At 58.7% G+C, this 57,671-nt stretch carries 46 protein-coding genes, 1 tRNA gene and 1 pseudogene (1 of these 48 only partly in view); 23 read left to right on the top strand and 25 right to left on the bottom strand.

Features of this window, described 5'->3' with window-relative positions; genetic code table 11:
- The first annotated feature begins 2 nt into the window (after window positions 1-2).
- Window positions 3-1,868 carry a protein kinase gene (locus NH398_RS03350; RefSeq protein ID WP_253016474.1) on the top strand — a complete coding sequence of 622 codons (1,866 nt, stop codon included), beginning with the start codon at window positions 3-5 and terminating at the stop codon, window positions 1,866-1,868.
- A gap of 21 nt (window positions 1,869-1,889) precedes the next feature.
- Here the strand turns inward: NH398_RS03350 and NH398_RS03345 are convergent, their stop codons facing one another.
- The 3 genes from NH398_RS03345 to NH398_RS03335 form a co-directional block, all read right to left on the bottom strand.
- Window positions 1,890-2,711: an IclR family transcriptional regulator gene (locus NH398_RS03345; RefSeq protein ID WP_253016472.1), complete on the bottom strand. Its 822-nt coding sequence runs from the start codon at window positions 2,709-2,711 to the stop codon at window positions 1,890-1,892.
- Window positions 2,712-2,853: 142 nt separating this feature from the next.
- Window positions 2,854-4,062: a 3-oxoadipyl-CoA thiolase gene (locus NH398_RS03340; RefSeq protein ID WP_253016470.1), complete on the bottom strand. Its 1,209-nt coding sequence runs from the start codon at window positions 4,060-4,062 to the stop codon at window positions 2,854-2,856.
- Between the two features lie 57 nt (window positions 4,063-4,119).
- Window positions 4,120-5,652, bottom strand: coding sequence for a 3-hydroxyacyl-CoA dehydrogenase (locus NH398_RS03335; protein ID WP_253016468.1), 1,533 nt, complete (start codon window positions 5,650-5,652; stop codon window positions 4,120-4,122).
- A 194-nt stretch (window positions 5,653-5,846) separates the two neighbouring features.
- Here NH398_RS03335 and NH398_RS03330 point away from each other — a divergent pair, with 194 nt between their 5' ends.
- From NH398_RS03330 to NH398_RS03300, 7 genes are all read left to right on the top strand, one after another.
- Window positions 5,847-6,998, top strand: coding sequence for an acyl-CoA dehydrogenase family protein (locus NH398_RS03330; protein ID WP_253016466.1), 1,152 nt, complete (start codon window positions 5,847-5,849; stop codon window positions 6,996-6,998).
- Complete coding sequence (locus NH398_RS03325; protein WP_253016464.1) at window positions 6,998-8,599, top strand: class I adenylate-forming enzyme family protein; 1,602 nt, start codon at window positions 6,998-7,000, stop codon at window positions 8,597-8,599. Before NH398_RS03330 ends, NH398_RS03325 begins: the two co-directional genes overlap by 1 nt.
- Entirely contained in the window at window positions 8,596-9,066 is a 471-nt protein-coding gene (locus NH398_RS03320; protein WP_253016462.1) for a PaaI family thioesterase, read from the top strand. Before NH398_RS03325 ends, NH398_RS03320 begins: the two co-directional genes overlap by 4 nt.
- Complete coding sequence (locus NH398_RS03315; protein WP_253016460.1) at window positions 9,063-10,448, top strand: hypothetical protein; 1,386 nt, start codon at window positions 9,063-9,065, stop codon at window positions 10,446-10,448. Before NH398_RS03320 ends, NH398_RS03315 begins: the two co-directional genes overlap by 4 nt.
- A gap of 125 nt (window positions 10,449-10,573) precedes the next feature.
- Window positions 10,574-11,323, top strand: a complete 750-nt coding sequence (locus NH398_RS03310; RefSeq protein WP_101147005.1) for an electron transfer flavoprotein subunit beta/FixA family protein — start codon at window positions 10,574-10,576, stop codon at window positions 11,321-11,323.
- A 14-nt stretch (window positions 11,324-11,337) separates the two neighbouring features.
- Window positions 11,338-12,264: an FAD-binding protein gene (locus NH398_RS03305; RefSeq protein WP_253016459.1), complete on the top strand. Its 927-nt coding sequence runs from the start codon at window positions 11,338-11,340 to the stop codon at window positions 12,262-12,264.
- A 204-nt stretch (window positions 12,265-12,468) separates the two neighbouring features.
- Window positions 12,469-13,428, top strand: coding sequence for a nitronate monooxygenase family protein (locus NH398_RS03300; RefSeq protein ID WP_253016457.1), 960 nt, complete (start codon window positions 12,469-12,471; stop codon window positions 13,426-13,428).
- On the opposite strand, the gene NH398_RS03295 is transcribed toward NH398_RS03300, so the two are convergent.
- From NH398_RS03295 to sulP, 8 genes are all read right to left on the bottom strand, one after another.
- A complete protein-coding gene (locus tag NH398_RS03295; protein ID WP_253016455.1) occupies window positions 13,410-14,189 on the bottom strand; it encodes an enoyl-CoA hydratase-related protein in 780 nt (259 codons plus the stop codon). The two genes, NH398_RS03300 and NH398_RS03295, sit on opposite strands and share 19 nt — an antisense overlap.
- A gap of 10 nt (window positions 14,190-14,199) precedes the next feature.
- Window positions 14,200-15,318: an acyl-CoA dehydrogenase gene (locus NH398_RS03290; protein ID WP_253016453.1), complete on the bottom strand. Its 1,119-nt coding sequence runs from the start codon at window positions 15,316-15,318 to the stop codon at window positions 14,200-14,202.
- A 10-nt stretch (window positions 15,319-15,328) separates the two neighbouring features.
- Window positions 15,329-16,522: an acyl-CoA dehydrogenase family protein gene (locus tag NH398_RS03285; protein WP_253016451.1), complete on the bottom strand. Its 1,194-nt coding sequence runs from the start codon at window positions 16,520-16,522 to the stop codon at window positions 15,329-15,331.
- Window positions 16,519-17,967 (bottom strand): enoyl-CoA hydratase/isomerase family protein, encoded by a 1,449-nt coding sequence (locus tag NH398_RS03280; protein ID WP_253016449.1) that lies wholly within the window; start codon window positions 17,965-17,967, stop codon window positions 16,519-16,521. The genes NH398_RS03285 and NH398_RS03280 overlap by 4 nt, the downstream gene beginning before the upstream one ends.
- Before the next feature lie 185 nt (window positions 17,968-18,152).
- Window positions 18,153-19,298, bottom strand: coding sequence for a TAXI family TRAP transporter solute-binding subunit (locus tag NH398_RS03275; RefSeq protein ID WP_253016447.1), 1,146 nt, complete (start codon window positions 19,296-19,298; stop codon window positions 18,153-18,155).
- A gap of 20 nt (window positions 19,299-19,318) precedes the next feature.
- Window positions 19,319-21,325 (bottom strand): TRAP transporter fused permease subunit, encoded by a 2,007-nt coding sequence (locus NH398_RS03270; protein ID WP_253016445.1) that lies wholly within the window; start codon window positions 21,323-21,325, stop codon window positions 19,319-19,321.
- A 49-nt stretch (window positions 21,326-21,374) separates the two neighbouring features.
- Window positions 21,375-22,535, bottom strand: coding sequence for a TAXI family TRAP transporter solute-binding subunit (locus NH398_RS03265; RefSeq protein WP_253016443.1), 1,161 nt, complete (start codon window positions 22,533-22,535; stop codon window positions 21,375-21,377).
- 235 nt (window positions 22,536-22,770) lie between these two features.
- Complete coding sequence (gene sulP, locus NH398_RS03260) at window positions 22,771-24,474, bottom strand: sulfate permease (protein WP_253016441.1); 1,704 nt, start codon at window positions 24,472-24,474, stop codon at window positions 22,771-22,773.
- Between the two features lie 237 nt (window positions 24,475-24,711).
- Here sulP and NH398_RS03255 point away from each other — a divergent pair, with 237 nt between their 5' ends.
- Window positions 24,712-26,352, top strand: coding sequence for a methyl-accepting chemotaxis protein (locus NH398_RS03255; protein ID WP_253016439.1), 1,641 nt, complete (start codon window positions 24,712-24,714; stop codon window positions 26,350-26,352).
- Here NH398_RS03255 and rarD read toward each other — a convergent pair.
- Window positions 26,326-27,231 carry an EamA family transporter RarD gene (gene rarD, locus NH398_RS03250; RefSeq protein WP_159342071.1) on the bottom strand — a complete coding sequence of 302 codons (906 nt, stop codon included), beginning with the start codon at window positions 27,229-27,231 and terminating at the stop codon, window positions 26,326-26,328. The genes NH398_RS03255 and rarD overlap by 27 nt on opposite strands.
- A gap of 72 nt (window positions 27,232-27,303) precedes the next feature.
- Here rarD and NH398_RS03245 point away from each other — a divergent pair, with 72 nt between their 5' ends.
- Both NH398_RS03245 and NH398_RS03240 read left to right on the top strand, forming a co-directional pair.
- Window positions 27,304-28,119 (top strand): amidohydrolase, encoded by an 816-nt coding sequence (locus NH398_RS03245; protein ID WP_159342072.1) that lies wholly within the window; start codon window positions 27,304-27,306, stop codon window positions 28,117-28,119.
- On the top strand, window positions 28,119-28,823 hold the full coding sequence (locus NH398_RS03240; RefSeq protein ID WP_159342073.1) for a pseudouridine synthase: 705 nt from the start codon (window positions 28,119-28,121) through the stop codon (window positions 28,821-28,823). Before NH398_RS03245 ends, NH398_RS03240 begins: the two co-directional genes overlap by 1 nt.
- Window positions 28,824-28,980: 157 nt before the next feature.
- Here the strand turns inward: NH398_RS03240 and NH398_RS03235 are convergent, their stop codons facing one another.
- From NH398_RS03235 to gloB, 6 genes are all read right to left on the bottom strand, one after another.
- On the bottom strand, window positions 28,981-30,573 hold the full coding sequence (locus NH398_RS03235; protein WP_253016437.1) for a dipeptide ABC transporter ATP-binding protein: 1,593 nt from the start codon (window positions 30,571-30,573) through the stop codon (window positions 28,981-28,983).
- Entirely contained in the window at window positions 30,566-31,639 is a 1,074-nt protein-coding gene (locus NH398_RS03230) for an ABC transporter permease (protein ID WP_253016435.1), read from the bottom strand. Before NH398_RS03230 ends, NH398_RS03235 begins: the two co-directional genes overlap by 8 nt.
- A 1-nt stretch (window position 31,640) precedes the next feature.
- Window positions 31,641-32,714, bottom strand: coding sequence for a microcin C ABC transporter permease YejB (locus NH398_RS03225; protein ID WP_159342076.1), 1,074 nt, complete (start codon window positions 32,712-32,714; stop codon window positions 31,641-31,643).
- Window positions 32,715-32,814: 100 nt separating this feature from the next.
- A complete protein-coding gene (locus NH398_RS03220; RefSeq protein WP_253016433.1) occupies window positions 32,815-34,689 on the bottom strand; it encodes an extracellular solute-binding protein in 1,875 nt (624 codons plus the stop codon).
- Window positions 34,690-34,757: 68 nt separating this feature from the next.
- A complete protein-coding gene (locus NH398_RS03215; RefSeq protein ID WP_253016431.1) occupies window positions 34,758-35,981 on the bottom strand; it encodes a transglycosylase SLT domain-containing protein in 1,224 nt (407 codons plus the stop codon).
- Window positions 35,982-36,011: 30 nt separating this feature from the next.
- Window positions 36,012-36,779 (bottom strand): hydroxyacylglutathione hydrolase, encoded by a 768-nt coding sequence (gene gloB / locus NH398_RS03210; RefSeq protein ID WP_253016429.1) that lies wholly within the window; start codon window positions 36,777-36,779, stop codon window positions 36,012-36,014.
- A gap of 114 nt (window positions 36,780-36,893) precedes the next feature.
- Here gloB and NH398_RS03205 point away from each other — a divergent pair, with 114 nt between their 5' ends.
- The 4 genes from NH398_RS03205 to nudC are packed head-to-tail and all read left to right on the top strand — an operon-like array spanning window position 36,894 to window position 39,669.
- Window positions 36,894-37,691, top strand: coding sequence for a methyltransferase domain-containing protein (locus NH398_RS03205; RefSeq protein ID WP_253016427.1), 798 nt, complete (start codon window positions 36,894-36,896; stop codon window positions 37,689-37,691).
- The gene (gene rnhA, locus NH398_RS03200; RefSeq protein ID WP_253016425.1) at window positions 37,684-38,169 is read left to right on the top strand and encodes a ribonuclease HI; all 486 of its coding nucleotides are present in this window, start codon (window positions 37,684-37,686) and stop codon (window positions 38,167-38,169) included. The genes NH398_RS03205 and rnhA overlap by 8 nt, the downstream gene beginning before the upstream one ends.
- Entirely contained in the window at window positions 38,151-38,900 is a 750-nt protein-coding gene (dnaQ, locus tag NH398_RS03195; protein WP_159342081.1) for a DNA polymerase III subunit epsilon, read from the top strand. The genes rnhA and dnaQ overlap by 19 nt, the downstream gene beginning before the upstream one ends.
- Window positions 38,893-39,669, top strand: a complete 777-nt coding sequence (gene nudC, locus NH398_RS03190; RefSeq protein WP_253016423.1) for an NAD(+) diphosphatase — start codon at window positions 38,893-38,895, stop codon at window positions 39,667-39,669. Before dnaQ ends, nudC begins: the two co-directional genes overlap by 8 nt.
- Window positions 39,670-39,676: 7 nt before the next feature.
- Here the strand turns inward: nudC and NH398_RS03185 are convergent, their stop codons facing one another.
- Window positions 39,677-39,988: an SCP2 sterol-binding domain-containing protein gene (locus tag NH398_RS03185; protein WP_159342083.1), complete on the bottom strand. Its 312-nt coding sequence runs from the start codon at window positions 39,986-39,988 to the stop codon at window positions 39,677-39,679.
- Window positions 39,989-40,159: 171 nt separating this feature from the next.
- On the opposite strand from NH398_RS03185, the gene sohB reads away from it, so the two are divergent.
- Window positions 40,160-41,206 (top strand): protease SohB, encoded by a 1,047-nt coding sequence (gene sohB, locus NH398_RS03180; protein WP_253016421.1) that lies wholly within the window; start codon window positions 40,160-40,162, stop codon window positions 41,204-41,206.
- A gap of 29 nt (window positions 41,207-41,235) precedes the next feature.
- On the opposite strand, the gene NH398_RS03175 is transcribed toward sohB, so the two are convergent.
- Window positions 41,236-41,556 carry a metalloregulator ArsR/SmtB family transcription factor gene (locus tag NH398_RS03175; protein WP_159342085.1) on the bottom strand — a complete coding sequence of 107 codons (321 nt, stop codon included), beginning with the start codon at window positions 41,554-41,556 and terminating at the stop codon, window positions 41,236-41,238.
- A 296-nt stretch (window positions 41,557-41,852) separates the two neighbouring features.
- Here NH398_RS03175 and NH398_RS03170 point away from each other — a divergent pair.
- From NH398_RS03170 to NH398_RS03160, 3 genes and pseudogenes are all read left to right on the top strand, one after another.
- A pseudogene (locus tag NH398_RS03170) lies at window positions 41,853-43,775 on the top strand (propionyl-CoA synthetase); the annotation flags it as partial.
- A gap of 171 nt (window positions 43,776-43,946) precedes the next feature.
- Window positions 43,947-44,615 (top strand): 7-cyano-7-deazaguanine/7-aminomethyl-7-deazaguanine transporter, encoded by a 669-nt coding sequence (locus tag NH398_RS03165; protein ID WP_159342087.1) that lies wholly within the window; start codon window positions 43,947-43,949, stop codon window positions 44,613-44,615.
- Window positions 44,616-44,631: 16 nt separating this feature from the next.
- Window positions 44,632-45,435 (top strand): alpha/beta fold hydrolase, encoded by an 804-nt coding sequence (locus NH398_RS03160; RefSeq protein ID WP_253016419.1) that lies wholly within the window; start codon window positions 44,632-44,634, stop codon window positions 45,433-45,435.
- Here NH398_RS03160 and NH398_RS03155 read toward each other — a convergent pair.
- Window positions 45,430-46,815 carry a 3'-5' exonuclease family protein gene (locus NH398_RS03155; RefSeq protein WP_253016417.1) on the bottom strand — a complete coding sequence of 462 codons (1,386 nt, stop codon included), beginning with the start codon at window positions 46,813-46,815 and terminating at the stop codon, window positions 45,430-45,432. The genes NH398_RS03160 and NH398_RS03155 overlap by 6 nt on opposite strands.
- 45 nt (window positions 46,816-46,860) lie before the next feature.
- Entirely contained in the window at window positions 46,861-48,018 is a 1,158-nt protein-coding gene (locus NH398_RS03150) for an ABC transporter substrate-binding protein (protein ID WP_253016416.1), read from the bottom strand.
- A 147-nt stretch (window positions 48,019-48,165) separates the two neighbouring features.
- On the opposite strand from NH398_RS03150, the gene NH398_RS03145 reads away from it, so the two are divergent.
- Together NH398_RS03145 and NH398_RS03140 are read left to right on the top strand one after the other, a co-directional pair.
- Window positions 48,166-49,872, top strand: a complete 1,707-nt coding sequence (locus NH398_RS03145) for a potassium/proton antiporter (RefSeq protein ID WP_159342091.1) — start codon at window positions 48,166-48,168, stop codon at window positions 49,870-49,872.
- A 58-nt stretch (window positions 49,873-49,930) separates the two neighbouring features.
- Window positions 49,931-50,021 (top strand) — tRNA-Ser (locus tag NH398_RS03140).
- 265 nt (window positions 50,022-50,286) lie between these two features.
- On the opposite strand, the gene NH398_RS03135 is transcribed toward NH398_RS03140, so the two are convergent.
- Window positions 50,287-51,174, bottom strand: coding sequence for a LysR substrate-binding domain-containing protein (locus NH398_RS03135; RefSeq protein ID WP_159342153.1), 888 nt, complete (start codon window positions 51,172-51,174; stop codon window positions 50,287-50,289).
- Window positions 51,175-51,303: 129 nt separating this feature from the next.
- On the opposite strand from NH398_RS03135, the gene NH398_RS03130 reads away from it, so the two are divergent.
- Both NH398_RS03130 and NH398_RS03125 read left to right on the top strand, forming a co-directional pair.
- Entirely contained in the window at window positions 51,304-52,899 is a 1,596-nt protein-coding gene (locus tag NH398_RS03130; protein ID WP_253016414.1) for an NADH-quinone oxidoreductase subunit L, read from the top strand.
- On the top strand, window positions 52,896-55,277 hold the full coding sequence (locus tag NH398_RS03125; RefSeq protein ID WP_253016412.1) for a putative inorganic carbon transporter subunit DabA: 2,382 nt from the start codon (window positions 52,896-52,898) through the stop codon (window positions 55,275-55,277). Before NH398_RS03130 ends, NH398_RS03125 begins: the two co-directional genes overlap by 4 nt.
- Here NH398_RS03125 and NH398_RS03120 read toward each other — a convergent pair.
- Both NH398_RS03120 and NH398_RS03115 read right to left on the bottom strand, forming a co-directional pair.
- Entirely contained in the window at window positions 55,259-56,407 is a 1,149-nt protein-coding gene (locus NH398_RS03120; protein WP_253016410.1) for a lipocalin-like domain-containing protein, read from the bottom strand. The genes NH398_RS03125 and NH398_RS03120 overlap by 19 nt on opposite strands.
- Window positions 56,404-57,671: the 3' portion of an ABC transporter permease gene (locus NH398_RS03115; protein ID WP_253016408.1), read on the bottom strand. Its footprint extends 1,210 nt past the window's final position; only the last 1,268 of its 2,478 coding nucleotides appear in the window; its start codon lies off the right edge, out of view — the gene reads right to left on this strand; it ends in the stop codon at window positions 56,404-56,406. The genes NH398_RS03120 and NH398_RS03115 overlap by 4 nt, the downstream gene beginning before the upstream one ends.

Here is a 57,671-nt window from a genome sequence, read left to right as displayed (position 1 = left end):
TAATGAGCCAGGCACCGCTGCAGCAGTTTTACATACCCGAAGAGCAGTCGATCTACCTGCTAAGCCATCACGATGCGCGAAAGCTAAAAGACTGGGTAGCGCTGTGTCAGGCACAGCTTGCCCAGTTGGGCTATTCGAATATCGAGCTGATTGGTAAGGGAGCTTACGGGTTTGTGTTTGCGGGTAGCGCTTGGCAACAAGGCGTCAAAACGCACTACGTGTTCAAGTTTTCACGCATTACGCTGCCCACCCATTTACAAGAACGCCTCGAAGAGGAGGCGTTCATGCTCGATCAGGTATCGCACCCCCGAATTCCCAAGCTCATTACCTACCAGCGCGCCCGCAGCCAGTCGATTTTGGTCATGGAGCGTGCGCCTGGCTGGAACCTGGAGCAAGTGTCGCTCAAGCAAGGAAAGCTCCCACCACGATTGATCGTGCGCATTGCCGCGCAGCTGGCGGATATTCTCAAAGCGCTGCGTCGTGAAACGGGCCCACATGCACGGCCGGTGGTACATGGCGATATCAAGCCTTCCAATCTCGTTTTCGATGCGGTCAGTGAATCCATCGCGCTAATCGACTGGGGCTCATCGGTGTTCGCACAGTTGGATGAATCGCTTCAGTTCGTGGGTGCCAACGTCATGGAGTTGATGTCGGACAATCTGCAGCAAACCAATGCACGGCTGGGTGATGTCTATTTTATCGGTGAAGAGCAGTTGAACGGAGCGCTCTCGTCGCCACGGTTCGACGAGCAGGGGACGGCAGGTACGCTCTATGCGCTAGCGTCTGCGCAGTCCTGTCGTTTTGGTCATCGAGCGATTCCAGCAAGCGCATTGGGGTTGCCGATCGAGTTCGCGCGTACGCTGGATGGGATGCTCGATCCCGACCCGCACGTACGTCGGCGGGCGGGGGATCACTTCATCCGTGAAATGCCGCGCATGGCCAAGCTGGTCATGATTGACTTGCCCACTCCCGCTCAAACACCGCTCGTGCCGGTGTGGGGCAAAGGCCGGCATCGAGCAGATACCCAAGAGATCGACACGGTGGTTTATAGCTCTCGAAAAGCGTTCTTGCGGGAAGCGAGTGTCGAAGAAACGCTCAACGATGTGAACGACGTCCAACTTGACCGCTACTACAAGCAGTTCATGCAGGGCATGGGGGAGACTGAGAAGGCTTTTCTCGCCTCGGTGAGTCGGCTAGGCAAATATCCGGTGGTGGGCGGCTTGGCAGTACGCTGGGAGCGAGAAGGCGTTTACATCGATTCATCGCTGAACCTGCATGACCCTGAGTTGAAACCCGCATTTATCGAAGCGGTGAACAACATGGTGCACTTGGCACGCGCCATTCATCGCCAAGGCGTGTTCAAAAGCTGCTTGTTCAATGCCCGCCAAACGCTGCACTTAGAGCGTGCTAGCCCTGAGGAGGCGTTTTGCTGTCAGCCAGAGATGGCGATTAATTACGAAGTGAGCGCGGTGCCGGAAATGGAGGATCGCACCCGGCAGCACAGCTATTTTGAGGATGGCCCTGACCCCGAAGAGCTACTGGTACTACCAGAGAGCATCATGCACATGCTTCAGCGGCTCAACGAGATACACCATACCGGTATGATCATTTTTGAAGCGCTGCCCAGGCATCTGAAGATCCATAGCTACTACCGGCTGCTAGACCCACGGCGCGAGCAGGAGTTTCGTGATTTACTCAGCCGCATGCTCACTGCCGTCAGTCAAATCGAGGGGCTTGGCGTGTCAGGATTCATGAAAATGCCTTACAAAGACACGCGCTTTTTTACCCACCTAGAGCGACAGCCAGAACACTTTTACCCCAAAGATCCAAAGGAGTACCTCAGAAAGTGCTCTCTGCCGACCGCGTAGCGCAAGGGAAGGGCGTCTCCCTCACCGGGGTGGGCGATATCGTGGAGATAGCTCCTGCTTAATTTTCGCTGCTACTTCCTTGAGTCTGGGGCCAAGGTTGTTGACCAATCGATCATGATCTAAACGCAGGCTAGAGCCACCGCAGTTAATCGCCATCACTTCGGCACCATCTTCCAAAATGAGCGGCATGGCCACGGCGCTAATATCCCGCTGCCAATCCTGCTCGGAGAGGCAAAAGCCGTACTCAGCATAGTCGCGCAGGCTCTGCTCAATACCGGCATGAAGGCGCGGCCAATCGCTGCCGTGAAACGCGGCTAGCTCTTGCATCACCTGTTGGCGGCGCTCGTCAGATAATCCGCACAGCCAGGCACGACCAATCGCCGAGGTGGCGATGGGCAGCCGCGAGCCGACATCCAAGCGAATAATCAGCGGCCCGTGGCCGTGGCAGGTTTCCAGATACACCATGTCGCTGCGGTCGGCACCGCCCAGGCTCACGTTGCAGTCGGTGGCGTCGGCAAAATGCTGTAAATGGGGGCGAGCAATTTCGCGAATGCCCATATTAGCCAGAAAGCGATAACCCAGCGCCAGCACACCCGGCCCGAGGCGGTACTTCTCCAGGTGACGGTTGTGTTGCAGGTAGCCTAACTGGGTCAGCGTATAGGTTAACCGGGACACCGTGGGGCGCGGGATGTGGGTGCGATTCGAGAGCTCTGCATTGCCCAGGTACTCTTCTCCAGTTCCAAAAGCGCGGAGCAGCTCTAACCCCCGCGCAAGCGCGGTGACAAAGTTGCGATCTTTTTCGGGTGATTGCGGCTCATCAGCAGCGGCGTCGGTTGGTTCCATCAAGCGTCTCGGCTAATCAATCATTGAGTGGCAAGTATCGCATACCTGCGCTGGGGCGTTGCAAAGCGCGATAAGAGAGCTTAGTCAACGCTTGGCCTGCGGCGCCTGCCTTAGAGACTGTGCTAGCGCCGCAGGAGGGCGGTTAGCTGTCTAGGCGTTCAATGATGGTCGCAATGCCCTGGCCAACGCCAATACACATGGTGACCAGCGCATAGCGCCCGTCGGTGGCTTCTAGCTGGCGCAGCGCAGTGAGCGCCAAACGTGCGCCCGAGGCACCCAGCGGGTGGCCAATGGCAATGGCACCACCGTTGGCATTAAGGCGCGGATCGTCGGCGGAAAGACCCAACTGCTGAACGCAGCCCAACACCTGCACTGCAAAAGCTTCGTTGATTTCAATCACGTCCATCTGCTCAAGCGAAAGGCCAGCCCGAGCCAGCGCTTTTTGCGAGGCGGGTACCGGCCCCAGGCCCATAACGCGGGGAGCAACCCCCGCCACGGCGCTGGCAACGATACGCGCTCGCGGAGCAAGCCCAGCTCGCTCGCCTGCTGCACGCGTGCCGACAATCAGCGCGGCAGCCCCGTCGTTTAATCCAGACGCGTTGCCGGCGGTCACGACACCGCCTTCAAACAGCGCGCCGAGTTTGGCCAGTTTCTCCTCGGTGCTTTCAGCCCGGGGATGCTCATCTTTATCTACCAACAGCGGCGGCTGTTTGCGCCCTTGAGGCACTTCTACCCCAAACATTTCTCCTTCGTAAAAGCCGTTTGCCAGCGCCTTGGCATAGCGCGCTTGCGAGCGGGCGGCAAAGGCGTCGCTGGCCTCGCGGCCAATGTTCAGGTCGTGGGCAATGTTATCGGCAGTTTCCGGCATGCTGTGGCTGCCGTACTCGTTGGCAATCCACGGGTTGGGGAAGCGAGAGCCAATCACGGTATCAAACATCGGCTGATTGCGAGCGTAGGGGGAGTCGGCTTTGCCCAGCACGTAAGGCGCGCGGGACATAGACTCCACGCCGCCAGCCAAAAATAGCTCACCCTCGCCTAAGCGAGCGGCACGGGCGGCATCCATCATGGCGGCTAAGCCACTGCCGCACAGGCGATTGACGGTTTGGCCTGCCACCTCAATCGGCAGGCCCGCCAGCAGCGCACCGTGACGGGCCACGTTACGGGAATCTTCCCCCGCTTGGTTAGTACAGCCCGCCAACACTTCTTCGTAGCTTTCCGGGGCAAACGGATTACGCGCCACCAGTGCTTTGAGCGTTAAGCCCAGCAGCTCATCCGGGCGAATGGCCGCTAGGCTGCCGCCATGGCGACCGAAAGGGGTGCGTAATCCGTCGTAAATATAGGCGTCTTGCATGGTTATTTTCCTTGTTTGTGTAAGCCTTACTTGAGCCGTAGTTGAAACTGAGGTGTGTCAGCCCGTTGGCCCGTCAGTGAGGGGCATGCCCAGCGCGGCGCGGCGGCGCAGCCACGGGCTAGGGCGATAGCGGGGGTCACCGGTGGCGGCTAATAGGTTGTTCAAAATGGTTAGGATACGCGAAGCGCCGTAATGGTCGCCCATGCGCAGCGGGCCAAATGGGTAGCCCAGGCCAAGTTCCACCGCACGATCAATAGTGGCGGGTGCAGCGACGCCTTGCTGTGCGATATCTGCCCCAACGTTGACGATGCAGGCCACCACGCGCTGCAGTACAAAGCCGGTGCTGTCTTGTAGGGTGCTGACCGGCGTGCCGTCAGCATTCAACAGGCTGGCGGCAGCATTGACTAGTTCGGGGCGGGTAATGGGGGAGACCATCAGGCTGCGGCGCTTATCCAGCCCCGCCAGCATATCCACCGCGACGCACTGCTCGGCATTCAAGCCTTGGCGCAGAGCGCACTGCGTGGTGTCTTCGCCCAGCGGTGTCAGCAGGCACAGCGCTGCTGAGGAGGGCTGATCCGCACTTTCTAGTGGCCAGCCCGCCGTGGCGACCAGTTCGGCAAGCTGGGCGGCGCTGCCAGGGTCGTCTTGGCTGATCCACACGGGGCAAGGCGAGGCTGACGCAATGGCGGGCTCTTCCGGCATCTGCTGCTGGCCATCCACGTAGCGATAAAAGCCCTCACCGGTTTTGCGCCCTAGCAAGCCTGCTGAGAGCCGCTGGCGGGTGAGCGGTGAAGGGCGAAAGCGCGGCTCTTCATAGTACTGGTGGTACACCGACTCCATCACCGCATGGGAAACATCCAGACCCGTCAGGTCCAGCAGGGTAAACGGCCCCATCCGAAAACCACCTTGATCCACCATGATCCGGTCAATGGTGGCGGGGTCGGTCACACTCTCACTCAGAACGCGCAGCGCTTCGGTACCAAAGGCGCGCCCGGCGTGATTGACCAGAAAGCCAGGGGTGTCGGTGGCCTGGGCGGTAAAGTGGCCCATGGCGGTGCCCAAGGCATTGACCCGTTGGGTGACGTCGCTAGCGGTACGTAACCCCGGAATCACTTCCACAATTTTCATCAGCGGGACGGGATTGAAAAAGTGAAAGCCAATCACGCGCTCTGGGTGCTGGCAGGCGGCAGCAATTGCGGTAACAGACAGCGAAGAGGTGTTGGTGGCGAGCACGGCATCCTGGCGAACAATGCCCTCTAAATCGCTAAACAGCCCCTGCTTGGCTTCCAGCTTCTCGATAATCGCTTCAACGACGATATCGCAGGGGGCGAGGGCGGCGAGGTCGCGGGCCTCAATCAATCGCTCGCCGTACTGCTCGGCTTGGGCTTGGGTAATCCGCTGCTTGTCGGCGCTGCGCTGCCATAACCCATTAATAAAGGCAGTCGCTTCCGCCACCGCGCCTTCTTTAACATCAAATAGCATGACGTTCAGGCCTGCCTGCGCGGCGAGCTGAGCAATCCCTCTACCCATGGCCCCCGTGCCGACAATGCCAAGAGTGTTGAACGAATGGGCGACTGCGTCGTTGGACATAGGTCAAAATCCTCGCTGCAAGTGTTTGTTGTTCTGCATTGCAAAATAGCATTTCGTTTATTGACTGCCATCCTAGGCTATGCAAAAGTGCCTGACAAGAGAGTGAACGCTAGTTTCGCCATGCAGAATTATTGCAGGCCTCACTGCCCGCGCGAACGCCAACCATAAAAATATCGTTGCTACCAGGAGCCGTTATGATCCGTGATCCCGAACTGCTGAATCAGTTGGTTGATACCATTGCCCGCTTTGTCCGGGAGCGTTTGATTCCCAATGAGGCACGGCTTGCCGAAGAGGATGCAGTGCCCGCCGAGATCCTGGTGGAAATGAAGGAGATGGGGCTGTTCGGGCTATCCATTCCTGAAGAGTACGGCGGCTTAGGGCTCACCATGGAAGAAGAAGCTCTGGTAGCCATGGAAATCGGCAAAACGTCTCCCGCGTTCCGCTCGGTATTCGGTACGAATAATGGTATCGGTGCCCAAGGCATTCTGATTGACGGCACTGAAGAGCAGAAAGCCAAATACGTGCCGCGCTTGGCCACCGGGGAAATTCTTAGTTCGTTCTGCCTGACCGAGCCGGACTCTGGCTCCGATGCCGCCAGCCTGCGCACCACCGCCGTGCGCGATGGCGACCACTACGTGTTAAACGGTACCAAGCGCTATATCACCAACGGCCCGGAAGCGGACCTGTTCACCGTGATGGCGCGTACCGACCCAGACAACAAAGGCGCTGGCGGTATCTCTGCCTTTATTGTTGAAGGCAATACGCCCGGTCTGATTCGCGGCCCGGCAGATAACAAGATGGGCCAGAAGGGCGCGCATACCTGCGATATCATTTTTGATAACTGCCGTGTACCGGCTGAAAACATCATTGGCGGCAAAGAGGGGCAAGGCTTTAAAACCGCCATGAAAGTGCTCGACCGTGGGCGACTGCATATTTCTGCGGTGTGTGTGGGCGTGGCCGAGCGTTTGGTCGAAGAGTCGCTGCGCTACACCATGGAGCGTAAGCAGTTTGGTGCGCCGCTGGCGGAGCATCAGCTGGTGCAGGCTATGCTGGCAGATAGCAAAACCGAAGCCTACGCAGGTAAAACCATGGTAATGGACGCTGCACGCCGCAAAGATGATGGCGAAAACGTCTCAACCCTAGCCTCCTGCTGCAAGCTGTTCTGTGCCGAGATGGTGGGTCGCGTCGCGGATCGCGCCGTGCAGGTGCACGGCGGTGCGGGCTATATGTCGGAATACGCCGTTGAGCGTTTCTACCGCGATGTGCGTTTGTTCCGCATTTACGAAGGGACGACGCAAATTCAGCAGCTGGTGATTGCCCGGAACATGGTGCGGGAGGCGTCCTAATGGCTCTGTCGGTCCCTTACCAAGCGCCAGATGAGAAGATCTTTGGCCGTCTGGCAAGCGAGCTTTTAGCAGAACTTCCCGAGCGTTTGAGCACCCGCGTGCTGGAAAATGCGAAACGCCTAGCGGATCACCCCGCGCTTGTGGATGGCAACGTTCGCTGGAGCTACGCCGAGCTGGGGCAAGAGATTCATGCCGCCTGCGAGTGGTTAGCTAATTTAGGCATACGGCCCGGCGACCGTATTATGACGGTCAGTGAAAACTGCCGTGCCCTGGTGGTACTGCTGTTGGCCGCCAGTGAAATGGATGTTTGGGTCGCGATTGTCAATTCGCGCCTCTCCGCTCAGGAAGTGGATTTAATTCAGGGCAACTGCCTGCCGCGCCGAGTGTTTTACACCTGCGAAGCCTCCCCAGAGGCGAGCCAGCACGCCGAGCGCCACGCGGCTGACCGCTATCAGCATCCGCAGCTCGGCGGCTTGGCGATTTCACCGCTATTTGAGAGCGAGCCAGAGCCTGTTCACGCCAGCGGTGCCGAGCAGGTGGCGGCGATGATCTACACCTCAGGCACCACCGGTACGCCGAAAGGCGTCATGCTGACCCATCGCGGTATTCTGTATATCGCTTCTATTTCCGGCGGCATGCGCCATCTGAGCGAAGGGCAGCGGGTGTATGGCGTGCTGCCGATGTCTCATGTGTTTGGCCTCTCATCAGTGTGTATGGGTTCGCTGTATAACGGCGCGTGCCTGTACACCGTGCCGCGTTTCGAGGCTGCTCAACTGTTGGCAACGTTGAAAGAGGAGCGTATTACGGTGCTCCAAGGTGTGCCTGCCATGTATGCTCGCGCCTTAGAGTATTTGAAGCGTGAGCAGCGCGTGCTGGAAGCGCCTGCGCTTATCTATATCTCCGCAGGCGGCTCGCCGCTGGATAGCGATACCAAAAAACGCGTGGAAGCTGCGTTTGGCCTAACGCTGCACAATGGCTACGGTCTCACCGAAGCCAGCCCGACGATTAGTCAAACCCGCATTGAAGACCGCCACCAGAGCAGCACCGTGGGCCGCGTGCTGCCGCTGTTGGAGTATCGGTTAGAGCCCTTAGGCAGCAGCGGCACGTCAGAAAAGGCAGGCGATGAGATCGGCGAGCTGTGGGTGCGTGGCCCTAATATCATGAAAGGTTACTTCCGCCAGCCGGACGCCACCCGCGCCACCTTAACGGAAGATGGCTGGCTCAATACCGGTGATATCGCCAAACTGGATCACGACGATCAGCTCTATATCGTGGGCCGCAGTAAAGAGCTGATTATTCGCTCGGGCTTCAACATCTACCCGCCGGATGTAGAAGCAGTGATTAATGAGCATCCTGCGGTGACCTTAACCGCAGTGGTTGGGCGGCAGGTGGCAGGCAATGAAGAGGTCGTGGCATTTGTGCAGTGCGAGCCGGGCGTTGAGGTTGATATGGCAGAACTCAAAGCCTTTATTGCCGAACGGCTTGCGCCTTATAAGCGTCCGACCCAAATTGTGCTGATGGATGCGCTGCCTTCCACTGCCAGCGGTAAGATTTTAAAAGGACGGCTACGCGACTTGGCCCAGCAGGAGAGCGCTTTATGAGCGAAACAGACGGCGCTGACGCCTCCATCACACCGCAGGCGCTGATGGGTTATCACGAATTGCTGGGCATGCAAGTGGTGGAGTGGGAAGAGGGGCGCGCGGTAGTGGAACTCACCATTGAACCCAAGCACCTTAACCGCAGCGGCAATGTGCATGGCGGTGTACTGGCTTCCATGCTGGACAGTGCCTTAAGCCTAGCGGGCCTGCACTGCGATGTGCCGGGGAATATTCGTCGTGGGATGACGCTGTCACTCACTACCACCTTTGTGGGGCCTGCTCGGCAAGGCGTGTTAAGGGCCACGGGCACGCTGCGTGGCGGCGGGCAAAAAACCTTCATGACCAGCGGTGAGATCGTGGATGAGCAGGGCAATCTCGTCGCTATGGGCGAAGGCTCTTTTCGTCGCCGTAGCGGCAGCGAATCGTCACAAGGCGTTCCCGACCCGCAGTTGAGGGAGCCTAGCGAGTGAGCACAGCCCGCCTGCGGGTTTCCTGTTTGCTACTGGTGACGCTTGCCACGCTGATTCATTTGGTGGGTGGCAGCGTGGCGTGGCAAGCCGCAGGCATTGTTGCGCTGCTGCTCTATTTGATGACCCTGAAAGGTCAACTCACCCGCATGGCCAAGGGGCTGCTGTGTGCCGCTGGCGTACTCACACTGCTCGCGCTGTGGAGCTCGCCTACGCCTGGGCAACTGCTGTTTGAGGCGAGTGGGCGTTTCGCGTTTTTTGCTACCTTTGTGGTGGCGCTGAGCATGTTGCGCCTACCTGCCTATCGCTCTTGTTTAGTGCGCCGCTGCGGGCAAAGCATGCTGCTTCAGCCGCCTAGCCGCCGCTACCCGATCTTATCCCTGGGCTCGGCGCTGTTTGGCATCATTCTGAACATTGGCGTGCTGAATCTGTTCGCCGCGATGATCGAAAAGAGCAATACCCTGAGTGCCGCCCAAGGGCGCGCCTGGGTGCGCGAGGCCCGTCAGCGGCGCATGATGCTGGCGCTGCTGCGCGGATTTTCGCTGGCACCGCTGATTTCGCCCATGGGTATTGGGGTAGCCGTGGTGCTCTCAAGCCTTCCTCAGGTCACCTGGCCACAGCTGGCACCCTATATTCTGGGGGCCGCCGCGCTGATTTTTATGGCGGGCTGGGCGGTGGACTATTTCACCGGCCCGCACCCACCTGCCAATAAAACCTATGTCACCCCGTCGCTGCGCCCGTTGGCGCAGTTTAGCGTTTTGCTAATCGGCATTGTGGCGCTGGTGTTTTCCATTGCGTGGCTGCTGGACTTACGACTACCCATTGCCGCGCTGCTGGGCGCGCCTACCGGGGCGCTTTTATGGCTGGCTTGGCAGCGTCGTAGGCTAGGCTATGGTGGATTGCCTGCCGCCATAACTGCGGTGCATCGTCAGCTACCTTGGTTGCTGTCTCCCAGCGCTAATGAAATCGTGGTGCTGGGGGCGGCAGGCTATTTGGGGCATGTATGCGTGGGCTTGGTGGATACTCAGCAGCTAGCACCGCTATTGGCGGTGCTAGACCCGCTGGGCACTTTGAATGCGGTGTTGGCCATGCTGATGGTGGTGGGGCTAGCGCAAATAGGCGTCAACCCGATTGTTACGGTGACGCTATTGGTGGGCTTGCTCCCCACGCTGGGCATTGAGGGGTTAACGCCTGAGCTGATTGGGGCATCGTTAATGGTAGGCTGGGCGCTGGCGCTGATGTCATCACCAATGACCGCTTCCATGCTGATTCTCTCGCGCTTTACCGGCGTACCCGCCACCCGCATCGGTTACCGCTGGAACGGGCGCTTTCTGATCGCGGCGATACCGCTGCTGGCGTTATGGTTTGGTTGGTCGCCTTTCTGAGGTGGGCTGTACAAGGAAACGCTTGACCTTTGGCAGGCGTTTTTTTATTGTTATTTTTATAAAGTGAAATATTATTTTGCTATGCGGAATGAAAAGCCGATGGTTCAATCGCTGGAGCATGCCTTATGAAAATCCTCGTCGCGGTGAAACGCGTCATCGACTACAACGTCAAAATCCGCGTCAAAGCGGATCATTCTGATGTGGACCTTACCAACGTCAAAATGGCCATGAACCCCTTCTGCGAAATTGCCGTGGAAGAGGCGGTGCGCCTGAAAGAGAAGGGCGTAGCCACCGAAGTCGTGGCCGTGACCGTGGGCCCCAAGGCCGCCCAAGAGCAGCTGCGCACCGCACTGGCGCTGGGGGCTGACCGCGCCATTCATATTGAAACCGACGAACGCGCCGAATCGCTGGCGGTGGCCAAACTTCTGGCCAAAGTGGTGGACGAAGAGCAGCCCGGCCTCGTCATCCTCGGCAAGCAGGCCATCGACACCGACAACAACCAGACCGGCCAGATGCTCGCCGCGCTGACCAATCTGCCGCAAGGCACCTTCGCCTCAGAAGTGGCGGTAGACGGCGACAAAGTTAATGTCACGCGTGAAATCGACGGCGGCCTGCAAACCGTCGCGCTGACACTCCCGGCCATCGTCACCACTGACCTGCGCCTCAACGAGCCGCGCTACGCCAAGCTACCGGACATCATGAAGGCCAAGAAAAAGCCGCTGGATGTCAAAACCCCCGCTGACTACGGCGTGGAAGTGGCCTCCAAGGTCACGCTGCTCAAAGTGGAATCCCCCGCCGAGCGCAAAGGCGGTATTAAAGTCGCCTCGGTGGACGAGCTGATCGACAAACTGAAAAACGAAGCCAAAGTGCTTTAAAAGGAGCTGATCTCATGAGCATTCTGGTACTTGCCGACCTTCATGAAGGTCAGTTGGCGGGCGCGACCGCTCACGTCGTGGCGGCGGCCCAGGCCATTGGTGGCGATATTGATGTGCTGGTCGCCGGTGAAGGCGTCCAGGCCGCCGCTGACGCGGCCGCCAAACTCGACGGCGTCAACAAAGTACGCGTCGCCGATAACGCCGTTTACGCCCATCAGCTGGCCGAGCCCATGGGCGCGCTGCTGGTGGAGCTGGCAGGTGATTACACCCACGTACTGGCCAGCGCTTCCACCACCGGTAAAAACGTCCTGCCGCGTCTGGCGGCTCTGAAAGACGTCAGCCAGCTGTCGGATGTGATTGGCGTCGAGAGCGCCGATACCTTCCTGCGCCCGATCTACGCCGGTAACGCCATCGCCACGGTCAAAAGTGACGACGCGCTGAAAGTCATTACCGTGCGCACCACCGCGTTCGATGCGGTGGGCCAGGGCGGCAGCGCAGCCGTGGAAGCGGTAGCGTTCGCCGCTGACAACAGCCAATCCAGCTTTGTCAAAGAAGAGCTGGCCCAGAGCGACCGTCCGGAACTCGGCGGTGCCAAGGTCGTCATCTCCGGTGGCCGTGGCATGGGTAACGGCGAGAACTTCAAGCTGCTGGACGGCATTGCAGACAAGCTGGGCGCGGCCATTGGCGCTTCCCGCGCGGCGGTAGACGCGGGCTTCGTACCCAACGACATGCAGGTGGGCCAGACCGGTAAGATCGTCGCGCCCGAGCTGTACATTGCCGTGGGTATCAGCGGCGCGATTCAGCACTTGGCGGGCATGAAAGACTCCAAGGTGATCGTCGCGATCAACAAAGACGACGAAGCGCCGATCTTCCAGGTGGCCGACTACGGCCTGGTCGGGGATCTGTTCGAGCTCCTGCCGGAGCTGGAAAGCAAGCTGTAAAAGCTTCTTGCATCCACGTCTTGGTCGGAATAACCCGTAGCGGGGGTCTTTCGCCATGGATGGCGAAAGTAGCGCCCATGGATGGGTTCACAGCGCCCCCGTGTAGGGTTGTTCCGACCACGCCACTGCAGTGTGACATCTTATTGAAAGGCCCTGTGGGGCCTTTTGCAGTATTGCTTCAAAATAATAACTAGCGAGTTTTCCATGGTAACCCAACTGACCTCCTCGATGACGCTGCCGGTTATCGGCTCTCCCATGTTTATCGTTTCTGGCCCTGAGCTGGTCATTGCCCAGTGCCAGGCGGGGATTATTGGCGCGTTTCCGGCGCTGAACGCCAGGCCTGCGGAAGTGCTTCGGGAGTGGCTGCAGCAGATTACCGAGACGCTGGTCGACTACAGCGCCCGGCACCCTCAGCAGCCCGCTGCACCGTTTGCGGTGAATCAGATCGTGCACCCCACCAATGACCACCTGGAGCATGATGTGGCGCTATGCGCTGAGTTCAAGGTGCCACTGATCATCACGAGCCTGCATGCGCCCAATCGGGTAGTCGAACAAGTGCACGCTTATGGCGGCCTGGTATTTCACGACGTGACCACGCTGAGGCACGCTAAAAAAGCCATCGATGCTGGGGTGGATGGGCTAATTTTGGTCTGCCATGGGGCAGGCGGCCATGCGGGGCGGCTCAACCCCTTCGCCTTTGTAGCGGAGGTCAGGCAGTTTTACGATGGCCCGCTGGTGCTGGCAGGGTCGATAACCAAAGGCGAGCAGATCGCTGCCGCTCAGGCGCTGGGCGTGGACATGGTGTATATGGGCACGCGCTTTATTGCCACCCAGGAGGCCAATGCTCAGCCAGCGTACAAGCAGATGGTACTGGAAGCTGCTGCGGGGGATATCGTCTATACCAATCTGTTTACCGGCGTGCACGGAAACTACCTGCGCCAAAGCATCGAGCTGGCCGGGCTTGACCCAGAGGCACTGCCAGAGGGCGACAAAAATGCCATGCGCTATGGGTCAGGCGGCAGCAGCAAGGCAAAAGCGTGGCGAGATATTTGGGGTGCCGGGCAGGGAGTGGGGGGCATTACCACACTGAACAGCGTGGCCGATGAAGTAGCCACGCTGCGCGACGATTACCAACAAGCGCTGGATCAGTTACGACGGCGCTGACGAAAAGCAGCCACGCGAGCATGAAAATCCTCGGTGGCCTTACACTCATCTTGCAGTGCGCCTTCAAGCGTTAGCGTGTCGTCAAGCGACAGGTTTGCCGCCTGCCGCATGGCCCGTTTTGTTGCTCCCAGCGCTTGAGAGGATTGAGCCACCAGGGCCTGTGCCAGCGCTCGTGCTTCCGCTAACACCTGATCATCTTCCACCGCCCGGTTAGCCAGGCCCAGCGCCACGCAGCGCTCGGCATCCATTGGGGTAGCCAGCGCTGCCATCTCAAAAGCTTGGGAGTGGCCAAGCTTGCGCACCAAATGCCAGCAAGCGCCGCCATCGGGAATCAAGCCAATATTGATAAAGGCCAGTTTTAGATAAGCCGAGCGGCCCATCACCACCATATCGCTGGCCAGCACATAGGACACACCAATCCCCGCGGCAGCGCCGCTCACCGCGGCGATTACGGGCTTTTCCATCGTCATCATACTGCGCAACGCGGGCAGAAACAGCGTTGCCAGTCGCTCGCTGGCAGGCTGGGTGGAGGCCTTTTCAAATTCTGCTAAATCGGCACCGGCGCAGAAGGCGCTACCTTCACCGCTGAGGATCACGCAGCGCACCTGCGGGTCAGCTGCCACAGTGGCTAATGCGTCATTGAGCGCCAGGGCCGTGGGCTCGTTGAGGGCATTGCGCACCGCAGGGCGCGCAATGGTCACTTCGGCGATACCGCCCTCGGTAGTCTCAACGCGTACAAGTGACGTTTCTTCACTATGCATGAGCTTCTCCTTAGGCGGCGTCAAGCTCTTCGCTCACCGTCTCAAGGTGATAGTCGCTGTCGCCCAGGTAGTGATCAAACATCACTAGATGTTTGGCGTAGTGGGCCACGTAGCACTCTTCGGTCATACCCATGCCGCCATGAAGCTGAATGGCTTGTTCCGCAATAAAGCGCGCAGACTCGCCGCAGTAGGCCTTGGCCGCGGCGATTTTATAGTCCCGCTCATCAGCAGGCAGCGAGAGGCTGGTGGCGGCGAGAATCGCCATAGAGCGCGACTGTTCTAGGTGAAGGTGCATATCCACCATGCGGTGCTGCAGTGACTGGAACGTGGCCAGCGGCAGGCCAAACTGCTTGCGCTCTTTTAAATAGGCGAGGGTTTGGTCGCAGGCAGTTTCCATCGCACCAATGGCCTCGGCACACAGCGCGGCGCGGCCCAGGGCCAGCACCTCTGCCAATGCGTCACCTGCGTCTTCGCTTAGGCAGTTCTCAAGTGGCAGTGCAACGCTGTTCAACGTTAGGTCACCGGCGGACTGGTCATCCATCGTGCGGTAGGTATGTGAGGTGACGCCTTGCGTATTGGCAGGGACGATAAACACGCCTAACTTGCCGTTAGGCAGTCGGGCGGTCACCAGCGTGGCGGCGGCACTGCCTGGGTTCATCACGACATCTTTGCGGCCGTTAAGCTGCCACTGGCCATCGTGTTGGCTCGCTTGGGTCGAAATATCGAACGCGTCATAGCGGGCGGTGTGTTCTTGCCAAGCCAAGGCGAGCTGGTGTTCACCTTCTAACAGCGGAGCCAGCCAGCGCTCTTGCTGTGCGGGGTTGGCGCATAGCGCAAGCAGCTGCCCGGGCATGACTAACCCAAACAGGTACGCTTCTGGCACTAAGCCGCGCCCCAACGCTTGCATAATAATCATTAAATCGGTGCCGTCGCCGCCTAGCCCGCCGACGTCTTCGCTAAACGGCATATGCAGCAGGCCCAGCTCGGCAAAAGTGCGCCATAGCGGGCTGGCCCCTTGGGCAGGCGCTTCAAGCATAGCGCGGCGCTGTTCGGGCGTTACCTGGTCGGCCACTAAGCGTGTCAGTGTCTCTTCGAGCATGCGCTGCTCGTCGGTGAGTGCAAAATCCATGGTGACCCCCTTACATACCTAAAATGGTTTTAGCGACGATGCTTTTTTGAATCTCGTTGGCACCGCCATAAATCGACAGCTTGCGACGATTAAAATACTGGGCGCTGGTGGCAGCGCCTTGGGCATATTCATCAGCCAGCGATTCATCACCATGGAGAAACTCGGGGAAGAACGGCAGGGCAGCAGGGCCAAGCGCACGGCGGGTAAGCTCGCTAATCTCTTGGCGCAGTTCAGAGCCGCGTACTTTTAGCAGCGAGCTTTCTGCCCCCGGCACCCCGCCATCTCGCGCTGCGGCAATCACGCGCAGGTTGGTCACTTCCAGTGCCATCAGCTCAAGCTCGGCTTTGACCACCCGCTGGCGAAAGCTGGGGAGCGATAAAAGCGGCTTGCCGCGATGCTGCATACGGGTTGCGAGGGACTTCAAATGGCGCAGCGCCTGCTTAGCGTGGCCAAGCCCGGCGATGCCGGTGCGCTCGTGGGTTAGCAGGAATTTGGCGCAGGTCCAGCCTTGGCCCTCTTCACCCACGCGGTTTTCTACCGGCACGCGCACATTATCGAGAAACACTTCGTTGACTTCATGAGTGCCGTCGAGGGTGATAATCGGCCGTACGGTAATGCCGGGGGTCTGCATATCAATCAGTAAAAAGCTGATGCCCGCCTGCTTTTTCGCGTGGGGGTCGGTACGCACCAAACAGAACATCATGTTGGCGTGCTGGCCCAGGGTGGTCCAGGTTTTCTGCCCGTTGACGATGTAGTGGTCGCCATCGAGCACGGCGCGGGTGGATAAGCCCGCCAAATCCGAGCCAGCACCCGGCTCGGAGTAGCCCTGGCACCACCAGTCCTGGTTATTAAGAATCCGCGGCAGGTAGTGCTGTTGCTGCTTCACACTGCCAAATTTCATGATCACTGGCGCGACCATGTTGACGCCAAAGGGCACCACCGTAGGGGCGTGGGCGGCGGCACACTCTTCATCGAAGATATGTCGCTGCACCGGGCCCCAGCCTGGACCGCCGTGCTCAACAGGCCAGTTGGCGGCAAGCCACCCTTGTTCGCTGAGAATATTCTGCCAGCGGATGTGGTCATCGGCGCGCAGATGCCGCCCAAGGCGCACGCGCTCACGGATGTCGCTCGGCAGTGCATCGGCTAAAAATCGGCGGACTTCCTCGCGGAATGCCTGCTCTTCGGGGCTAAACGTCAGGTTCATGAGTGTGCATCCTCGGAAGGCGTCTTTTTGTGAATCGATAAATGGGATGGCAGCGTGGCTTGGCGGTGCGGCCCGCCTAAATGGCGTGGGTAGCCCAACGCTTCCACTGCCAGCAGATCAATATCGCTCTCGCGGTAGCAGGCGCCTTGCTGCGCTAGCGTCAGGCTCGCCTGCTCCATGGCTGACTGAGCGTCGTTGTTGGGCGCTTGTGTTGCGGCGTTATAAAGCGTGCTCAATACGCTAGGCGACTTGCTAACCACCACGTTGGCTCGCAGCGCTTTGAGCGTTAAGGCTGCCCGCTGCTGGTCGGTCGCGCTGGCACTGTGATTCATCAATTCATGGAAGGGGCCGCGCTCGGCAAGCACTAGGCTGAGAGGCGATGTTGGGGCATTTGCGGTAAGTAACTGCAGCGTTACGGTGACCGCTTGAGAAGGGCAGGCGCTTGCGTCTTCGCCAGGGGCGAGCAGGCACAGCTCAGTGCTATCGTTTGGGGTATCGGTTAGCGTTATGTTGGCGCGCTGGGTGGCGCTATGAAGCGTCTCAAACAGCGGGTGCTCACCGATAAGGGCGATCTGCGCAAAGGGCTCAGCATTGTCTACGCCAGGGACGACATGGGGATTTCTAGCGGCAAAAAACAGGTGAATCAGCCCTGCGCGCTGGGGGGAGTCCATACAGGCAAGAAATAGCTCACGCTCGCGATGCAAACCCTCTTCCAGAGATGCGGCTTTGGTGCAGGCGTCAACGGCGTCCACAATGCGAAACGGAGAAAACAGTGCCGGTGCGCTGGATTCAAGCTGCTCTCGCATGGCAGCAAGGGCCTTGGGGTTGGCCTCTGGAGCGGGTAGCTGACCGGTGATGCGCGCCTGCTGTTGTCCCGCTAATACCTCTTTTGCCGCTGCCAAACCCGCTTCCAGCGGTGTTTGGGCATCGCTGATGGCATCGATAATGCCGATATCTTGCGCTTCAGCGGCGTCTACAAAGCGACCGCTGGTAATAATTTCTAGGGATCTTTCCACACCTACCAAACGGGGCAGCCGCTGAGTACCGCCTGCGCCGGGCAGTAAGCCAAGCTTCACTTCTGGTAAACCTACGCGAGTGCCTGCCAGCGCAACACGATAGTGGCAACCCAGCGCAACTTCCAAGCCGCCACCTAGCGCTGTGCCGTGTAGCGATGCGATAAGCGGTTTGTGGCAGGCTTCTAGCTGGGTAATGACATCCGGTAGCAGTGGCGCTTGGGGTGGCTTGCCAAATTCACGTATATCGGCACCCGCAATAAAGGTGCGCCCCTCTGCCATCACCACCAGTGCTTGGGCCTGCTGGTCGGCCAACCCCTCTTCAAGGGCGCTGAGCAAACCGCTACGCACCGCTTGGCTCAATGCGTTGACGGGCGGGTTAGCGATACTAATGACGCCGACCTCGCCATGTCGCTGGTAGTGAACACTCATAGTGGCTCCCGTATTTCGCTATATGAAATTTAAAGTTGTTATTCGGAATGAGTTGATCATGGCGAAAGACACCGTTGGAGTCAATAATGCAAAATAACGTTCCGCATTGCGGAATATAGTTGGCTAAACAAAAGGCCGCACAGTGGCGGCCTTAGGTAATGACTTCCGTCGTGATTGAAGCAACATCAGAAAACGGGGTTTAACCCAGCTTCTTGTAAGGCGACGCGCCGAGTTTCCATCCAGCCGTCGATAAATGCCGCTTCGTCTTCGGGGGCATCGGCTTGATAGGCTTCCCAGGTGTCCATTAGCAGCTGTTGCCGCTCCACCAGGGCGTTTTGGTGGGCGTCCATTTCATCGGTCCATACACCGCTTTCTTGGTAGTACGCCACCACAGCATCGTGGAAAGGTACTACCCAGGTCATGTTTTGATTCTCAAGGGCATAGCCGCTAGCCCCTGGGGCGTTATCTTTATAGTCGTCAAACGACTCCACTAGCGTGGTGATCAAGCCGGTGACAGTTTCAGGGGCTAAATCGGCGTTGCTCACTAGAATGGGGTAAGGGTAGCTGGCGCTGGCCAGCGGCTGTTCAGCGTTAATACCCGCGCCTGACGTCACATCGTGGGGCTGGAAGTAGGGCGCCAGTTCCAGCATCTGTGCCCAGCCTGCTTCATCGTCAGTGGGCAGTTCTGGCCACTGTAAGCCACGAGGGCTAGCCGCTAACCGCTGCGCCGCCGGTGTCACGGTGGTGGTAATAGCGGCATCGGCACGGCCGCTGATAATGCCGTCGAAGGCGGCGTTGTAGCCGGGGAAGTCGACTCGTTCAACGTCATCCCAGGTCAAACCTGCGAATGCTAGGTAGGCTTCAGCAGCTTTGTTCAGCGCATCGTCGCCGCGCAGGTAGGCTAGCCGTTTACCTTCCAGATCAGCGATGGAACCCATCTCTACGTCGCCTGCCACCGCCATGCCTATGCCAAAACTCGCCATGGAGGTTGAAATCACCCGAATAGGCTGCGGGCCCCAGTCCGGCCCGGCGAACATCATCACGCCTTCAGAGCCGTAGTAGCTGGCAATGCCGCAGGCGCAGAGATCCACGCGGCCAGTTTTCAGCGGCGTCATGCGCATGGTGTCGTTTTCACCTGGAATAACGCGGGACTGAGTGCCGTGCTCCTCTTGTAGCAGCTGACTGATGGCCATAATCTGCGCATGGCCACTGGTGCCGGTGCCATACGCGGTCCAATTCAGCGTGCTAGGCATGGCGCTAGCGCTTCCAGCCGCCAGCAGGCCTGCCGTTAAACTACCGAGTACGAGGGTGAGGTTTGTTTTTGTGCTCATAAATATCCTCGAAGGTGGTATTAAGCGTTGGCAGTGAGCGAACGCTGGTGATGGCGCTGGCTAAGGCGGGCAAGCACCACGGCGGGTAGCAGCGCCACGGCGGCTAAACCGATCAACTCCCACTGGCTTAGCGGTACCATGCCGCCGCCCGGTAGGGCGAGCAGTAGCCCCGCGATCAGTACTAGCGCGCGAATGACGATTTCCTGCAGCGCGCCGTAGCCCAATCGCCCAACACCCATTAGGTAGCCTTGCATGGCAGAGGCAAACAGAATGATGCCGATGACTGCTTGGATAAACACGGCAATGATCATCCATGGTTCGCCCTGCATGATCAGCGCAGGGTTCAGCACGAACAGGAAGGGGATAAAGTAAATCACGCTGCCTAGGCGCATGGCCTGCAGGCCGGTTTCCATCGGGCGTGCACCGGCCACGGTGGCGGCGGCAAAGGCACCCAGTGCCACGGGCGGCGTGATAAAGCTGAGCATGCCCCAGTAGAGAATGAACATGTGCACCGCCATGGGGTCCAGGCCGCCGCCTTGAATCAACGCAGGGGCGAGCGCCACCGCCAGGAAGATATAGGCCGCAGTGACCGTCATGCCAATGCCCAACACAAAGCTTGTTACCGCGCCCATAATCAGCAGTAGCGGCACGCTGCCGCCAGCGATATTGATAAAGTCGTTGGCAATGGTGCCGGAAAGGCCGGTCATGGAGAGCGCGCCCACCAGCATACCCACGCCCGCCAGAATGGCGATGAGTTCGGCGAACAGTTTGGCCGCTGACGAGAGCGTCTCGGTGACATCCTTCCAACCCCAGCGGTTCTGCTTAGAGAGTTGGTTGAGCACTAACAGCAGGGCGGTTGCATAGAACGGGGCAACCGCTTCGCGCTGCATGATCAGCAGCATCCATACCAGCAGGCCGAAGACGAAGATAAAGTACCAGCCCTCTTTCAGCGTTTGCTTAATCGACGGTAGCTCTATGGCGGGCAGGCCTTTGATGTCATTGCGCGCGGCATAGGCATCAATTTGAATGAACAGGCCAAGGAAATAGAGAATCGAGGGGATGACCGCTGCCAGCGCCACCGCTGAGTAGGGAATATCCAGGAACATGGCCATCACGAAGGCGGTGGCACCCATCACCGGGGGCATCAATACGCCACCAGTTGAGGCGCAGGCTTCCACACCGCCCGCAAACGAGCGGCTCATGCCAATGCGGCGCATGGCCGGAATCGAGAGCACCCCAGTGGTCAGCACGTTACTGATCACGCTGCCGCTCATGGAACCCATCAGGCCGCTGGAAAAAATCGACACCTTAGCCGGGCCGCCGCGTACATGGCCTAAAAGCGCAAAGGCTAAATTAATGAAGAATTTGCCACCGCCGCTTTTTTGCAGCACCACGCCAAACACCAGAAAGCCAATCACCAGGCCCGCAAACGCCTGTAGCGGAACCCCCATGATGCTTTCGGTGCTCATGGTGTGGTACATCGCCGTTTCAGGCAGGCTAGAGGGGAATGCCTGGATGGGGCCAGGAACGATATCGGCTACTAAGGGGTAGAGAGAGAACACCCCGGCAATGATGGCAATCGGCAAACCGCCGGCTCGGCGGGCGGCTTCGATAATCAATAACCAGTAGGCATAGCTGAAATAAATGGCGATATCCGGAGCTGCAAACGCCCAGCCGCGCTCCAGAATGGGAACAGCGTTATACACAAAGTAGCCACCCACGATCAGCGTGACAGCGCTAAGCAGGTAGTCATACCAGGGAATGGATTGCTCCTGTTGGCTGCTGCGCATGGGCCATAGCAGAAACACGAGCGGCAGTAGCAGTGCCACCACTGCGTAGTAAAACTGAGTTTCCAGCCCGGTCACGAACGTGAGCAAGCCCCAGTTAAACAGGTAGTCCAGCGTCATCATCATGAGTAATACGGTGACGGTGGCAGGCACCCAACGAAGCGCCAGAGGCAGCTCGCGGATTTGGCTGATTTTTTCTTTAACCTGCGGCGTGCTGGCAGGTGTGGTATCGGTGGTCATAGGGCGTTCCATCAATCAGCAGGGGCGGCGAGCGCCGCCCCGTGGCGAGTTACTCGAAGATCGGCTCGAACCCAGCATCGGTGAGCGCCGTGGCGCGGGCGGCCATCCAGTCAGTAGTAAACGTATCGGCATCGCTGGGTGCGTCTTGCATAAACTGCTCCCAGGCCTGCATTAATACGTTTTGACGCTCAACGAGTTGGTCTTGGTGGGCCTGCATCTCATCGGTCCACACGTCGATCTCTTTGTAGTACTCCACCACTGCGTCGTGGAATGGGATTACCCACTGTAGATCCTGGTACTCCAGCGCGTAGCCCACTGCACCCGGCGCGTTATCTTTGTAGTCGTCGTAGTTTTCCTGCATCGCTTTGATTAAACCGTAAGCGACATTGTCATCAAGGTCTTGATTCGCCACCACAATGGGGTAGGGATAGCTGGCGCTGGGTACCGGGTTGTCGGCGCTAATGCCGCCTGCACCGGCGGTGACTTCATGGGGGCGGAAGTAAGGTGCCACCGCCGCCATGCGTTCCCAGCCAGCTTCATCGTTAGGGTCAAGCACCGGCCAGCTAACGCCCCTAGGGCTGCTCGCGAGCTGCTGAGCGGGCGGCGTAACGGTGGTAGTGAACGAGGCGTCCACATCGCCAGCAATAATACCGTCGAAAGAGCGGGCATAGCCGGGGTAATCAACGCGTTCAACGTCATCCCAGGTTAGGCCGCCGAAGGCAAGGTACGCCTCAGTGCCTTTGTTAAGGGCATCGTCACCGCGAATATAAGCAATGCGTTTGCCTGCTAAATCGGCGGGGGTTTCAACGTCCAAATCCCCCGCCACGGCCAGTGACAGGCCAAACGACGCGGTAGAGGTGGTAATCACGCGCAGCGGCTGCGGGCCCCAATCGCGGTCGGCAAACATCATGACCCCTTCGGCGCCGTAGTAGCTGGCGATACCGCAGGCGCACAGGTCAACACGACCCTGTTTGAGGGGCGTCATACGGGAGACATCGTTATCGCCAGGCAGAATGCGCACAGAAGAGTCGTACTTGTTCTGTAGCATATTGCCAATGGCAACGGCCTGGGCGTAGCCGCTGGAGTTGGTGCCGTAGGCGGTCCAGGCCATAGTGCTGGGGAGTTCTACTTCGTTGGCGTGGCTGACCGCCACTCCTAACAACGAGAGCGGGAGGGCAGCGATGAACAGGCGGTGAGCAAACGGACGCATTGAAATGCTCCTTTATTGTGGTTGCTTCTATTGTGATTGTTGCTTTTGGGCTCGTTACGTTCAGTTACTTTATGTTTTGCTATGCGGTATTTAGTTTTGCTAAGTGGTCGAGTGATAGTAGGTAAGGCCAGAGAGGCTGTCAACGCTGTTCTCATAGGCGGCTATAAATAGTCCTTAGCACAACGTAAAAAGCCAGGCGGTTGCCTGGCTTTTCAATAAGTTATGATTCTTAAAGCTAAGAAAATTCGCGCCATGCAGCGTAGGTGCTTAAAAATACCCGGCCGGTTAAAGCATCCAAGAAGTCACTTTTTTTCAACTGATCCATCACCGGGCCTTTCACCTCTGATAAGTGCAGTTTGACGTCGGAATCCTTCAAGCGAGCATTGATGGCATCCAGACTCTCCAAGGCTGAGGCGTCAATCAGGTTGACCGCTGAACAGATCAGCACGACATGCTCAAGCTCTGGGCGGCTGGCCACCAAGTTGTAGACGGTGTCTTCGAGATAACGGGCATTGGCGAAGTAGAGGCTCTCATCGATGCGCAGTAGGGCTGCGTTGCTTACCGTCTCCACATCGTGGCGCTCTATGTTGCGAAAGTGCTCGGTATCCGGCACCCGGCCCACTAACGCGCTGTGGGGGCGGCTGGTGCGGTACAAAAAGAGCGCAATGGAGAGCGTCACCCCGCCGATAATGCCTGCTTCGATCCCTTCCACCAGCGTCAATAGAATGGTGACCGCCATGGCGGCAAAGTCGCTGCGGGAGTAGCGCCAGGTTTGGCGCAGCATGGGGATATCCACCAGGGTCAAAATAGACACCGTGATGGTGGCGGCAAGCGTCGCGATGGGCAGATAGTAGAGCCAGCCGGTAAATGCCATGGTCACAAGTGCAATGCCGAGCGCGGCAAAGGCCCCAGCAGCAGGCGTTTGCGCGCCCGCATCGTAGTTGATGACGGTGCGGGATAAGCCGCCTGTAACAGGCATGCCGCTGGTAAATCCTGCCGCTAAGTTGGCGGCTCCTAAGCCAATCAGCTCCTGGTTGGGAGAGATGCGCTGGCGCCGTTTTGCCGCCAGCATCTGCCCCATAGAGACCGATTCCACGAAGCCTACCAAACTGATCAGCATGGCGGGGATAAGGAGTGCCCGCCAAAGTGATACGTCGCTCCAAGGAAAGCTCAAGGCGGGCAGGCCACTGGGAATGGTGCCAACGACGGCTACACCCTCGTTGTAGGCGAGCTGCCAATACCACGTGGCCAGGGTGGTGATGATCACGGCAAACACCGGGCCTGCTTTGGTGATTAAATCAGCGAGTGTGGCGGGGAGGCCAAGTTTGATGAGGCTCTTCTTGCCGAAGCGGCGCATCAGCACCAGAAAGAGCAACGTTCCTCCACCGATGGCCATGGTGTACAGGTTGTAGGTAGATAGGTTGGGTAGCAGCGTCATCAAGCGTTCGAGCAACGTAAAACCGCTGCTGGCGACGCCTAACAGGCTGCCCAGCTGGCTGACGGCAATCAATATGCCTGACGCGGTCAAAAAACCGGATATGACCGGATGACTCAAAAAGTTGCTAAAAAAGCCCATCTTCATCGCGCCCATGGCAACCAACAGGGCACCGGAGAGCAATGAAAGCACAAGGGCCGCCTGGAGATATTCGGGCGAGCCCGGAGTGGCCACCGAAGAGAGGGCTGCCCCAGTCATCAGTGCGATGATGGCGACGGGCCCCACGGCCAAGGTTCTGCTGGTGCCCATCAAGGTGTAGAGCAATTGCGGCAAAATGCTGGCATACAGCCCCACTACCGCTGGCAGGCCTGCCAGTAGGGCGTAAGCCAGTGACTGCGGTATGACCATGACGGTCACGATCAGCCCCGCCAGAAGATCGGCTCCCAGCAAACGCTTGTGGTAATGAGGTAGCCAATTGAAGATGGGCAAATAGCGTTTGAACATAAGCTCCTAGGCGTTCGCCACGTCAGTATGAAAGCAACAGCAAAAACGAAGGCAGATAGTTTAGCGCGTTATGTCCTCAATAACGGCATGGTTGGGTTATTTCCCCGTACTGCGCTCTTCCCCCAAAGTGCTACTTATTTCATTAGCATAAACCGTTAAGCTGACTGAGAAAGTGGGAATCTCCCCTATCGCATCGTCTTACGACTCAACAACGTCAATTACAAAAGAGTGCACCACATGCGACTACTTCGTTGGCTAGTGCCACTGCTCTTGATCATTACGGCGACTTGGCTGGTATCGCTTCCTGGACCATGGCCTTATGCGGCGATGGTATGCGCTTTGTTGGCAGGAATGACGGCTGTCGTAAGTGCCCTCTATGGCATTTATAACGCGGGTCAGCAACAGTTGGAACGCACTGCGCTATTCAAACCCCTGCGTGATTATGGGTCCCTTCGGGCCATGGCGTACCGACTGATGAAGCGTGCCAGCAGTACCGCCATCGCCTCGGCAGAAGTGTCGCACTACGCCGACCTGATGGCTCAGCGATTGGGCAAGCAGGAGAGCATGGCGAGCGAGGCGTCCTCAAGTATGAGCGCGATCAACACCGCCATCGTGCAGGTCAGCGCCAGCGCCTCTCAAGTGGCTGCACTGGCTGAAAGCGCTCGTCAAGCTAGCCACCACAATCATGACGAGCTGACGGATATCATTCAGGACATGACCGACGTGGCCGAACGCTCCAGCCAAGCATTGGAGATGCTGACGGCGCTCAACGATAAAATCGAGCGGGTGCGGAGTGTCACCTCGATGATCGAAGACATCGCAGAGCAAACCCACCTGCTCTCCTTGAACGCCTCCATTGAAGCGGCGCGCGCTGGCGAACACGGGCGTGGGTTTGCCGTGGTGGCGGGGGAGGTTCGTAACTTAGCGATGAAAACCTCTACCGCTACTCAGAGCGTCGATGATCTAGTGAAAGACATGCATCAAAGCGGGCAAAGCGTGGTGGTCACGATGAACGATCTGATGACCCGCGTGCGAGAGCGCTCTCAAGGTATGCAGCGTGTCGGCAGCAGCCTAGCGACGATCACGGAAGAGTTCGATCAAGTCGAGCAAGAGATTACCAGCGTGGCGGAGGCCATGAGCAGCACGAAGGCGCACAGCCAGACCGTCGCCGACAGCCTACGGCAGTTGGAAGAGGACGTGGACGAAGGTAATCGCAATATGCACGAGCTGGCCCTGCAAGCGCGGGCGCTGATGGATGCTGCCGAAGGCGTCGATGGCGAATTGGCACAGCAGCGATTGCTGGGGCGGCACCAAACGGTATTCATGGCCGCCCGCCGTACGGCCGACCGCATTGGCAAGCTGTTCGAAACGGCCATTGCGCAAGGCACATTATCAGAAGCGGCGCTGTTTCAACCCGACTACGCTGCCATCAGTGGCACCCGTCCGCCGCTGTACCATACCGGCTTCGACCGTTTCACCGACCAACAGCTGCCCACGCTACAAGAGCCGCTGCTTAGCGAGCATGGTTTGAGCTATGCGATTGCCTGCGACCGCAACGGATACGTGCCGACTCACAACGCTGCAGTGAGCCGCGAACCCACCGGCGACTACGACCACGACCTTAAGTATTGTCGTAGCAAACGAATTTTCGACGACCCGACTGGCAGTCGCTGCGGTGCGCATGAGAAGCCACTGTTACTACAAACGTACAAACGCGATACCGGAGAGATCATGCATGACCTCTCTGTGCCCATCTATGTCAACGGCAAACACTGGGGCGGCTTTCGAGTGGGGTATCAGCCCGACAAAGAGACCGCCAAGCCGGTGAGCGAGGAGCCAGCACTGCCAGCGTCAAACGGCCGCTTGGCGAGGGCGTGACTGCCAGGATGACCAAGAGTAGAGTGCCAGTCCTGTCCAAATCATTACAAAAGTGGCGAGTTGAATCAGGCCCAGCGGCTCACCAAAGATCGTCAGTGCAATCAAAAATTGAATGCTGGGGTTGATGTACATCAAGAATCCCAGCGTTGCTAAACGTAGACGGCGGGCCGCGCCTGCAAAGGCCATGAGGGGCAGGGCGGTCAGAACGCCACTCACGACGAGAAGCGCAGACATAGGGACATCGTGCAAGAAGTGCGATGTTCCCTGCCAACTCATCCACGTTAACGCGACCAAGGCCAGAGGAAAAAGCAGCAGCGTTTCCACAAAGAGTCCGGATAAGCCATCCAGCGGAACCTGCTTGCGAAACAAGCCGTAGCTACCAAAGCTCAACGCGAGCAGCAGACTGATCCATGGTAATTCCCCCAGCATGACGAACTGAATGGCAATCGCTAGGCTGGCAAGGCCCAGGGCCACCAACTGCAATTTAGCCATCACCTCTCGCAGTACTAACATGCCGAGTGCGACATTCACCAACGGTGTGAGAAAGTAGCCTAAACTGGCTTGCAGTACCTGCTTACTCTCCACTGCGTAAATATAGATACCCCAGTTGAAGGCGATCAACAACGCACAGGCCAGCACCCGTCCCAGGCGCTTGGGTTCGATCAATGCCGCTACCACCGGCGGCCAGCGGCGCAGAACACTGATCAATCCGACCAGAAATAGGCATGACCATAAAATCCGATGAATCAAGATTTCGAGCGCAGGAATCCCATCGAAGAGAGCAAAAAAGAGCGGAAAACACCCCCACATGGTGTAGGCCGTCAAGCCGAACATAACGCCTTTGACCGCTTCAGGGTCTCGTGGAGCGGATGGAAGCATAGCAGCCTCATTAAGTAAAAATGCTAATCTAGCACACAATTTACAAACACACCGATGCAAAGGAGACGCGGCATGAGCCAATTGAAAACCAGCCTAGTGCAGTGCGATTTACGCTGGGAGGATCCGCAAGCCAACCACACACATTTAGAGGCGCTGCTCGGTGAACTGGATAGCCGTGATACGGACGTGATCGTGCTGCCCGAGATGTTCGCCACTGGCTTTACGATGAACTCCAGAGAAATGGCGCAGCCCATGGCGGACAGCCAGAGCGTGGCTTGGCTGCAGGCTCAAGCGAAGGCAAGAGGATGCGTCATGACTGGCAGCGTCGCCGTTGTGGATGATGGCCAATATTTCAACCGTATGGTGTGGGCAACTCCCACTGGGAATGTAAGCTACTACGACAAGCGCCATCTGTTCCGCATGGCTGGTGAGCACGAACGCTATGGCATGGGCAAGCAGCGTCACATCGTCGAACTCAACGGATTCAAGCTTCAGTTAAGTGTGTGTTATGACCTGCGTTTTCCCGTTTGGATGCGCCAGCAGCCAGCAGAAGGAGAGCATTTCGAGTATGATGCCATCTTGTGCGTGGCTAATTGGCCCGCTCCTCGGCGGCATCCGTGGCGTACGTTGCTACAGGCGCGCGCGGTGGAAAACCTCGCTTACGTGGTGGGCGTTAACCGCGTGGGTGAAGATGCCAAGGGGCTGGCCTATAGCGGCGACTCCATGCTGGTCGATTTCAAAGGGGAACCGCTGATCGACCATCCCGCCCATACTCCGTTTATTGAAACGGGGACGTTAGATAAAACGGAACTCGATGCCTTTCGTGACAAATTTCCTGCCTGGCAAGATGCCGACCGCTTTTCGTTGCTGCCAGGAGTGGGGCAATAATGCGCCTTGATCGTTTTCTAAGTGAAACCACGCCGTTAACCCGCAGCCTAGCAAAACGTGCGCTTAAAAACGGAGAAGTGACGCTCAACGGTGAGCCTATCAAACAGGCGGCCACCCAGGTAGATACCGGGAATGACGAAGTGAAACTCAATGGCGAACGGCTCGCCTTAGTGGGACTTCGCTACGTGATGATGCATAAACCGGTAGACGTGGAGTGTACTGCTCGTCGGGGGCTCTACCCACGAGTCATTGACATTATCGACTTACCGAAAGTGGAGCGGCTGCAGCCCGTAGGGCGTTTAGATGTGGATACTACCGGCCTGTTACTACTGACCGATGACGGCCAGTGGTCTCACCGAGTGACCTCGCCACGCCACCGCTGTGCCAAAGTCTACATAGCGGAGTTGGCCGAGCCGATGGAAGGTGAGGCCGCACAGTGGGCGGTAGATCAAGTCGCGCAAGGCATACTCTTGGACGGTGAAGAAACGCCGACACAGCCTGCCACGCTGCGATTTGTGACCCCACAGCAGGCAGAGCTGACCATTACGGAAGGGCGTTACCATCAGGTGAAACGCATGTTCGCTGCTTTAGGCAACCACGTGAATGCGTTGCACCGCCGCTCGATTGGCGATGTGGTACTGCCTGATGATTTGGCCCCAGGTGAGTGGCGGGAGCTGACGGCAGAAGAGATAGCCAGCTTTTAAGCGCTGATGACCCTCAATACGCCGCCATGGACGCTATATCCATGGCGGCGTTTTTGTAGCGAAGTAGGCCATAATTTTATACCGTTATCTTATATTTATCACTTCCGATTTGCCCACCCGAGTCATTGATCCAATCGAAAGTAAGTGAGGCAGAAACCTAGTGCAGATGTGCGGCTTCGATCAGCGCTTTAGTGTAGGCATGCTGGGGAGCGACGAGCACTTCAAGGCAGTTGCCTTGCTCTACCACGTCGCCATCTTTGAGCACCATGATGCGGTGAGCCATGGCGCGCACAACGGCAAGATCGTGGCTGATAAACAGATAGCTAAGCTGGCGGCGTGCCTGTAGCTCTCGCAGCAAGATCACCAACTGCTTTTGCACGGTGCGGTCAAGGGCAGAGGTGGGCTCATCAAGTACCAGCAGCTCTGGCTCCAAAATAATTGCCCGCGCCACGGCAATGCGCTGGCGCTGTCCGCCAGAAAACTCGTGGGGGTAGCGAGCCACGCAGCTCTCCGGTAAGCCTACTTCGCGCAGGGTGCGGTGTACGCGTTCAGCGATGTCTGTCTCGTCTAAAGCGGGGAAGTGAAAGCGTAGCCCCTCACTGACGATATCGAACACCGGCATACGCGGCGAGAGAGCGCCATAAGGGTCCTGAAACACCATTTGAAAACGGTGGCGCTGACGTCGAAGCGCATCGCCAGAGAGCTGACTCAATGGCGTATCGCCCAGCTGCGCGTCGCCCTGGCTTGCCACCAAACGCATGATGGCGGAGGCAAGGGTCGTTTTGCCGGACCCGGACTCTCCGACGATGCCTAGCGTTTCACCCGGTGCAATGGTCAGATCAGTGGCCTTCAACGCGTCAAAGGCAGGCGGTTGACGTTGAAACAGTCGCGTTTTGGGCCGTGGGAAGCTCACGCGAAGCTGCCGTGTGGTCAACAAGGGCATCGTATTCGCAGGTTCTGCGGGTCGGCCTTCGGGCTCGGCGGCAATCAGCGCTTTGGTGTAGTCGCTTTGTGGCTGGCTGAACACCTGGGCAACGCTGCCGACTTCCTGCACCTTGCCTTGGTACATCACGCAGACACGGTCGGCATGGCGGCGGACGAGATTCAGGTCGTGGCTGATCAGCAGTACCCCCATGCCATGGTGGTCGCGCAGCTCTTTCAAGAGCGCAAGAATGTCTTGCTGCACGGTGACATCAAGTGCCGTGGTAGGCTCATCGGCAATCAATAGGGCGGGGTTGTTGGCAATGGCCATGGCGATCATCACTCGCTGGCGCTGACCGCCAGACAGTTGATGGGGCCATGCATCCAGCAACTCCTCGGAGCGAGGGAGTTTGACTTGTTCCAAAAGCGTTTTGGCTCTCTGCCGCGCCGCTTGCCCGGTCAAGCCTTGATGCAATCGAAGAGTTTCGCCAATTTGTTTGCCGATGCGATGCAGCGGGTTGAGCGATGTCATGGGCTCTTGAAAAATGAAGCCCACCCGGTTGCCGCGAATGCCGTTCCAATCACGTTTGCCCAGCGTGGAGAGGTCGCGACCTTCCAGCCAGCGTTGGCCGCGCACCTGTGCATTGCTGGGCAATAGATCGATGGCCCCCAGCGCAGAAACCGATTTGCCCGAGCCAGATTCTCCTACGATGGCCAGCGTTTCACCCGCCCTCACTGAGAGCGATAGGCGGTCTACGACGGTTTTGCCGTCGAAGGCCACCGTTAGCTCATCGAGCTGGAGGAGCGGTTTGGCAGTGGAGTCAGACATGGGTGGCTTCCTGGGCAGTGGTAGAGCGCTGCTTGACGTGGCGCGGGTCGAAGGCGTCGCGTAGTCCTTCGCCGATGAATACCAGCAGAGACAGCATGATGGCCAAGGTCATGAAAGCGGTAATCCCCAACCAAGGAGCATGCAGGTTATTCTTGCCTTGAGCCGCTAGCTCGCCTAGCGACGGTGACCCCGGTGGCAGGCCGAAGCCTAGAAAGTCCAGCGCCGTCAGGGTGCCAATCGCGCCGGTAAAAATGAACGGAATGAACGTCAATGTGGCCACCATGGCGTTGGGTAACACGTGTCGCCACATGATCAATCGAGAGGGCAGGCCCATGGCTTTGGCGGCGCGAACGTACTCCAAGTTACGGGCGCGCAGAAATTCGGCGCGCACGATATCCACGAGCCCCAGCCAGGAAAAGAGCAGCATGATGCCTAACAACCACCAAAAGCCCGGCTGCACGAAGCTCGCCAGAATGATCAACAAAAACAGTACCGGCAGGCCAGACCATATTTCGGTGATCCGCTGGCCGATCAAGTCAACTTTGCCGCCAAAATAGCCCTGCACACCTCCCGCGAAGACACCAATCACCAACGATCCTGCCGTCAATACCAATGCAAACGCGACGGAAAGTCTGAAACCATAGATCACTCGGGCTAGCACGTCGCGGCCTTGATCATCGGTACCCAGCCAGTGGCGATGGTCGGGCGGCGCTGGTGAAGGCCGCGTCATCTGCATGTCTAAGGTTTGATAAGAGAACGGAATGATGGGCCACAGTGCCCAGCCGTGTTCGCTAATTTGCTGCTGAATGAAGGGGTCCAGGTAATCGGTGCGGGTCGGTAGAAAGCCGCCAAACTCCGTTTCTGGATACTCCACTAACAGCGGCACGTACCACTGGCCATCATACTGCATGACGATAGGTTTATCGTTGGCAATCAGCTCGGCAAAGAGGCTAACGAGAAACAAAACGCCGAACAGCCACAAAGAGACGCGAGCGCGGCGATTGTCTCGAAACGCGGCGAGGCGGCGCCGCGTGATGGGCGAAAGGCGTGAAGTGATCGCGTGCATATCAAGACTCCCTCGACGCAAAATCGATACGTGGGTCGACCCAGACGTAGGTCAAATCCGATACCAGCTTGAGCAAAAGGCCGATCACGGTGTAGAGGAAGAGCGTGCCGAAAATGACCGGATAGTCGCGTTGCATGACTGCTTCAAAGCCCAGCAGGCCCAGGCCATCCAGTGAGAAAATCACCTCGATCAGCAGCGCGCCGGTGAAGAAAATACCAATCATGGCAGAAGGCAGCCCCGCGATGATGATCAGCATGGCGTTGCGGAACACGTGGCCGTATAACACGCGCTGCTCATCGGCGCCCTTGGCGCGGGCGGTCAGCACATACTGTTTGTGTATTTCGTCAAGAAAGCTGTTTTTGGTTAGCATCGTCAGCGTGGCAAAGCTGCCAATCGAGGCCGCGATGACGGGAAGGGTGATATGCCAAAAGTAGTCCTTTACCTTTCCCCAGGTAGAGAGCTCGGCAAAGTCGGGCGAGGTCAGCCCGCGCAGCGGGAACCAGTCCAAGTAGGTGCCCCCGGCAAATAGGACGATCAGTAGAATGGCGAATAGGAAGCCGGGGATGGCGTAGCCCACGATCACCAGTCCAGATGTCCAGACGTCGAACCGTGAGCCGTGGCGCAGGGCTTTGCGGATGCCCAAAGGAATGGAAATCAGATAGACCAGTAAGGTGGTCCACAGGCCGAGAGAAACCGAGACGGGCAGACGCTCGATCATGAGCTCGATCACCGGTCTATCACGAAAGAAGCTGGTGCCAAAATCGAAGGTTAGGTAGTCAGCCATCATACCGATGAAGCGTTCGTGGGCGGGTTTATCGAAACCAAACTGCTGCTCTAGCTGCTCGATGAAGCGTGGATCGATGCCCCGTGCGCCTCGCGAGTCATCATTGACCTGGACATCCGCACCGCCCATGTCCAGCCGCGTGCTGGCCATGGCGTTGGCACCTTCGAAGCGCGCCAGCATTTGATCGATCGGCCCGCCTGGGGCGGCTTGGACAATCATGAAGTTGAGCAGCATGATGCCGAGCAGCGTCGGAATCATCAGTAGCAGTCGGCGTAAGGTGTAACGTGCCACAGCGCACTCCACGAAAGGATGACAACGAGCAGTGGTTGTCAGTAATGGTTGTCAGCGATCGATATCAGCGTTCATGCCAAGCGTCCAACCGCGCGATTCCCTAACGACGGCGGAGACGTTGCTGCAGTGCTGCTTCGCGTTCGGTATCTACCCACCACGCATCGAGGTCCATGGCGTAGTCAGGAAAAGGCTCGGGGTAGCCAAATTTATCCCACACGGCGATACGTGTCTCGCCAGAGTGGTAGTGTGGAATGACATAAAAGCCCCAGCGCAGCACGCGGTCAAGGGCGCGCGTTGCAGTATCCAGCGACTCCCGGTCATCCGCGCGGATAAGGTCTTCCACCAGCGCATCCACGGCAGGGTGGGAAAGGGCCATACGGTTACGGCTCTGGGGCGCTTCGGCAGCGGCGCTGGTCCAATAATCACGCTGCTCGTTACCAGGGTTGTTGGATTGCGGGAAATGGCTGATGACCATGTCGTAGTCGTAATCCCGCACCCGGTTGAGGTACTGGTTGATATCGACGATCCGCATGGAGGTCTGAATGCCCAGGCGCGCCATGTTGCGTAACATCGGCTGGACCACGCGCTCCAGCCCGGCGTCGTACAGCAGCACCTCGAGCGAGAGTGGACGCCCCGCATTGCTCACCAGCACGCCATCCTCGACCCGATAGCCCGCTTCGCGCAGCAGCTCCAACGCCAGTCGAAGGCGCTCACGCAACTCGGTAGGGTGTTCGATAGGCAGGGGGGCGGTAAAGAGTCGATCCGATTGGTGCGACGCCAATAGCTCGTCACGGTAAGGTTCCAGCAGTGCCAGCTCCTCCTCGGAGGGCTTGCCGACCGCCTCCATTTCGGAATTTTGAAAGAAGCTTTCGGTGCGAGCGTAGGTATCATAGAAAATGTTGGTATTGAGCCAGGGAAAGTCGAAGGTCAGGCTTAGGGCTTCCCGCACGCGGGGATCCTGGAATTTTTCTTTACGCAGGTTGAACACGAACGCCTGCATCATCGACGGGTTGACGTCTGGCACGGTGATGCGTTTTATCAGCCCGTCTCGGTAAGCAGGAAAGTCGTAACCAATCGCCCACGTCGCGGCACGCGCATCGATACGGAAGTCGGTTAGCCCCGCTTTGAAGGCCTCCCAGGCGATATCTCGATCCCGGTAGTATTCATATACCACGCGGTCGATGTTGTAACGCCCGACGTTAACGGGCAGGTCTTTGCCCCAGTAGTCGTCGTCACGCTGATAGACGATCCGGCGTCCCGGGTCGACCTCGCTAATTCGGTAAGGGCCAGAGCCGGGATGGGCGGCCAGCGTCGGGGTGCTAAAATCACGCGGTTCCCAATAATGGCGGGGCAGAATGGGTAGCTGTGCGACGATTAGTGGCAGCTCGCGAGACTCGGTGTCGTTAAACTCGAAGCGCACCTGATGCTCGTTTAGCGCGATGGCTTTTTCGACGCCTGCATAGTAACTGGCATAGAACGGATTGCCCTGTTCGCGAAGGAGATCGAAAGTAAACACCACATCGTACGCTGTGAGGGGCTCTCCATCCTGAAAGCGTGCCTGTTCGCGCAGGTCGAACTCCATCCAGCGCCGCTCGGGGTCCAGGCGCACGCCTTCCGCGACCAGCCCGTAAAGGCTGAACGGCTCGTTGGGGTTGCTGGCCATCAGCGTGTCGTAGATTTGCGAAATGCCAGTGGCCGGTGTGCCACGGATGATGAAGGGGTTGGTCGAATCGAAGCTGCCGCCCACGGCAGTGTGCGTGATGGAACCGCCTTTGGGCGCCTGCGGGTTGACGTGGGGGAAGTAAGCGAAATCGTCAGGCAGCGCCGGGCTATCGTAGAGCGATAGCCCATGCACGGTCTCGACCGGCGCCTCGGTGGAGGGGGCGGCCCTCTCGTCCGAGGCCCATAGCGAGCAGCTCAGCAGCAGAGCGCTGATCAGTAACACCGTATTCTTAAGCATGACGCTGCGTGCCATCGGTAAACTTCCTGTTGTAACCCTGACTCGTCGTGATACCACCCTAATACGGATTGTTGCCGTCTCTGCTACTGGCCCGACAGAGACAGCAGCTGTCCCGGCTGAAGTGCTTCCGGGCGCTCGATGGCATTCCAACGGATGAGGTCTTGCTGATCGAGATTATACTGTGCGGCAATCGTTGACAGGTTATCGCCCCGCTCGACACGGTGCACGTCCGGGGTGCTGGTCGAGGCCAGCGCCGTGTCATTGGATTGCGAAAGCTGAGCTAACACCTGTGTATCCACTTCCTCAGGCACCAGAAGCGTTTGTGCGCTGCGTGGGTCGAGGCTGCCATTGAGCAGTCCAGGGTTTAGCTCGGCCAGCGCGGATCGGCTGACATCCAACAGTTGTGATGCTTGTGCCAAGCTGACCGGCTGCTCCAACTGCACTTTGGCGAAGGCGGGGTCAGGATGGATATCCGGCAGTTTGACGCCGTACTTCTCAGGCTCGTTGATGATGGTGGCAATCGCTTTGAGCTTGGGCACGTACTGCATCGTTTCATGCGGCAGGGATAGATCCCAATACTTGCCTGCCAGCCCTTGGCTCTGCGCCTGGCGCTGAGCGCGATTGACCGTCCCTGCGCCCGCATTGTAAGCGGCTAGCGAAAGCATGAGATCTCCCTCGTACCACTCGTCGGCCTGCATTTCGAGATAGTCCAGCGCTGCTTCCGTTGAGGTCACGACATCGAGGCGGCCATCGTAATGACCGTTGCGCACCAGACCCAATGCATCGCCGGTGCCGGGCATGAACTGCCACAGACCCGCCGCGCCGAGATGGCTGCGCGCGCTAGGGTCGAAGGAGCTTTCGACGAAGGGGATCAAGGCGATCTCACCCGGTAGGCCTCGGTCGCTTACCTGTTGGGCAATCCAGGCAAGCCAAGGTGTGGCCCGTTCGGTGATGGCCGCGATGTTCTCTGGGCTGGAGCGATAATACTCGATCCATTCATCGACTCTTGCCTGTGCATCGGCAGGCAGGTCTTTCTCTTGCCATTGGAAGCTGGCGCGCAGCGAGCTCCAAGCATCCTGGGGCTCCAGTACCAGCGATTCCCAGAAGTGGTGATGCAGCGCCGTAGGCTGAAATCGCGTTGCGCTGCGTTGGCCGCCATCCGTGGTGGCGTCGTTGACGGTGGTGTACGTCAAGTTTGGATCGGTAGCAGAGGCTTGCGAGCTTGCTGCCGCGGCCAAAAAAAGGCCCATTACTACGGTGCTCCCAGCGCTTAGTAATAAGCGCTGGCGAATCGTTCGATAGGTCATAATTGGGTTCGTGTCTAATCGATAGCGTTCTTAAAAACGGTTCTTCCACTCCCGAAGAGTGGTGAACGTAGCGAGTTCATCATGGTTATCCCCCTGGGTGCCTGCTGCTTGGCGCACGCTATCGGTGCCCACACGCAGGTAGGGGTTGATGGTCAGCTCGCGTCCTATCGTGCTGGGTAACGTTGGCCGGTCCAGTGCCCGCGCTTTCTCACACTCCTGCAGCGCGTGCGTTACAGCGTCATTCTCAGGGTCGGCAGCACGTGCAAACGCGAGGTTCGCCTGCGTATATTCATGCGCTGCAAAGACCAGCGTATCCTCAGGGAGTTCCGCCAAGCGATTCAATGAGCTGAACATTTGCTCGGGCGTGCCTTCGAAAAGGCGTCCGCAGCCAGCGCAAAAGAGCGTGTCGCCGCAGAACAGTAGGGCGGGAATACCCGCTGTAAAATAGCTGATGTGATCCAGCGTGTGGCCCGGTGTGGCCATGACCTCGAACAGGCGACCCATGATACGTACCTGATCGCCGTCGCCGACACGCTCATCGATCCCCTGGATCGTGGGGTTATCGGGTCCGATCACTCGGGGAGAGTAGCGTTGGATCAGCGTGGCCAAGCCACCAGTGTGATCCTGATGATGATGGGTGATCAGGATGGTGTCGAGGGTGAGCGACTCACGCTCTAGAAACTCGATGACAGGCGCTGCCTCACCGGGGTCCACCACGCAAACGCTTTGACTGGTATCCTGTCTTATTAGCCAAATATAGTTGTCGCTTAGGGCGGGTATCGGTGTCACGCTCATCATGGGCGAGATCCTTTAAATGCTAAAAATGCGTAACGTTCTATGATGCACGGTCGTGCGCCAAAACGGACGCATAAAGACGTTAAAAAGCCGTTACTGTGGAGGGAAGCGCCGTTTATGTCAAATTCGCCAAAGGCCACCAGCCTGGCCCAGCGCATGACCAACGCGCAGGCTTACTGGCAAACCGACGCCGGGCGCGCGCTTTGGGAAACACAACGCGCCTGTTTAGGCCCCGTGGTCGAAGGCCGTAAAGGCGGTCACAGTTTAGAAATGGGCATGGGGCCAGCGATGATGGATATGTCGGCCATCGCCCACCCCATCCGCTGGGCGCCCAGCCTATCCTTGGCGGAAAGCAGTGCCACCTTGGTCTGTCCGCCTGATCAATTGGCGCTGCCCGACCGCTGCTTGGATACCGTGGTCCTTCATCATTGGCTGGAACATCTTCCGGAGGCCCATTACACGCTGCAAGAAGCCGCCCGTGTCACGGCCGATAATGGGGTGCTGGTCCTGTTTGGCTTCAACCCCCTTGGCTTGAACGGGCTTACACAGCGCTGGCGCAAGCAGCAGGCGAACTTTCCTTGGAGCGGTCAATGGCGCTCGGCGAACCGTCTCAAGGATTGGCTGGCGTTTGTCGATTTTGAGGTGGAGCGCGTAGACTACTGCTGTTTTCGTGGCCCAATGAGCACCGCCTGTGGTGAACGTTGGGAGGCGCTGGGCAGGCGGCATAACGTACCCTTGGGCGAAAGCTATATGATTCAAGCCCAGCGACGCCAGCGCCATGCCCCGATTCAGCGAGTCAAATTTGGCCTGCGTGCACCGGTGGCGCCCTCATCACTGGGTGTCACCCGCACGGACGCCCCCTGGCGTTATCCGCAGAGCCAACGTCGTCTACAAAAGGAAAGTGAACGTGAGTAAGCAAGCAGCCGAGGGGCTGCCCCAGGTAACGGTGTATACCGATGGGGCCTGTCGAGGAAATCCGGGCCCGGGTGGCTGGGGGGTGGTGCTGGAAAGCGGCCCCCACCAAAAGACCTTGAAAGGCTATGAAGCCGAGACGACGAACAATCGTATGGAGTTGATGGCAGCCATCATGGCCCTGCGCACCTTGAACAAGCCATGCAGCGTTGCACTGTGGACCGACTCGCAGTACGTGCGTCAGGGCATTACACAGTGGATTCATAACTGGATCAAGCGCGGCTGGAAAACGGCAGCCAAGCAGCCCGTCAAGAATGCCGAGCTGTGGAAGACCCTCCACGAAGAGACCCAGCGACACCAGGTAGATTGGCATTGGGTGAAAGGGCATAGCGGCCACCCAGGCAACGAGCGTGCCGATGAATTGGCCAACGAAGCCATCGACGAACATCAGAGGAGTGCGGCATGCGCCAAGTCATCTTAGATACGGAAACCACCGGCATTGACCCCAAAGACGGCCACCGTTTGGTCGAGATTGGTGCCGTCGAGATGATCAACCGCCGGTTCACAGGGCGTACCTATCATCAGTACATCAATCCTGAGCGCCATATCGATGCAGAAGTGGTGGCAGTTCACGGTATCGATGACGCCAAAGTCGCCAACGAGCCGGTCTTTGCGGAGATCGCTGATGCGTTTTGGGCGTTCATCGAAGGCGCCGAACTGGTCATTCACAACGCGCCCTTCGATGTCGGATTCATCGACCATGAGCTAGGCATGCTCAACAAACGCCGCCAGGCCCCCGCTTTAGGCCCGGTGCGCGATCACTGCCGCATTCTCGATACGCTGGTCATGGCTCGCGAGATGCATCCCGGCCAACGTAACAACCTGGATGCGCTGTGTAAGCGCTACGATATCGATAACGGACATCGGGTGCTTCACGGCGCACTGCTCGATGCCGAGATACTGGCCGACGTGTATCTGGCGATGACTGGCGGTCAAACCGCGCTGACGCTGGATGCCGATAGCGGTAGTGACAAGCGCCAGCAAAACGAGGCGAACGAGGGCCTCTCGGTAAGCCGCCTGTCGCTGTCGCCTGGGCAGTTGAGAGTGGTTCGTCCAACCTCAGAAGAGCGTGCGGCCCACCAAGCCAAATGTGAAGCGCATCAGTTGCGCTGGTTTCAAGAGTCGTTAGACGGTACCGCTGCCGATGCTTAAGCGCCTGATTCCGCACCATGCCAAAGAAGGACGCGTGATACGCGTGTCTCGTAGCCACATTGCGCCTGCTCCTTTGACGGGCGAGCTGACACCGCTGCAGCCGTTTCAGCCGTGGACCGAGCAGATGCAGCCTTTGTGCTACTGGCACGATGAACCCGTCGCACTGTCAGTGGAAAGTCAGCCTGGGGATGACTGGATCGATGGGCGACAGTGGCTGGGGGAGCTGCCCGCGTCGTGGTTTAGTTTGCTATCGACGGCTCTGCAAGTGGGGGCATGGCTGGAAAATCACCGCTTTTGCGGCCGCTGTGGCGAGAAAGCCACCAAGCTCGAGGCCGAATTTGCGATGCATTGCCATGCCTGCGGACATCGCAACTATCCGCGTATTTCCCCGTGCATCATTACGCTAGTCACTAGTGGAGAAGCGATGCTGCTGGCGCGTAGCCCGCGCTTCCCGCCAGGGCGCTACTCTACGCTGGCGGGCTTCATCGAGCCTGGAGAGTCGGCCGAGGAGGCCGTGCATCGGGAAATTTTCGAAGAGGTGGGGGTCCATGTGGATCAGTTACGGTATCACCATAGCCAGGCGTGGCCCTTCCCGCACTCCTTAATGTTTGGCTTTTTTGCCGAAGCCACCACCAAGCGAATCAAGATCGATGGCGTGGAAATTAGCGATGCGGCATGGTTCTCGCCGCGGCAGCTGCCGGCGCTGCCGCCGCCTTTCTCGATTTCTCGGGACTTGATTGAAACGCACCTAGCGAAATGGCGCGATTAACAATAACTTACTCGCTAGGGAACAGGCTGGTCAGTTTGGTGGCCAGCATGACGTTGCCGGTGGCTTTCAGTTTACCGGTCATGAACGCTGTCATGCCGTTGATGTCGCCATTCATGATGCCCTTCAGCGTATCCGTACTCATGCTCAGACTCACCGAAGGGTCGTCGTGCTCGCCTTCATGCACACCCAGCGTACCGTCTTGAATGTCCAGGTAGTGACTGCCCGCATCCGAGAAGTGAAACTGGAAGACTTCGTTCATGCCTTTGGCCGCATCGGGATTAAAGCGGGCCTGCAACTTTTCGAGCGTAGTGGATGACATAGGGATAATTCCTAAGCGTTAAGTGGGTCACAAAAAGGTCATGCCTGACGTGAGACTATTTCAAACATTTGTTTTAATCAAGCCTGATATACCAAGTGTGCGGCTTGGACTGTCGACGTGGCAAAAAAGTAACCGTTTTAAACGTTTAAACACAGCAAAAGGAGAGTGACGATGGCTGAATGGCTCGCAGAAATGGGCACATTCCTACTGCAAACGACGCTGATCATGGCAGCCGCCGGGCTGATATTGCTCATCGTTTTGCGCAGCAAAGAGAGTAGCGAACAAGGCCTGAAGCTACACGTCGAGTCGCTCAACGACCAGCGTCGGGCTCGCCATCGCCGGCTTCGCGTCACGACCACCGCCCAGGGCGCACGCAAAAAGCTGCTGAAGGCGTTTCGCCAAGAAGAGAAAGCGCGACAAAAGGCGGCCAGGCAGGGCAAGAGTGATGACCAGGCGCGCCAAAAAGTATGGGTGTTGGATTTCCATGGAGATATCAAAGCCTCGCAAGCGGAGCAGTTTGCCCAGGAGGTCTCTGCGGTCATCGAGATCGCCAGCGCCGACGACGAAGTCATCGTCAGGCTCGAATCGGCAGGCGGCTTGGTACATGCCTATGGTCTGGCCGCTGCTCAGCTCGACCGGTTGCGTCAGGCAGGTCTGAGCACGACCGTATGTATCGATAAAGTCGCGGCCAGCGGCGGTTATATGATGGCCTGTACCGCCAACCACATCAAAGCCGCGCCGTTTGCGGTCATCGGCTCGATTGGTGTCGTGGCGCAAGTCCCCAATATCCATCGCTTGCTCAAGCGAAACGACATCGACGTAGAACTGCTGACCGCGGGTAAATACAAGCGCACGCTGACGGTGTTGGGGGAAAACACCCAAGAGGGGCGGGAGAAATTCATCGATGACTTGGAAAACACCCACCGCTTGTTCAAAGACTACGTCTCCCAACACCGCCCGGAGATAGACATCGACAGGCTCGCCACAGGCGAGATTTGGTATGGCAGCGAAGCCTTGGCGCAGAAGCTGGTGGATAGCGTCGGTACCAGTGAGGCTTACCTGGTAGAGCGCATTGCCGAAGCCCAGGTGTATCGTGTGAGGTTAGAGCCGCCGAAAACCATCAGCCGTAAGGTAGGGTTGGCGATCTCGGCGGGCGTAGAGCATGCCATGGTAAAAGCCCTGGGTGTGATCGACGCGGCGGGGTGGCAGCGTCGTTAACAGTGCGATAAGCGAACGATGATGACGCGTTATGCCGCGTAGTGTTGCGCCAGGGTGGCAATGATCGCCTTGGCGCTGTCGCTACTTAGGGAGTAATAAATGGTTTGCGACTCCCGCCGGGTATTGACCAGCTGGTCGCGACGTAAAATCGCGAGATGTTGCGACAGTGCCGATTGGCTCAATGAAAGTTGCTGGTTGATCTGCGTCACCGACAACTCTTTTTCCGCCAACAAGCATAGAATTTGTAACCGTTTTTCGTTGGCCAGCGCTTTGAGCAAATGTGTGCCTGCCTCGATGGCGTGACCGTTATGTTCCAGAAGACGTGCAGCGGCGCTAGTAGAAGCAGACATGAAGTTCTCCTTGCCTACACTGTTATGACAGCGTTGTTATAGATTATGTAGCCATCGTCGCGTCGCGAGGATTGGGTTGTTTAATGATCAGTAATTTAGGGGTTTTTGTCCAAATACCGGTTTAACGCTCTATCAATGGTAATGCCGCTGGTGTTGTTGACAATGCTGGCGCTTAGATACGGCTTTGGTCGAGTTTACGCCCATAGTATGAGGGTGAGATGGATGGTTACTTTATAAAGTGTCAACAATCCATCTTTGCTTTGAAGATGCTTCATCACTGACACAATAATCACAAGGTCACCATGAGCCTCTATCAGCGTACGTACCAGCACTCTATCGAACATCCCGACACGTTCTGGGCCGAGCAGGCCAAGCGGCTCCCTTGGTACACGCCGCCCAGCACCATTCTTACTTACGATGAGCAGCGCCACGCTCGATGGTTTGACGATGGCGAACTCAATATCTGCTACGCCGCCCTCGATTATCATGTGGAGCAGGGCCGCGGTAATCAGCCTGCGCTCTATTGGGACTCTCCCGTCACAGATGCCAAGCAAACGCTCAGTTACCGAGAGCTGCGTGATCGGGTGGCGCATTTTGCAGGTGGGCTTGCCAAGCTGGGGGTGAGCAAAGGCGACCGCGTGATCATTTACATGCCCATGGTGCCCGAGGCGCTGATTGCCATGTACGCTTGTGCCCGGCTAGGCGCGGTGCATTCCGTGGTGTTTGGCGGGTTTGCACCCCATGAGCTGGCGGTGCGCATCGAAGATGCCGAGCCCAAGGTGGTCATCGCCGCATCTTGTGGGGTTGAGGTCGATAAGGTGTTGCCTTACAAACCGATCGTCGATAAAGCCATCGCGCTGAGCAGCTTCAAGCCAGACGCCTGCGTGGTGTATCAACGCGAGGCGCATCGTGCAGAGCTTCAGCCCGGCGATGTGGACTGGCAAACCCTAGTGGCGGATGCCCCTTACGTGGAGTGTGTCTCCGTCAAAGCGACCGATCCACTTTACGTGCTGTATACCTCAGGCACGACCGGTAAGCCGAAAGGCGTCGTGCGTGATACCGGCGGCTATGCGGTCGCCCTGGCGTACTCCATGGAAGCCGTCTACGACTTGGCCCCAGGTGATGTGATGTTCACCGCCTCGGATGTGGGGTGGGTGGTAGGGCACTCCTACATCGTCTATGCACCGCTACTGCGTGGCTGCACCACCGTGGTGTATGAAGGAAAACCAGTGAAAACGCCGGATGCTGGTGCGTTTTGGCGTTTGATCGAGGAGTACAAAGTGAAGAGTTTCTTCACGGCTCCCACGGCGTTTCGGGCCATTAAAAAAGAGGATCCAGACGCCAAACAGCTAGAGAAATACGACATTAGCAGTCTGCGGCATCTTTACGTGGCGGGGGAGCGTCTGGACCCACCCACCTTTCACTGGCTGGACGATCTGCTCGATGTGCCGGTCATCGACCACTGGTGGCAAACTGAAACCGGCTGGCCGATTGCCGCCAATCTGCCGGGTATCGAAGCGGCGCCCACTAAGGCAGGGTCTGCCACATACCCGGTGCCCGGGTTCAACGTGCAAATAGTGGATCGCGACGGCGAACGGGCGGCCGCCATGCAGCAGGGCAGCGTCGTGATTCAGCAGCCGCTGCCGCCAGGGTGTTTGGTCGGCATCTGGCGAGATCCGCAGCGCTTTCACAGTGCTTATATGGCTGCTTACCCTGGTTATTACTTGACCGGCGACGGCGGCTACTTCGATGAAGAGGGCTACCTATTCATCATGGGGCGCACCGACGATGTGATCAACGTGGCGGGGCACCGCCTCTCCACGGGAGAAATGGAGGAAGTCGTAGGCGCGCATCCTGCCGTGGCGGAGTGCGCGGTGATCGGCATTCACGACGAGCTGAAAGGGCAACTGCCAGTAGGGCTGGTGATTCCCAAAGATGGCTTCGACGGCGATGAAGCAACGCTGGAGTCCGAACTCATCGAGCGCGTACGTGAACACATTGGCCCCATTGCCTGCTTCAAGCAGGTGCTGATCGTGAACCGGCTGCCTAAAACTCGGTCGGGCAAGATACTTCGCAAGCTGCTGCGTAATATCGCCGATGGCAAGTCCTTTGGCATTCCCTCCACCATCGATGACCCCACCAGCCTAGACGATGTGCATGCGGCGATGCGCGAGCGCAACGTTGGGGCGGCCGACCTAGCAACCCCCACCGATAGCTGATGTCGTGATGCCCACCCCGTCACTCAATGCCTGGGTGACGGGGAGCAGCACCCAAGCTGCGCCGTCTTTCATTAGCGTGAGGAACGCGTATAATGCGCGCCCCAGTGGCGCTAACCGCGCTTGTCCGAGGGTTCCCTAACCCCTCTCTCTAGTAAAAAAAGGCCAATCCACATGTTCGCTTTAACCGACGCCCAACATCGCCGCTGTCTCATGGTGATGGTCGCTTTCCATATTGCCATCATCGCTGCCAGTAACTACTTGGTGCAGCTACCCTTTACGCTGTTTGGTTTCCACACCACTTGGGGCGCATTCAGCTTCCCGTTTATCTTTCTCGCCACTGACTTGACGGTGCGACTGTTCGGTAAGGGGCCAGCCCGTAGCATTATCTTGCGTGTGATGTTTCCCGCCTTGCTAGTGTCTTACGTGGTCTCGGTGATATTCCCACGTGGCAGCTTCGCCGGTATCGAAGCGCTGGGCGAGTGGAATCTCTTCGTTGCTCGCATTGCCGTTGCCAGTTTTCTGGCGTACGTGCTTGGCCAGCTGTTGGACGTGCAGGTGTTCGACCGGCTGCGCCAGTGGGCCTGGTGGGTTGCTCCAGTGTGCTCGACGATTCTCGGCAACCTTGCGGATACGTTTGCCTTCTTTGCCACCGCCTTCTATAACAGTCCTGACCCGTTCATGGCTCAACACTGGGTAGAAATTGCGGCCGTCGATTACGCCATCAAGCTGGGTATTAGCCTGCTGTTCTTCCTGCCGCTGTACGGTCTACTGCTAGCTTGGCTGACTCGCCGCTTGGTGGTCTGGACTGGGCAGGCCGACGCCGCCCCGCGAACCGCTTAACCGATAAGGAAGTAGCATGACCGACCATGCCCCCGTGGATCTTTATGTGATGGACCTGCCCGCTGACGGCGACGCAGAAAGCCAGCCGCTGGTAGTGATTCATGGCTTGCTCGGCAGTGCCGACAACTGGCGCTCGCATCTGAAAGTGTGGCAACGAAAGCGCCGAGTCATCGCGGTCGACCTGCGCAACCACGGCCGCTCTCCACACGCCGAAGGCATGAGCTATCACGCCATGAGCCAGGACGTGCTGTCGGCACTGGATAAGCTGGGCATCGACCAGGCCCATATTTTGGGCCACTCCATGGGGGGCAAGGTTGCCATGACGCTGGCCCGCCAAGCGCCGCAGCGCTGCCTGTCGCTGATGGTGGCCGATATTGCCCCGGTGGCGTACCAGCACGGCCATGACGATGTCTTTGCTGCGCTCGCGCAGGTACGGGAAGGCAAGCCGACCAACCGCCGTGACGCAGATGCCTTGTTGGCCCAACACGTGGACTCGCGGCCGACCAGGCTGTTCCTGGCGACCAACCTCGTGCGGAATGAGCAAGGAGTGATGGAAGTGCGGGTTGGTTTGGACGAAATTCAGCGCGGCTACGAGGCCATCATCGGCGAGCCCGATGGAGATGGCTCGTTCGAGGGGGCAACGCTAGTGCTGCGCGGGGCAGAGTCTCAGTACGTGAGCGACGATATGCTGCCCGCCCTGCGCGAAGTGCTACCGCGAGCGCGGCTGGTGACTCTGAAAAACGCCGGTCACTGGCTGCACGCCGACCAGCCAGAAGCGTTTCAGCAAGCCATCGACGCTTTCATAGCGGCGCAATCATAGCGGCGAAATCCTGAGCTTGTGCTGTTCTGGCGCGTTCAAAAAACGCGTCAGGATACGATAGGTATCCACATCGAACTGTGGCGCTTCCCCCGTTAGCGCCTGGGCGCGTCTGCGGGTCGTGGCGCTGCCCAAGTAGCACCAATGGTCGACCACATGATGCGCAATGGGGCCGCCGCGACGACTTTGCTCGCGGATCACGATCCGGCCAGGCCACGGCCATGCGCTCACCTGCAGTTTGGCCAGGGCATGCTGCGCGCGCTGGGTGTGTGCGTCCAACGACTCCTGCCCGCAGCATGCGCCCCGGCATTTGCCGAGCTGTTGCGCAAAGCAGCGGCCGTTGCCTTTTTCCAAGCCCAACACCCGTGGGCAAAGCTGATGCTCTTCGGCGACGCTACGCAGCGCCTCTTTGGCTTCTTTGGCGCTTCTGAATAACCCGAACAGCTTGCCGGGCTGGGGTTGGCTGAGGGCTTTGCCGCTGACCAGCGTGGGGCAGGGGGCATCGCTCGGCCAGTACCAGGTTTTCAGCTGCCCTTGGCGGCGTAGCTGCCGATTCATGATCGGCATCAACGTTTTGACGAGCTTGGCCTCCCTCAGTTGCGCACTCAAATCCCCCGCGGTCTCCTCCCATTCGATATGCTGGATTTGTTGAGCAAGGCGCATCTCTTTATCGTCTTGGTGGTCGCGCTGAAAATGCCCCAAAACGCGGCTACGCAGGTTGACGCTTTTGCCCACGTAAAGCGGCAGTCGGTTATGGCCATAAAACAGATACACGCCGGGAGCGCTGGGTAAATCGGCGAGCTGCTCGCTGGCGAGATGGGCAGGCAAGCTACGGTGACGCTGCTCATCGGCAAGGGCGCCCTGCCAACGTTCAGGCTCACACTGGCGCTGCCAAGTTTGCCATAGCGCCCAGAGCGCGGTGGCGTCATCTTCGGCACGGTGTTGGCGTGCCCGGGAAATGTCAAAATGCGTCAGCAGCGCCTCCAAGTTGTGCGCAGACAGCGTGGGGTGCAAGCGTCGGGAAAGACGCAGCGTGCATATCAGCGTTGGCCGGTAGGTGTAGCCCGCGCGTTTGAACTCATTGCGTAAAAAGCTGGCATCAAAGCGGGCGTTGTGAGCGACCAGCGTGGCGCTGCCGAGCCACTCCAACAGCGACGCGGCGATGGTGGAAAAAGCTGGCGCATCCGCCAGCATGTCGTCTTCAATCCCAGTGAGCTGGCTAATATGAGCCGGCACGCTGGTGCCGGGATGAATCAAGCTAACGTACCGCTCGACGACATTGCCATCCACAACCTTGAGCGCGGCAATTTCGGTGATGCGATCACGGGTGGCGCGGGTGCCGGTGGTTTCTACATCGATAAACACTAGTGGGGTATCGTGCATGCTGCTCCAGCGTGTTGAAGATGAGGCTAGTCTTGCAGTGGGAGATCACCGCTCCATCAGCAGATGCGGATTCACCGCCAAACGCGAGACGGGAAGCTCGGTGGTCGTCACGCCGACGCTGCGCAAATAGCGCTCAAACGCCGCATAGCGCCGTTCATCGAGTGCGGCCGGGCTCAACGTGACGCGGCGAAGCAAATCTTCCCAGGCTGCTTGATGAATGGGGTTGTCCAGCACGGGGTGCGTCGTGACCAGCAGCGACCAGGCTTCGTTGGGATGCTCGATCATCCAGTTGCTGGCTTCTTCCAATGCCAATAGTACTCGCGACCATGTGGTGGCTCGGCGAGATACGGCATCGCTGTTGGCCAGTAGAATCAGCCCGTCATGGCGGGGGATGTCGAGCTCGCTGTAGCGCACGGTGTGCGTGACGATGCCATCGGACGCTAACTGTTGGGGCAGCGTATGGAAAAAACCATCCGCTACGGCGTCGACTCTGCTCGAACGCAGGGCATCGGCGGCATCGAAATGCACGCTTTCAGGCGCAACGAAATCGTCCACTTGACGGACTGAACGGGGCACCAGCCGCTCCACCAGCACATCGCGCCCTTCACGGGTAGAAAAACCGTAATGCAGATCGGCGAGGGCGTCCTCGGTTTCTGCAGGAGGCGGCGCTTCACCGGCAACGATGATGGCATTAAGCGGAGTCTCGATCAGCGTGGCGATGCGCACGATGGGCGCGCCCTCGTGGGCATGCAAGTGCAGCAGTGGCTGGCGCGTCAGCGCTAAATCAACTTCTCCCGCTGACAAAAGCTTGATGGCAATGGACGGGTCGGCAGGCGTCGAAAGCTCGATATCCAAGCCCTGAGCAGCAAAAAGCCCACGCTCTTTCGCCACAATGAGTGCCGCATGCTGGGGGCTTAAATACCAATCCAGCATCAGTGTGAGCTGTTTGAGCGGTGGCGGGTCGAGTGGCGGTGGTGGCATCACCGCCATGCTCGGGGCCTCTTCGGGAACAACCGCTTCACGGCCGTCATCGCTCGGCCATAGCCCTTCGGGCAGCATCACGTCGCTATCCAGACTGAGCGGCGCCTCTGGAGTATCGGCTTCACGCTCTTCGTTTGCGTAAGTCGCTGAAACTGAAAATAATAAAATTAAGGCCAATGACAGTGCTATCAATGAACGTCCACGCAAAAAAGCGTTCAACATAACCTCAACTCCCGATGGTAGGACGGCGGAGTTTAGCTGTCAGGCAAAGCACCTGGCTAGCCCCTTGCATAAACCTAGAGAACACGCTCAGTAAATTAAGCAGTGGCATGCAATAATAGAACGGCATTGATGTAGAGACGGAGAGACATGGACGCAATTTATACGTTCTTCCTTGTAGGTGGTTCCCTGATGACGCTCAGTATCTTGGCGAGCCGCCTCTCATCCATGGTGGGCGTACCGCTGCTGCTGATTTTCTTGGGCCTGGGCATGTTGGCCGGTGAAGAGGGCCTGCTAGGAGTCGAGTTCGACGATTACTCCATGGCCTTTACCATTGGTCACCTAGCGCTCGCCATGATTCTTCTCGACGGTGGCCTGCGCACCCGCCTCAAAACGTTCCGGGTGGGCTTCCGTCCTGCGCTGTCTCTCGCCACCCTGGGTGTTTTTATTACGAGCGCTATCGTCGGCGTCATTGCCATGTGGGTGTTCGATCTCTCCCTGGTGCAGGGATTGCTCGTGGGGGCCATTGTCGGTTCCACCGATGCCGCAGCGGTCTTTTCCATGCTGAGTGGCCGTGGGGTGAACCTAAACGAACGGGTGGGGGCCACGCTGGAAATCGAATCGGGTACCAACGACCCGATGGCGATTTTCTTGACTCTCATGCTGGTGGAGCTGTTGGTCGGTGACATTGGCGGTGTGACCGAAACGCTGCTGTTCTTCGTTTCTCAGTTTGGTATCGGGTTGGCGGTGGGTATTGGTGGCGGCTGGCTGAGCGCCAAGCTGCTCCGCTGGCTGGATTTGGCGCCGGGCCTTTATGCCATGCTGGCGCTGGCGCTTGGCTTTAGCGTATTCGGGCTAACCAGCGTGCTGGGGGGGAGCGGCTTCTTGGCCATTTACCTGGCGGGCTTGATGATTGGTAACCAGCCCGGGCGGCACCTCAACTTTATTCTCCCCGTGCACGACGGCTTGGCATGGCTGAGCCAAATCGGCCTGTTCTTGGTGTTGGGCCTGCTGGTAACCCCTAGCCAGCTTTGGGAAGTGGCGCTACCTGCGGGGTTCGTCGCGCTGGCGTTGATCTTCATTGCCCGCCCGCTGGCCGTACTGATCACCATCAAACCCTTCTTTAAATTCCGTTGGCGCGAAACCTTCTTCATTGCTTGGGTTGGCCTACGCGGCGCCGTGCCTATCGTGTTGGCGATCTTCCCGGTGATTGGCGGTGTCGAAAACGCCTCGCTCTATTTCAACGTGGCCTTCGCGGTTGTATTGATGTCGTTGCTGATTCAAGGCGGCTCGCTCACTCTGATGGCCCGCTGGTTGAAAGTCGAAGTGCCAGCGGGCACTACGCCTAACCGTCGAGGCCCGCTGGGTATTTTGCCAGATAACGACTTCGAGATGTTCGTGTACGTGGTCGAAAACGAAGACCTGGAAGACGTTCCCATTCGCCTGCTGCGGTTTCCCTCGGGCGCACTAATTTCCGCGCTATTCCGCAATCACGTCATGCTGCATCCCAAAGGCAGCACCCGGCTGAAGCTGGGCGATGTGATCTGCGTGATCGGTCGCACGGAAGACCTCGTTGCGCTCAACCGGCTGTTCAACGGTGATGCCAAGCTTAAACAGGAGCGCGCCTTCTTCGGTACCTTTACCTTGGATGGCAATGCGCAAATGCAGGACATCGCCCAAGCCTACGGCTTGACCCTGAGCCCCGGCGAGCAGGAGATGACGTTGGCGGAGTTCGTCTCGCTCAGAGTGGGAGGGCACCCCGTCGTCGGTGACGACGTGGACTGGCACGGTATCCATTGGGTCGTGAGTGAAATGGAGGGGGGCGTGATTACCCGTGTTGGCTTAAGGCTCTACTAATTTATTCAAAAGGCGTTGACTTACAAGGGGAAGCTGTTATTATACGCACCCATAAGCCGGAGGGATGGCAGAGCGGTTGAATGCACCGGTCTTGAAAACCGGCATAGGTTAATAGCCTATCCAGGGTTCGAATCCCTGTCCCTCCGCCACTTATCTCGAAAAGCCCCTGTAAATCAGGGGCTTTTTTCGTTTCTAGGCCCTGCGCTTCCTCCCTAGCAAGCCCTCTATAAAATGCACCGGTCTTTCACTGTGTCCAGATTGTGTCTGGGACTCCTGAACCAAAGAGCGCAGCAGCTCAAGGAAATGGGCCGCACGCTGACGGAGATAGACTTTCATTTCCATTTATTCCCGTGGTAGCAAGAGTCGACGTATAGGATGGGCCCCAAGGGCTTCGTTTAAAAGCGATAATCGCTGCTAATCCAACAACGACTCGCCCGTGCGGGTAAGCAGTGCTTTCAGGCTAGGCGACTCGAACCGACGCTGAATAGTAATGGCGTAGAACTCCTCCCACACGCCGGGCAGTGCGCCGTAATCTTTCAGCGTACCGTTATGCAGCTCGTCGCGCACGACGACCGGCGGCATGACGGCGATGTGCTGGGTATCCCGCGCCAGCAGACGCATCATGGCCATGTCGTCCACTTCGGCAGCGATCTTGGGCGTGAGGCGGTAGTGGCCGCATAGCTGATCGAAAGCGTGACGCGTGGCGTTTTCCACTCCGGGCAGAATGAAGGCGTGCCCGTTCAACGCGCTGGGAAATACCGGCGGTGGCGTGAGGTGCGGTGTTGCGATCAAACTCACCGGCTGGCGCGCCAAACGCTGTGAGCGCCAAGGATGCTCACTGTCTCCGCGAACGGGCTGGTTCGAGAGCACGACATCAAGCTTATGGGCTGACAAACGCCTTAGCAGGTCGTCCAGCCCGCCGCTTTGTAATATCAAATCCAGATCGTCTCGGCCTAGCAGCGGCCGCACGAACCCCTCCTGAAAGTTTCGCGACAGCGTGGCGACGGCACCTACACGCACCACCTCGCGGTGGGCGTGGCCACCTTCGGCAAACAGTGCGCTAAGCTCCTCGCCTTGGGTGAAAATGGCTTCTGCGTAGTCGAACGCGAGCCTGCCCGCTTCAGAAAGATGCAGCTGACGCCCCTCACGGATGAACAGCGCCTGGCCCAGGCGCTCCTCCAACTGACGAATTTGTTGCGAAAGCGACGACTGCGACACGTGCAGCGCCTCGGCCGTGCGGGTCAGGTGGCCCGATTTTGCCACCTGCCAAAAGTAGTAAAGATGGTGGTAGTTAAGCTTCATGGCAGCGTCGTCTCGGTAGCGATTGGGCTCTTCGTTCTGTTTTAGTGAACGTTTTATCAGATATAAACTATTTTTTATATGGTGGCGAGAACGGCATAGTCCTTGGCATACGACCAAGGGAGAACGGTTATGCCACATGTCATCGAGATCGCAGTGTTGTCACTGCTGGCGCTCTGGTTATTGATTCCGGTATCGCTGCTGGTAATGGCGGGTGCCAGCGCTCGCGCCAGCTCGCCCGCATCGCTTCAGCGCGCGTGGAAAGTCGGCCGCGTACTCACCGCCAGTGCGCTAACGGCCAGCCTGGCCGTAGGCGGCCTGCTGGTGCTGGATGCGCTGGGTTTGCCCACCGGCCTGCCTGAAGCGGCTCAGCCGCTGGGGCTATACCCCGATGGTTTGGCCGTGTGGATGGCACTGCTCATCAGTTTATTAGGCACCGTCTTGCTGCGCTTTGCCGAAGGGTACTTGCAAGGTGACCGTGGTGAACGTCGCTTTTTACCCTGGTGCTTGGTCGTACTCGCCAGTGTCATGCTGCTGGTGTTCACCCACCACTTGGTCGTCATGCTGATCGCATGGGTGGGCGTGAGCGTGGCGCTCCATCATCTTTTGACGCTCTACCCCGAGCGTGTCGAAGCCCAGCGGGCGGCGTGGCAGAAATTCGTCGTAAGCCGCATTGGCGATGCCGCCTTAATCGCAGCAGTGGCGCTGCTGTATGCCCGTTTTGGCACGTTCGAACTCCCCGAACTGTTCGCAGCAGCGGCGGTGGCAAGCGGTGGCTGGCAATTGGAAGCCGCCTCGGTGGCGCTGGCAGTGGCGGCGCTGTGCAAGTGTGCCCAGGTGCCGATGCATGGCTGGCTGATTAAAGTGATGGAAGCGCCCACGCCGGTGTCTGCGCTGCTGCATGCTGGCGTGATCAACCTGGGTGGTTTCGTGTGGCTGCGCCTGTTTCCGGTCTTCGATGGCTTGACGTTGGGGCACTACCTGCTGATTGCCGTCGGCGGCTTTACGGCACTCGTGGCGGTGATGACGATGCTCACGCAAACGTCCGTCAAACACGCTCTGGCGTGGTCTACCTGTGCGCAAATGGGCTTCATGCTGTTTGAAATCGGCGTGGGCGCTTATACGCTGGCGCTGGCGCATTTGTTGGCGCACTCGCTCTACAAAGCGCACTCGTTCCTGGCGTCTGGCCGCACCGTTCGCGCGGCACGCTGCGAACGCTTGCCACTGGCCCCGCTGCGTCAGCGCCTCTCCCTTGCGCTACCCGCAGCAGCGTTGGCCGCGGTGCTGCTGGCTATCTTCCCGGTACTGGTGAGCCACAATCCACTGTTAGGCGTGCTGTTGAGCTTGGCGGTTGGCAGTACGCTGCTAGGCATGCCGGTGGGCACGGCTAAACCCAAGCGTGTGGCGCTATTCGCCATGGCGCTGGCACTGGTACCGCTGTATGCCTTGCTGCACAGCGTGTTGGCGCCTGCGTTGCCGAGTGCGTACGCGCCTCTGACCCTCACAGCGGCCTTGTTGGGTACCTTGATGTTGGCAAGCCTCGTGCTCGCTGCCGGTGCCGTAACGCTCTTCCCTCAGGCAAGCTGTGTGGCGCGCTGGCGCGTTCACTTTAGCCAAGGCCTGTATCTGGCGCTGCCGTTCCAACGCGCGGTGGATGCGGTGGCACCCATTCGCCCCTGGTCGCGCCCAGCCTCCTTGGCGCCTGGTTTGAAAGGAGAGTGGTCATGAATCAGTCACCGGTGTCAGAAACCGCGACGTCTTCCGCCCAGCAAACGGCCCCTTACCATGATGCGGTAACACGAGCGACCGATGCCATCGCCCCGGTATGGCCGCTGGATCAGTGGATTGCGGTCAACCCGTGGTGGGGAGTGAAGCATCAGCCTATCGAGCGGGTAAGCCACGCACTGACCTGTCGCGCCGGGCAGCCGATGACCATGCCTGCCGAGTTCTATCGTCATGCCTGGGAAACGGGCCGAATCACGCGGCAAGATGTGCAGCAGGCGCTACGTCAGGGCGGATACGCCTACAGTGAGCAGAGCGTGATCGGTTATTTGACAGCGCCCCCGAAAGTGACCGCTTCGCTGCATAGCGCCTGGGCTCGTCTGGAGGGCCATACCGGGTTCGATCCGCTCGCGGAGAGTTGCGCCAGCTACTTCGATCAGCATCAGCAGCGCTGGTCGACGCCTGCAGGAGAGTCGCTGTATCACTACTGGAAAAGTATGGCGCAGCACGATCTACGCTGGCCTAAGGCCCTGCGCCAAGCGATACACTCGCTGCCCGATGAGCCGAAGGCTGCAATCGAGCAGGTGGCGGTGGACTGGGCGCTTACGCCGGAAGCCTTCGAAGTGTTGACCCATACGCTCTTGCTGAGGGTGAATGGCTGGGCATCCTGGTGTCAGGGCATGGGTTGGCACAGCGCCCATCAGCAGGAGGCGGCCGGTATTCACCAACTGGCAGCGATGGCGCTGGCCTGGGAGTGGCTTGGTGTCAATCAACTCACCAGTACTCAGCAGAGTGAATGGCTTGCCCAATGGCAAGCCGATGAGGCGTCCACGCCTACCCAGCATGAAGCGCTGTGGTGCTGGCAGCACGCGTACGAGCTGGGCTATCAGCGGGCATTGGCGGCTTCGTTGGCAGCTCCAAGTACGACGCACACCACCACACCCGACGTTCAAGCAGCGTTTTGTATCGACGTTCGCTCCGAGCGCTTCCGTCGTCATTTAGAACACGCTGCTCCTACGGTCACCACCCTGGGCGTGGCGGGATTTTTCGCCATGCCGGTAGCCGATGCGGCCACGGGGCCAGAGCGTGCTCAGCCCCGCGTGCCCGGTTTGTTGAAACCGACCTATCGCGTGGGCTCACCAGATCCGACAACCCGGGGCGTGCAGCGCTATCAAAAAGAGAGCCAACGGCAAAGCGTACGCCACGCCAAGTACGCGCCGCTCTCCACCTTTACACTGGTCGAGACCACCGGCATTGCCTGGGGCTGGAAGTTGATCAAAGACAGCCTGCGTAAGTCGGCATCGGTGCCGCAATGCGAGGCGCCTGCCGGATTGTTCCACACCTACGACGGTGAGCCGATTGCCCGCCATGAAAAGGTGGCGTTGGCCAAGAACCTGCTCACGCTGTTGGGCAACCCGAGCGCGTCGCTATTGGTGCTGGTGGGTCACGATTCACAAAGTGACAATAATCCGCACCATGCCGGGCTCACCTGCGGTGCCTGCGGCGGGCAGGGCGGTGGTATGAACGCCCGGGTCGCGGCTGCGCTATTGAACGACCGAGACGTTCAGCAATCGTTGCAGCAGGCGGGCGTCGCGCTGCCCACCCCGTTCTTTGCGCTGGCGGCAACGCATTGCACGCTGACCGATCGGGTGCATGTTTACCGGGATGATCAAATGCCCAAGGCGCTGGAAAGCGCGTTGACCGCTTTCGAGAACGGCGCGCAGCGCGCTGGAGAGGCGACTCGGTTAGAGCGCGCATCTGATTTGGGCGTCAAAAGTGAGAGCGCGATCGATCGTTTGAAGGCCTTGGCCATGCGCGGTGCAGACTGGTCTCAGCCGCGGCCAGAATGGGGATTGGTCAATAACGCTGCGCTGGTGTTAGCCCCTAGGTCGCGCACGCAAGGCAAAGCGCTGGATGGCCGGGTCTTCCTGCATGAGTACCACCCTGACCAAGATCCGGAAGGCAGCGTGCTGGAAGGGTTGATGATGGCGCCGATGCTGGTCGCCAGCTGGATCAATCTGCAGTATTACGCATCCACCGTGGTGCCAGGACTTTACGGCGCGGGCAACAAGCTGCTGCACTCGGTCGTGGGAGGCCATGTAGGCGTCATTGAAGGTAACTCTCCTCAACTCCGCATTGGGTTACCGGAGCAGTCGCTGCGCGATGGCGACAAGCTTCATCACGAGCCGCTGCGTTTGACCGTGGTGATCGACGCACCCAGAGAGCGCATCGAGGCGATCATCGAGCGTCAGCCGGTGGTAGCGGATTTGATTCACCATCGTTGGCTGTGGCTGACGCGGCTGGGGGAAAGTGGTTTGGAGCGCTATTCACCCGAAGGGTGGCAGCCCATCCTAGAGGAGTACGATCAGTCGTTTACCTCGTAGCCGGTCATTTCGAGATAGCCCACCCCCAGAGCCTCTTGTGTGGCGGTGTCTCGCACCGTCACGTCGCCTTCCCAGTAGGGCACGGTGGTGGGCATCCAGCGATTAGGGTGGCGGGCCTCGATGGTGAGGTCCAAGCCCGCGTCAGGCAGCGTTAGCTGCCACGTGGTTGGAATATCCCGCCGTGCCACGCGCTGAATCTCAAGGGGTGTCAGGACAACGCCGTCGGTCCCTCGTTGCTGGGTCGTGCCCCGTGCGTCCATGAGGTGGGTGAACAGGTAGTCCCCGTCCTCACCGCCGCCACGCAGCCGATACGCCATCAGCTTGCGTCCGTCGTTCAAATGCAGTGAAAACCAGTCCCAGCCGGTCTGCTCGGCGGTCAGCAGTTGGCTGCTCCACTCTCGGTCTAGCCAGCCCCTTCCCGTCACGGCTTTTTGCTCGCCGTGGAGCGTGACGCTTCCTTCGATACGTAAATAGGGCTGTGAGTAGTAGCGCGATCCCTGGCCTTGAACGGTTTTTGCGTTGAAACCATTGTCGCCGTGCCACACCAGTGGCCCGTCTGCGGTCAGAGAAAGTTCGTAGCCAAAGCGCTCCTTGCCGTCACCACTGTAGGCGCGAAGGGTGAACCGTTCAAAATTGTCGCTACCGGGGCTTTGAAGGTCCCAATCGTCGATCCACGCATGAAAGGGGGAGGCCGTGACCCCCGCTTGCCCTGGGGGCTGCTGGCTGTGGCTACGGGCAAACCGCTCGGCCGCAAGGTGAGTTTCCCCTTGCGAGAGCCCTAAGTGCGCCATCCATACCTGGTCGCTGGCCCAGGGAGCAGGTGCTGGGCGCTCATCCGGTGGCATGAGCGCTTGACGAAACAGCGTCCATTGAAGCCCCAGCGGCTGGCCAGCACTGTCTTCCAGGTTGGCAGTGAGGTACCACCACTCGATGCGGTAATCGGGATGGGGGCCGTGATCGGTTGGAAAGGTTAGCGGCACGTCGGCGCTGGCCTGGGCGTAGCCCTCCGCCTGTGCTCCTAGCCAAGCGAAGCCCTCTTGCGATGGCGTAGTGCGTGGCTCGTCGCTGCATCCCGTTAAGATGCCGACTAGCCACCCGACGAGCATGGCGCGTTTCGCGTATCGCTTCATGTGTTTCCCTCACTCAGCAAAGCGCTTGGCCTGCTGCGCCACAGCCGCCAGCAAGGCAGAGCGGCTGCCAACAGGGCGACACCGACGGCGGTGATCATTAGGGTGGCGATCTCGCTGGGAAACAGCTGAAGCGGTAACCGCCAACCAAACGCTGCCACGTTGATGACGGCGACCAGCAGCCAGGTAATCGCGATGCCTAGCGGCAGGGCAAACAGCCCGGTTAACAAGGCGAGTCCACCGAGCTGGATCAGCGGAAGAGCGACCAGCGTTTTGCGTGGCACCCCCAGCGCCCAGAGCGTGGCGAGGTGGCGTTGGCGCTGCTGGGCTTGGGCTAATAGCGTGGTCAGCAGAGCCAAGGCAGCCACGCCCAGAGTGAGGCCGTTCAGGGCGCGCGTGATGCTAAACGTGCGCTCGAAGATGGTCGTCGCTACCTGTTTGACCTCTTGCTGATCGACCAGCGCGTCACTGGAAAGGTTGAACCTCTCCATGAGCAGACGACGAAACAGGGCGACGTCGGCGCCTTCTCGCAAAGCGACGCCCACGGTGGCCAACTCGCCTCCATAGCGTTGGGTCAGCGTGTCGACGGTCATGACGATCTGCGGTTGGGGATTTCCGTAGTCGGGGTAGATCGCAGCGATGGTGGCTTCTTGGCTGCCCTGTGGACGAACGAGCGTCAGGGTGTCGCCGGGGGTGAGATCGTGTGCGAACGCCATCTGCTCGTTGATGAAGACACCGTCGCGTGTGAGCGCCTGCCACGCGGTGGTGTTGCCGCTTTGGGTCTCTGAGAGAGGCCAGTGCTCGGTGAGGCGCGGCACAGGCTGAATGCCGAAAAGCGGGATGCTGCCCGGTGGTAAGTATTGGCTGCCCGATGCTCTGCGAACATTCACTACCTCGGTACTGCCTCTCGCGGTGGGTAACAGCGCCAGCACGCTCTCTTGGTCGCGTAGCCAGTCGTTGAGAGGCCCCAGAGTAGCCGGGGCCGCGTTGATGTAGAGTGGCGCACTCAGCCGCTGGTCCAGCCACTCCAGGAAGGTCAGCCGAAAGCCACCGACCATACTGCTCACGCCAAGATTCGTTGCGAGGGCAATGAGCAGCGCCATCATCGCCAGTGATAGGCGAGGAAGCTGTAGCTGCATATCCGCCACCGCCCACTGTAGCAGCGCCACGCGGCGAAAGACGGCCTGCAAACCGCGTAAGATGGCATCGAGCAACGGGGGTAAACAGAGCGCACAGGTGAGCAGCAGCGCAGCGACGAGCGCGAAAC

Source organism: Halomonas sp. CnH100-B (assembly GCF_024124605.1).
Classification (GTDB): Bacteria; Pseudomonadota; Gammaproteobacteria; order Pseudomonadales; family Halomonadaceae; genus Vreelandella.
The sequence above is the reverse complement of the archived record's forward strand: the minus strand, read 5'-3'. Positions and strand labels throughout refer to the sequence as shown.

Excerpts from the sequence above, each read along its gene's own strand:
- NH398_RS03350 (WP_253016474.1), top strand. The coding sequence starts at position 3 with ATGAGCCAGGCACCGCTGCAGCAGTTTTACATACCCGAAGAGCAGTCG.
- NH398_RS03345 (WP_253016472.1), bottom strand. The coding sequence starts at position 2,711 with ATGGAACCAACCGACGCCGCTGCTGATGAGCCGCAATCACCCGAAAAA.
- NH398_RS03340 (WP_253016470.1), bottom strand. The coding sequence starts at position 4,062 with ATGCAAGACGCCTATATTTACGACGGATTACGCACCCCTTTCGGTCGC.
- NH398_RS03335 (WP_253016468.1), bottom strand. The coding sequence starts at position 5,652 with ATGTCCAACGACGCAGTCGCCCATTCGTTCAACACTCTTGGCATTGTC.
- NH398_RS03330 (WP_253016466.1), top strand. The coding sequence starts at position 5,847 with ATGATCCGTGATCCCGAACTGCTGAATCAGTTGGTTGATACCATTGCC.
- NH398_RS03325 (WP_253016464.1), top strand. The coding sequence starts at position 6,998 with ATGGCTCTGTCGGTCCCTTACCAAGCGCCAGATGAGAAGATCTTTGGC.
- NH398_RS03320 (WP_253016462.1), top strand. The coding sequence starts at position 8,596 with ATGAGCGAAACAGACGGCGCTGACGCCTCCATCACACCGCAGGCGCTG.
- NH398_RS03310 (WP_101147005.1), top strand. The coding sequence starts at position 10,574 with ATGAAAATCCTCGTCGCGGTGAAACGCGTCATCGACTACAACGTCAAA.
- NH398_RS03305 (WP_253016459.1), top strand. The coding sequence starts at position 11,338 with ATGAGCATTCTGGTACTTGCCGACCTTCATGAAGGTCAGTTGGCGGGC.
- NH398_RS03300 (WP_253016457.1), top strand. The coding sequence starts at position 12,469 with ATGGTAACCCAACTGACCTCCTCGATGACGCTGCCGGTTATCGGCTCT.
- NH398_RS03295 (WP_253016455.1), bottom strand. The coding sequence starts at position 14,189 with ATGCATAGTGAAGAAACGTCACTTGTACGCGTTGAGACTACCGAGGGC.
- NH398_RS03290 (WP_253016453.1), bottom strand. The coding sequence starts at position 15,318 with ATGGATTTTGCACTCACCGACGAGCAGCGCATGCTCGAAGAGACACTG.
- NH398_RS03285 (WP_253016451.1), bottom strand. The coding sequence starts at position 16,522 with ATGAACCTGACGTTTAGCCCCGAAGAGCAGGCATTCCGCGAGGAAGTC.
- NH398_RS03280 (WP_253016449.1), bottom strand. The coding sequence starts at position 17,967 with ATGAGTGTTCACTACCAGCGACATGGCGAGGTCGGCGTCATTAGTATC.
- NH398_RS03275 (WP_253016447.1), bottom strand. The coding sequence starts at position 19,298 with ATGAGCACAAAAACAAACCTCACCCTCGTACTCGGTAGTTTAACGGCA.
- NH398_RS03270 (WP_253016445.1), bottom strand. The coding sequence starts at position 21,325 with ATGACCACCGATACCACACCTGCCAGCACGCCGCAGGTTAAAGAAAAA.
- NH398_RS03265 (WP_253016443.1), bottom strand. The coding sequence starts at position 22,535 with ATGCGTCCGTTTGCTCACCGCCTGTTCATCGCTGCCCTCCCGCTCTCG.
- sulP (WP_253016441.1), bottom strand. The coding sequence starts at position 24,474 with ATGTTCAAACGCTATTTGCCCATCTTCAATTGGCTACCTCATTACCAC.
- NH398_RS03255 (WP_253016439.1), top strand. The coding sequence starts at position 24,712 with ATGCGACTACTTCGTTGGCTAGTGCCACTGCTCTTGATCATTACGGCG.
- rarD (WP_159342071.1), bottom strand. The coding sequence starts at position 27,231 with ATGCTTCCATCCGCTCCACGAGACCCTGAAGCGGTCAAAGGCGTTATG.
- NH398_RS03245 (WP_159342072.1), top strand. The coding sequence starts at position 27,304 with ATGAGCCAATTGAAAACCAGCCTAGTGCAGTGCGATTTACGCTGGGAG.
- NH398_RS03240 (WP_159342073.1), top strand. The coding sequence starts at position 28,119 with ATGCGCCTTGATCGTTTTCTAAGTGAAACCACGCCGTTAACCCGCAGC.
- NH398_RS03235 (WP_253016437.1), bottom strand. The coding sequence starts at position 30,573 with ATGTCTGACTCCACTGCCAAACCGCTCCTCCAGCTCGATGAGCTAACG.
- NH398_RS03230 (WP_253016435.1), bottom strand. The coding sequence starts at position 31,639 with ATGCACGCGATCACTTCACGCCTTTCGCCCATCACGCGGCGCCGCCTC.
- NH398_RS03220 (WP_253016433.1), bottom strand. The coding sequence starts at position 34,689 with ATGGCACGCAGCGTCATGCTTAAGAATACGGTGTTACTGATCAGCGCT.
- NH398_RS03215 (WP_253016431.1), bottom strand. The coding sequence starts at position 35,981 with ATGACCTATCGAACGATTCGCCAGCGCTTATTACTAAGCGCTGGGAGC.
- gloB (WP_253016429.1), bottom strand. The coding sequence starts at position 36,779 with ATGATGAGCGTGACACCGATACCCGCCCTAAGCGACAACTATATTTGG.
- NH398_RS03205 (WP_253016427.1), top strand. The coding sequence starts at position 36,894 with ATGTCAAATTCGCCAAAGGCCACCAGCCTGGCCCAGCGCATGACCAAC.
- dnaQ (WP_159342081.1), top strand. The coding sequence starts at position 38,151 with ATGCGCCAAGTCATCTTAGATACGGAAACCACCGGCATTGACCCCAAA.
- nudC (WP_253016423.1), top strand. The coding sequence starts at position 38,893 with ATGCTTAAGCGCCTGATTCCGCACCATGCCAAAGAAGGACGCGTGATA.
- NH398_RS03185 (WP_159342083.1), bottom strand. The coding sequence starts at position 39,988 with ATGTCATCCACTACGCTCGAAAAGTTGCAGGCCCGCTTTAATCCCGAT.
- sohB (WP_253016421.1), top strand. The coding sequence starts at position 40,160 with ATGGCTGAATGGCTCGCAGAAATGGGCACATTCCTACTGCAAACGACG.
- NH398_RS03175 (WP_159342085.1), bottom strand. The coding sequence starts at position 41,556 with ATGTCTGCTTCTACTAGCGCCGCTGCACGTCTTCTGGAACATAACGGT.
- NH398_RS03165 (WP_159342087.1), top strand. The coding sequence starts at position 43,947 with ATGTTCGCTTTAACCGACGCCCAACATCGCCGCTGTCTCATGGTGATG.
- NH398_RS03160 (WP_253016419.1), top strand. The coding sequence starts at position 44,632 with ATGACCGACCATGCCCCCGTGGATCTTTATGTGATGGACCTGCCCGCT.
- NH398_RS03155 (WP_253016417.1), bottom strand. The coding sequence starts at position 46,815 with ATGCACGATACCCCACTAGTGTTTATCGATGTAGAAACCACCGGCACC.
- NH398_RS03150 (WP_253016416.1), bottom strand. The coding sequence starts at position 48,018 with ATGTTGAACGCTTTTTTGCGTGGACGTTCATTGATAGCACTGTCATTG.
- NH398_RS03145 (WP_159342091.1), top strand. The coding sequence starts at position 48,166 with ATGGACGCAATTTATACGTTCTTCCTTGTAGGTGGTTCCCTGATGACG.
- NH398_RS03135 (WP_159342153.1), bottom strand. The coding sequence starts at position 51,174 with ATGAAGCTTAACTACCACCATCTTTACTACTTTTGGCAGGTGGCAAAA.
- NH398_RS03130 (WP_253016414.1), top strand. The coding sequence starts at position 51,304 with ATGCCACATGTCATCGAGATCGCAGTGTTGTCACTGCTGGCGCTCTGG.
- NH398_RS03125 (WP_253016412.1), top strand. The coding sequence starts at position 52,896 with ATGAATCAGTCACCGGTGTCAGAAACCGCGACGTCTTCCGCCCAGCAA.
- NH398_RS03120 (WP_253016410.1), bottom strand. The coding sequence starts at position 56,407 with ATGAAGCGATACGCGAAACGCGCCATGCTCGTCGGGTGGCTAGTCGGC.